Source organism: Actinomadura sp. DC4 (genome assembly GCF_030406325.1).
In the GTDB taxonomy this organism is placed as follows: domain Bacteria; phylum Actinomycetota; class Actinomycetes; order Streptosporangiales; family Streptosporangiaceae; genus Actinoallomurus.
The window spans coordinates 1-57,671 of the sequence record NZ_JAUEQY010000015.1; the positions used below are offsets into that span (position 1 = coordinate 1).

General features: G+C 74.1%; 23 protein-coding genes (1 of these 23 running past the window's edge). 14 read left to right on the plus strand and 9 right to left on the minus strand.

What is annotated here, in order from left to right; genetic code table 11:
* Positions 1 to 1,846 (minus strand): type I polyketide synthase (locus QWU11_RS24065; RefSeq protein ID WP_290116651.1); only part of this gene is annotated, 1,846 nt, incomplete at its 3' end.
* A 337-nt stretch (positions 1,847 to 2,183) separates the two neighbouring features.
* Here QWU11_RS24065 and QWU11_RS24070 point away from each other — a divergent pair.
* Both QWU11_RS24070 and QWU11_RS24075 read left to right on the plus strand, forming a co-directional pair.
* On the plus strand, positions 2,184 to 3,284 hold the full coding sequence (locus QWU11_RS24070) for a cytochrome P450 (RefSeq protein ID WP_290116652.1): 1,101 nt from the start codon (positions 2,184 to 2,186) through the stop codon (positions 3,282 to 3,284).
* Positions 3,285 to 3,328: 44 nt separating this feature from the next.
* Complete coding sequence (locus QWU11_RS24075; RefSeq protein ID WP_290116653.1) at positions 3,329 to 5,086, plus strand: cytochrome P450; 1,758 nt, start codon at positions 3,329 to 3,331, stop codon at positions 5,084 to 5,086.
* Positions 5,087 to 5,148: 62 nt separating this feature from the next.
* Here the strand turns inward: QWU11_RS24075 and QWU11_RS24080 are convergent, their stop codons facing one another.
* Together QWU11_RS24080 and QWU11_RS24085 are read right to left on the minus strand one after the other, a co-directional pair.
* Positions 5,149 to 6,024 (minus strand): alpha/beta hydrolase, encoded by an 876-nt coding sequence (locus QWU11_RS24080; protein WP_290116654.1) that lies wholly within the window; start codon positions 6,022 to 6,024, stop codon positions 5,149 to 5,151.
* 9 nt (positions 6,025 to 6,033) lie between these two features.
* A complete protein-coding gene (locus QWU11_RS24085) occupies positions 6,034 to 6,918 on the minus strand; it encodes a methyltransferase domain-containing protein (RefSeq protein ID WP_354670897.1) in 885 nt (294 codons plus the stop codon).
* Between the two features lie 143 nt (positions 6,919 to 7,061).
* On the opposite strand from QWU11_RS24085, the gene QWU11_RS24090 reads away from it, so the two are divergent.
* Genes QWU11_RS24090 through QWU11_RS24100 form a run of 3 tightly spaced genes read left to right on the plus strand, consistent with a single transcriptional unit; the run spans position 7,062 to position 11,292 of the window.
* Positions 7,062 to 8,480 (plus strand): FAD-dependent monooxygenase, encoded by a 1,419-nt coding sequence (locus tag QWU11_RS24090; protein WP_290116656.1) that lies wholly within the window; start codon positions 7,062 to 7,064, stop codon positions 8,478 to 8,480.
* A gap of 18 nt (positions 8,481 to 8,498) precedes the next feature.
* On the plus strand, positions 8,499 to 10,967 hold the full coding sequence (locus QWU11_RS24095) for a type I polyketide synthase (protein ID WP_290116657.1): 2,469 nt from the start codon (positions 8,499 to 8,501) through the stop codon (positions 10,965 to 10,967).
* Positions 10,954 to 11,292 (plus strand): acyl carrier protein, encoded by a 339-nt coding sequence (locus QWU11_RS24100; protein WP_290116658.1) that lies wholly within the window; start codon positions 10,954 to 10,956, stop codon positions 11,290 to 11,292. The genes QWU11_RS24095 and QWU11_RS24100 overlap by 14 nt, the downstream gene beginning before the upstream one ends.
* A gap of 66 nt (positions 11,293 to 11,358) precedes the next feature.
* Here QWU11_RS24100 and QWU11_RS24105 read toward each other — a convergent pair whose 3' ends face one another.
* Positions 11,359 to 12,654 carry an activator-dependent family glycosyltransferase gene (locus tag QWU11_RS24105; protein WP_290116659.1) on the minus strand — a complete coding sequence of 432 codons (1,296 nt, stop codon included), beginning with the start codon at positions 12,652 to 12,654 and terminating at the stop codon, positions 11,359 to 11,361.
* Positions 12,655 to 12,824: 170 nt separating this feature from the next.
* Here QWU11_RS24105 and QWU11_RS24110 point away from each other — a divergent pair, with 170 nt between their 5' ends.
* From QWU11_RS24110 to QWU11_RS24125, 4 genes are read left to right on the plus strand one after another with little or no spacing between them, the layout of a single operon-like run.
* The gene (locus QWU11_RS24110) at positions 12,825 to 13,733 is read left to right on the plus strand and encodes a putative sugar O-methyltransferase (protein WP_290116660.1); all 909 of its coding nucleotides are present in this window, start codon (positions 12,825 to 12,827) and stop codon (positions 13,731 to 13,733) included.
* Positions 13,730 to 14,716, plus strand: coding sequence for an NAD(P)-dependent oxidoreductase (locus tag QWU11_RS24115; RefSeq protein ID WP_290116661.1), 987 nt, complete (start codon positions 13,730 to 13,732; stop codon positions 14,714 to 14,716). Before QWU11_RS24110 ends, QWU11_RS24115 begins: the two co-directional genes overlap by 4 nt.
* Positions 14,685 to 15,989, plus strand: coding sequence for a lipopolysaccharide biosynthesis protein RfbH (gene rfbH / locus QWU11_RS24120; RefSeq protein WP_290116662.1), 1,305 nt, complete (start codon positions 14,685 to 14,687; stop codon positions 15,987 to 15,989). The genes QWU11_RS24115 and rfbH overlap by 32 nt, the downstream gene beginning before the upstream one ends.
* Positions 15,986 to 17,377: an NDP-hexose 2,3-dehydratase family protein gene (locus QWU11_RS24125; RefSeq protein WP_290116663.1), complete on the plus strand. Its 1,392-nt coding sequence runs from the start codon at positions 15,986 to 15,988 to the stop codon at positions 17,375 to 17,377. Before rfbH ends, QWU11_RS24125 begins: the two co-directional genes overlap by 4 nt.
* Before the next feature lie 7 nt (positions 17,378 to 17,384).
* Here the strand turns inward: QWU11_RS24125 and QWU11_RS24130 are convergent, their stop codons facing one another.
* The 4 genes from QWU11_RS24130 to QWU11_RS24145 all read right to left on the minus strand — a co-directional run bounded on the left by QWU11_RS24130 (position 17,385) and on the right by QWU11_RS24145 (position 22,193).
* On the minus strand, positions 17,385 to 18,377 hold the full coding sequence (locus QWU11_RS24130) for a Gfo/Idh/MocA family oxidoreductase (RefSeq protein WP_290116664.1): 993 nt from the start codon (positions 18,375 to 18,377) through the stop codon (positions 17,385 to 17,387).
* Positions 18,367 to 19,359: a dTDP-glucose 4,6-dehydratase gene (gene rfbB / locus QWU11_RS24135; protein ID WP_290116665.1), complete on the minus strand. Its 993-nt coding sequence runs from the start codon at positions 19,357 to 19,359 to the stop codon at positions 18,367 to 18,369. The genes QWU11_RS24130 and rfbB overlap by 11 nt, the downstream gene beginning before the upstream one ends.
* Positions 19,360 to 20,268: a glucose-1-phosphate thymidylyltransferase RfbA gene (gene rfbA, locus QWU11_RS24140; RefSeq protein WP_290116666.1), complete on the minus strand. Its 909-nt coding sequence runs from the start codon at positions 20,266 to 20,268 to the stop codon at positions 19,360 to 19,362.
* 395 nt (positions 20,269 to 20,663) lie between these two features.
* On the minus strand, positions 20,664 to 22,193 hold the full coding sequence (locus tag QWU11_RS24145) for an MFS transporter (RefSeq protein ID WP_290116667.1): 1,530 nt from the start codon (positions 22,191 to 22,193) through the stop codon (positions 20,664 to 20,666).
* A 120-nt stretch (positions 22,194 to 22,313) separates the two neighbouring features.
* On the opposite strand from QWU11_RS24145, the gene QWU11_RS24150 reads away from it, so the two are divergent.
* A complete protein-coding gene (locus QWU11_RS24150; protein WP_290116668.1) occupies positions 22,314 to 23,054 on the plus strand; it encodes a TetR/AcrR family transcriptional regulator C-terminal domain-containing protein in 741 nt (246 codons plus the stop codon).
* A gap of 12 nt (positions 23,055 to 23,066) precedes the next feature.
* Here the strand turns inward: QWU11_RS24150 and QWU11_RS24155 are convergent, their stop codons facing one another.
* Positions 23,067 to 24,083: an alpha/beta fold hydrolase gene (locus tag QWU11_RS24155; RefSeq protein ID WP_290116669.1), complete on the minus strand. Its 1,017-nt coding sequence runs from the start codon at positions 24,081 to 24,083 to the stop codon at positions 23,067 to 23,069.
* Between the two features lie 364 nt (positions 24,084 to 24,447).
* Between QWU11_RS24155 and QWU11_RS24160 the strand changes: the two genes are divergently transcribed.
* The 4 genes in view from QWU11_RS24160 to QWU11_RS24175 are tightly spaced (at most 13 nt apart) and all read left to right on the plus strand, a layout consistent with a single transcriptional unit that may run on beyond the window.
* Entirely contained in the window at positions 24,448 to 31,404 is a 6,957-nt protein-coding gene (locus tag QWU11_RS24160) for a type I polyketide synthase (RefSeq protein WP_290116670.1), read from the plus strand.
* A gap of 13 nt (positions 31,405 to 31,417) precedes the next feature.
* Positions 31,418 to 37,780, plus strand: a complete 6,363-nt coding sequence (locus QWU11_RS24165; protein WP_290116671.1) for a type I polyketide synthase — start codon at positions 31,418 to 31,420, stop codon at positions 37,778 to 37,780.
* A 6-nt stretch (positions 37,781 to 37,786) separates the two neighbouring features.
* On the plus strand, positions 37,787 to 49,186 hold the full coding sequence (locus tag QWU11_RS24170) for a type I polyketide synthase (protein WP_290116672.1): 11,400 nt from the start codon (positions 37,787 to 37,789) through the stop codon (positions 49,184 to 49,186).
* Positions 49,186 to 57,671, plus strand: partial view of a type I polyketide synthase gene (locus tag QWU11_RS24175; protein ID WP_290116673.1) — the 5' portion only. The gene runs 2,740 nt beyond the window's last position; 8,486 of the gene's 11,226 nt are visible here — the first part of the coding sequence; its start codon is at positions 49,186 to 49,188; its stop codon lies off the right edge, out of view. The genes QWU11_RS24170 and QWU11_RS24175 overlap by 1 nt, the downstream gene beginning before the upstream one ends.

Consider the following 57,671-nt stretch of genomic DNA (forward strand, 5'->3'; position numbering starts at 1 on the left):
CATCCACCCGCGACAGCTCCGAACCATCCCCGCGGACCACCTCGTCCAGCGACCAGTCCACATGCGGCGCCAGAGCCTTCTCGCACTCGGCCATCCGCGCCGCGAACACCGGCGACTCCTCCAGCAGCCGGGCGCCCATCCCGGCCCACTGCGAACCCTGGCCGGGGAACACCAACACCGGGCCCGGCCCGGCCTCGCCGGCCACCCCGGTCACGACGTCCGGATGCGCCACGCCCTCGGCGAGCGCGTCCAGGCCCGCCAGGCGATCCGCGCCCGCGATCACCGCACGGTGCTCGAAGACCGGGCGGGTCCGCAGCAGCGACCAGCCCACCTCGGCGGGCGACGCGGTCCCCAGCTCCCGGAGGCGGCGGGCCTGCGCCTGCAGGGCGGCGCCGCTGCGCGCCGACACCACCCACGGCAGCACTCCGCCGGCCGGCGCGACCGGCTCGGACTCTTCCTCGGCGGCCTCTTCCAGGACCAGGTGCGCGTTCGTACCGGAGAAGCCGAAGGACGACACCCCCGCCCGGCGCGGGCGGCCGGCCCGCGGCCACTCCCTGGCCTCGGTCAGCAGGCGCAGCCCGCCGGTCTCCCAGTCCACGTATTCGGAGGGCTCGTCGATGTGCAGCGTGGCCGGCAGGACGCCGTTCCGCATCGCCATCACCATCTTGATCACCCCGGCGACACCCGCGGTCATCTGGGTGTGCCCGATGTTGGACTTGACCGACCCCAGCCACAGCGGCCGGTCGGCCGGGCGGTCCGCGCCGTAGGTGGCGAGCAGGGCCCCGGCCTCGATCGGGTCGCCGAGAGGCGTGCCGGTGCCGTGCGCCTCCACCGCGTCCACTTCGGACGCGGGCAGGCGTGCGCTCGCGAGCGCCTGCCGGATCACCCGCTCCTGGGAGGGGCCGTTGGGGGCGGTGAGCCCGTTGCTGGCGCCGTCCTGGTTGACCGCCGAACCCCGTACGACCGCCAGCACCCGGTGGCCGTTGCGGCGCGCGTCCGACAGGCGTTCCAGGGCCAGCACCCCGGCGCCCTCGGCGAGCGTCATTCCGGCGGCCTTCGCCGAGAACGGCTTGGAGCGGCCGTCCGGCGCCAGCGCGCGCATCTCGCTGAAGCCGATCAGGGGCGCCGGCGAGGACATGATGTGCACGCCGCCGGCCAGCGCCAGCGTCGACTCGCGCCGCCGCAGCGACCCGCAGGCCAGGTGGACGGCGACCAGGGAGGACGAGCAGGCGGTGGCGATCGTGAGGGCGGGCCCCTCCAGGCCGAGGATGTACGAGACACGGCCGGACGTGACGCTGGCGGAGTTGCCGATGGTGAAGTAGCCCGCCGAGCCCTCGGGGACCTCCGCGTCGCTCAGGCAGTAGTCGAACCCGTCGCAGCCGAGGAAGACCCCGACGGGCGCGGACCGCAGCGACCGGGGGTCGATGCCCGCGCGCTCGATGGCCTCCCAGGAGGCCTCCAGGGCGAGCCGTTGCTGCGGCGCCATGCCGAGGGCCTCGGCCGGGCCGATGCCGAAGAAGGCGGCGTCGAACTCCCCGGCGTCGTGGACGAAACCGCCTTCGCGGACGTAGGCGGTGCCCGGGTGCTCGGGGTCGGGGTGGTAGAGCTCGTCGAGGTCCCAGCCGCGGTCGCCGGGAAGTTCGGTGATCGCGTCCCGGCCCTCCGCGACCACGTCCCACAGGTCCTCGGGCGTCCGTACGTCGCCGGGCAGCCGGCAGGACATGCCGACGATCGCGATCGGCTCATCCGAGGCCGACTCGGCGTCCTTGAGACGACGCTGGGTCTGGCGCAGGTCGGATGTGACGCGCTTGAGATAGTCCAGGAGTTTGGCTTCGTTGTCGGCCATCAGCGGGCGACCGCTCCTCTCCGCGAACGTGCCTTGTCGGAGCCTCGCCGAAGTCGCTAAAGCGTGCCTAACCCATGTCCTGCGATCGAAGAATTGCGCTTTAGCGTCCGGTAAGTGAGGTATTAGCTCTGGCCGTGACGCTGACCATGGAGAGAAAACGGTGGCGCGCTGCCTGGGGACCCATGCCGATTCGGAGTATTGCCACATGGAGAACGCCGATGACAAGAGGTGCCCCGTGACGGAGGCGCCGATCGCGTTTCCCCGGGACGCTCGTCCTGGTCCTTTCGACCCACCGGAGATTCTGCGCACTTTCCGGGAAAGCGCTCCGCTCATTCCGATGAGGTTCGCCGACGGTCACGTGGGCTGGTTCGTGACGGGCTATTCGGCCGTCCGCTCGATCCTGAGCGACGCGCGTTTCAGCGCCCGGCCCGAGCGCCACCACCTGGTCGTCGAGCTCCCCATGGCCAAGGCGTTCGCCGGCCGGCTGACCCTGAGCGTGTCGGGCATGTTCCACCTGCAGGACCCTCCCCAGCACACGCGGTACCGGCGCGTCCTGACCGGCGAGTTCACCGTCCAGCGGATGAAGCGGCTCGAACCGAAGATCACGGACATCACGCGGGCGTCCCTGGACGCCATGGAGAAGTCGGGGCCGCCGGCCGACCTGGTGGAGGACTTCGCGTTCCCCATTCCGTCCCTGGTGACCTGCGAGTTGCTGGGGATCGCGCAGGAGGACCGCGAGGGCTTCCGCTGGGCGGTGGCCACGATGTCCCGCTGGGACAGCGGCGTCGAGGAGACGCGGAACGCCCTGGACACCGTGCTCGGGTTCTTCCCGCCGCTGATCCGCCGCAAGCGGCGCGAGCCCGGCGACGACCTGCTCAGCAGGCTGATCGAGAACAGCGACCTGACCGACGAGGAGCTCGCCACCGTCGGGTACATCCTGTTCGCGGGCGGGTTCGAGACCACGGCGAACATGCTGGCGCTCGGCTCGTTCGCGCTGCTGGAGCACCCCGCCGAGAAGGAGCTGCTGCGCGCGGAGCCCGGCCTGATCAACAACGCGGTCGAGGAACTCCTGCGGTACCTCACCATCGGCCACGTCGGCCCGCAGCGCGCGGCGCTGGAGGACGTCGAGATCGAGGGCGTCCTGATCAAGAAGGGCCAGGCGGTCATGATGTCGCTTCCGGCCGCCAACCGTGACCCCGGGCAGTTCGAGGACCCCGAGAGCTTCGGTATCGCCAAGCCCGCGGGCGGCCACGTCGCCTTCGGCCACGGCGTGCACGGGTGCCTCGGCCAGCAGCTCGCCCGCGTCGTCATGCGCCTGGCCTATCCCGCGCTGTTCGACCGCTTCCCCGGCCTTCGCCTGGCGGTGCCGCCCGGCGAGGTGCCGATCAAGGAGGACGCGATGGCCTACGGCGTCCACAGACTGCCGGTCGAATGGTGACCGTGCCGATCCCCCCTGACGGAACGACCTTCGAGGAGCCGGCGATGGCCGACCAATCGACCCTCGATGACGCCCGCGACCCGCTCGCCGATCTGCTCGCCGGCGCGGCCGGGGTCGCGGACGGCGACCGGGTGCTCGACGCCGGATTCGGCTCCGCGGCCGACCTGTCCTCCGGCTCGGGAGCGTTCGACCGTGTGGTCGCACAGGCGCCGGCCTTCGAGACCCGGATGGGCTTCTTCCGCGAGGCGCACCGGGTGCTGAACCACGGCGGCGGGCTGGCCGTCGCCGACGTCGTCCTGCTCGGCGGCCGGCGCGAGGAGCGGATCCGCGAGCTGGGCGAGTGGGGGAGCGCCGTACCGGCCGACGACTGGTACGACAGGGACGCCTACGTCACGCGGCTGCGCGAGGCGGGGTTCATCGACATCGAGCTCCAGAAGGTCACCGACGACGTCCGCGACGCGCTGCTCGCGCGCCTGCCGGGGGACATGTCGCGCGAGGACAGGGCCGGGCTGCCGGCGAACACGGAGGTCGTGCTCGCATCGGCCACGAAACCGGTCAACCCGCAGTGCCCGGCGCTGATCCAGGATCCGTTCACCGCGTACTCCGAGATACGGGAGCGGACCCGGCTGGTACGTGCGGCCATGCCCGGCGTGGAACCCTTCTGGATGGTCACCCGCTACGACGACGCCAAGTCGGTGCTGAGCGACCCGCGGTTCGTGGTGAACTCGGCCAACATTCCGGGGATGGCGGACACCGCGAACCGGATCGAGCAGTATCAGCTGGCCAGCGGGATCTCGCCGGAGTTCGTCGCGTTCTCGCGGGCCAACCTGCCCAGCCTCGACGGCGCCGACCACCACAGGTTGCGCCGGCTCGTGTCCAAGGCCTTCACCCCGCGCCGGGTCGCCCGGCTGCGGCCGAGGGTCGAGGAGATCACCGCGCGGCTGCTGGACCGCCTGCCGGAGCTCGCCAAGGACGGCGTCGTCGATCTGCTCCGGCACTTCGCGACTCCGCTGCCGCTCACCGTGATCTGCGAGCTGGTGGGAGTTCCCGAGGACGAGCGCGACCGGTTCAGGGTCGCCGTGTGGGAGTGGATGGCCGGCGCGGTCTCCGGTGGGGGCACGCGCAACCGGGGGCGCCGGGAGACGGCCTTCGACTACGTCCGCGACCTGATCGAGCGCCGCCGCGCCGACCCGGAGGACGACCTGGCCTCGGCGCTGATCCGGGTCCACGACGAGGACGGCGACCGGCTGAGCGACAACGAGCTGGTCTGGACGATCCTCTCGCTGGTCGTGGCCGGCTACGAGACCACCATGCACTTCATCACGAACGGGATCGTGGCCCTGCTCACCAATCCCGATCAGCTCGCCCTGCTGAAGGAGAGCCCGGACCTGATGCCCGGCGCGGTCGAGGAACTGCTGCGCTGGTGCGACCCGGTGCTGGGCGCGCACTTCCGCTACGCGACCGAGGACGTCGAGGTCGGCGGCGAGATCGTGCGCAAGGGCGAGGTGGTGATGCCCATCGTCACCGGGGCGAACTACGACCCGCGCGTGTTCGAGGACCCGGACCGGCTCGACCTGACCCGCGAGGGTGGTCGTGACCAGGGCCATATCGGCTTCGGTCACGGGCTGCACTTCTGCCTTGGCGCCGCCCTCGCCCGCCAGGAGGCCGTGGTGGCGTTCGAGGGCCTGCTGCACCGTTTCCCCGACCTCGGTCTCGCCGTCGACCAACGCGAGCTGAGGCACGGGCGCGAGCATATGTGGAAGTTCGTGTCCCTTCCGGTACGCCTGAGCGCCGAGGGCTGAACACGACGAAACTCCTCTCCCGCTATGAGGGAGAGGAGTTCGCGGGCCGGCGGGGCCCGTCGCTACGGCCCGGCCTCGCGGGCCAGATCGAGCAGGTCGTTCGAGATCCGCTTCGGGTGCTCACTGTGGAGGTAGTGCTCGGCGCCGACGTACCACCGGACGGTCGCGTCCGGCAGCGCCCGCGCCGCGCCTTCCACCCATTCCCGGGTCTGCTTTCCCCCGGCCACGGACTCGTGGTTGATGGCGGGCAGCAGCATGACCGGGACGGTGACCAAGGGGTACCACCGGTGCGGACGCTCGTCCCACACACTTTCGAGTATCGACAGGAAATGGGAGTCGGGCAGGCGCGGGAACAGCAGCCCGCCCGGGCCTTCGCGCAGATCGGCCATTGACGCCTCGATCGCGGCGTCGGACCACTGGGGGTGGGCCGCGCGCAGACCGGCGCGCGCTTCGAGGGCGCCGGCGCCCTCGCGGCCCGCGCGCTGCTGGGCGACCACGGCGCGCCAGCGCTCCCGGCGTTCGACCATCATCGGCGCCACGTCGACCCAGCCGCCGTCGACCAGCGCGAGCCCGCCGACGAGCGCCGGACGCTCGGCGGCCAGCTGCAGAGCGACGCTTCCACCCCAGGAGTGGCCGGCCACCACGGCGCCGTTCAGCCCGAGCGCGGAGGCGACCGCGGCGACGTCCGAGGCGGCCGTGGCGGTGTCGTATCCCGCGTCCGGGGTGTCGGAGTCCCCATGTCCGCGCAGGTCGACCGCGTACGTCGGAAAGTGTTCCGCGGCGAGCAGGTCGGCGACCTCATCCCATTGCCGGGCGTTCGACGCGAGGCCGTGCAGCAGGAGGAACGCCGGACGCCGCGTGCCCGGCCGGTGCCGCACGCGCAGTCGCACGCCGTCGGTCGCCGGGATGGAGAGATCCTGGGTTCCGGCCTCAGGCATGGACGTCTCTCAGGGCCGCCGCGCCGTGATCAGCACGTAGCCGAGCTCCGGCATACGGGCGATCCTCTCCTGGTTTCCGATGAGCAGCTCGTACCCCTCGTTGCCGAGGATCTCGACGAACTGGTCGCGGCGGGACCGCAGGCCCGCGGCGAAGGCGGCGTTCGTGGGGAACGTCTCCTTGGTGACGTCCCGGATGTTGTCCGCGACGAGGCCGGCGCGCTCGAGCACGTCCTTGTACTCATCCAGCGGGGTCAGCGTCGCGTAGATCGTGCTGTACCGCTTGCTCAGATCCACCGGGCCGTCCTCGGGCTCGATGTAGATCATGTCCGCGATGGACATACGGCCGCCGGGCCGTACGACGCGTGCCACCTCCGACAGGACCTGGACCTTGTCCGGCATGTGCAGCATCGACTCCAGCGCCCAGGCGCCGTCGAACGACCCTGCCTCGTACGGCAGGTCCATCGCGTTGACCTGCTCGAATGAGACGCGGTCGGCCACGCCGGCCGCGCGGGCGCGCTCGTTGGCGCGGGCGACCTGACGTGCGCTGACGGAGATGCCCACGACCTCGACCTGGCGTGCCCTGGCGAGCTGGAGGGCCGGCGTTCCGTTTCCGCAGCCCACGTCGAGGATGCGGTCGCCGGGCTTCGGGTCGAGCCGGCGGATCATCTCGTCGGTCATCTCTATGGCGGCTTCGTCGAAGCTGCGCTCGTCGTTCTCGTCGTCCCATAGGCCGTAATGGAGATTGCCGTCCCAGAGCTCGGCCATCACGTCGAAAATACCGTGATCGTAATAGCTTCCGATCGCGTGCGAGTCGGTGGGCTTTTTCTCCTCCGCAATTACGACGGAGCGCAGTTTCGTGTCGTCATTCGTCGTCATGTTCGCACCATCTCCCATGTCTTGCTGGGCGGCCACCCCTTACAGCCCCCTTGACCCCCTATTCGGGGAAGCGCAAATCATGTATTAGTCACGCTTTAGTGGAGTGGACGATATTAGCCGCGAAGACGTATGTAAGGCGAAAGAGACGGAGTATGGCGCAGATGAGCCGACCCACACATGCGGTCGTCATGGGCGGCGGCCTGGCGGGAATGCTGACGGCGCACGTGCTGGCCCGTCACGCCGGCTCGGTCACCGTCGTGGAGCGCGACGTCCTCCCCGACGGACCCGAACACCGTCGTGGCGTACCCCAGGCGCACCATGCCCACCTGCTCTGGTCGAACGGCGCGCGCGTGATCGACGAACTGCTGCCCGGCACGACCGGCCGGCTGCTCGGCGCCGGCGCGCGCCGAATCGGCTTCCAGGGCGACCAGGTGACGCTGACCGTACGCGGCTGGCAGCATCGCTTCCCGCCGACCCAGTTCGCCATCCTGTGCACCCGTCCGCTCCTGGACTGGACCATCCGCGACCAGGTGCTGTCGGCGGGCCGTATCAGCGTGCACCAGGGCGCCGAAGTGGTCGACCTGTGCGGCGACGGCGGCAGGGTCACCGGCGTACGGGTGCGCGACGCCGACAGCGGCGAGACCACCACCGTCGAGGCGGACCTGGTGGCGGACGCCACCGGCCGTGCCTCCGGGCTCCGGCACTGGCTGTCGTCGCTGGGAGTGGCCCCTCCTGAGAAGGACGTCGTCGACGCGGGCATCGGGTACGCCACCCGGCTCTTCGCGGCGCCGCCCGGCGCGACGACCGCGTTTCCCGCCGTCAACGTCGGTGCCTTCCACCGCGAGGGCGAACCCGGCCACTTCGGCGTGGTGTACCCGGTGGAAGGCGACCGGTGGCTCGTCACACTGTCGTGCACCCGCGGCGGGACGCTGCCCGCGCACGAGGACGAGTTCCAGGCGTTCGCGCAGACCCGGCTGGGGCACCCGCTCGTCGCCGACCTCATCGGCTCGGCAGAGCCGCTGACCCCCGTGTTCCGCTCCCACTCCGGCGCCAACCGGCGCCTGTATCCCGAACGGCACGATGGCTGGCCGGAGGGCCTGATCGTCGTCGGCGATTCGCTCACGGCGTTCAACCCGGTCTACGGCCACGGGATGAGCGCGGCGGCGCGCTGCGCCGCCGCGCTGGACCGGGAGCTGGCCTCCGGGGGCACGACCCGGCGGATGCAGGAGGCGATCGGCGCGGCCGTGGACGACCCATGGATTCTCGCGGCCTCGAAGGACGTCGGCTACGTGAACTGCCGGATCGACGCGACGGACCCGCGGCTGATCGGCGAGCACACCGTGCAGCAGCGGCGCTTCGCCGACTCCATCATCGACAAGTCGCTCGGCAGCCCCGGGGTCTGCGAGGTGGTGACCGACGTGATCAGCCTCTCCGCCGGACCGGCCGAGCTGGGGTCCAGTAATTTCCTCGCCCTGATGGCACGGGAGAAGCCCTACCCGAAGCTGACCGGGCCGCCGCTGCGTTCCGACGAACTCGACATCGTACGGCTGCGCGCCTATGAGAGCGTTCCGACCGCCTAGCCGGAGAGAGGGCCCAGCATGGCGACCGAAGAAAAGCTCGTCGACTACCTGAGGTGGACCACCGCCGAGCTGCACCAGGCCAAGCAGCGCCTGGAGGAGTACGAGTCGAGGGACCGGGAGCCGATCGCGATCGTCGCGATGGCCTGCCGGTTCGCGGGCGGCGCGCGGTCACCGGAGGAGCTGTGGCGGCTGGTCGCCGAGGGCGAGGAGACGATCTCCGGTTTCCCGGCCGACCGCGGCTGGGACGTCGACGCGCTCGGCGGCTCGGGCGAACGAGCCGGCGGCTTCGTCTACGACGCGCTCGACTTCGACGCCTCCTTCTTCGGGATGAGCGAGGGCGAGGCGCTGGCGACCGAGCCGCAGCAGCGGCTGCTGCTGGAGCTGGCCTGGGAGGCCGTCGAGCGCGGTGGCATCGACCCGCACACGCTGCGCGGCAGCCGTACCGGCGTCTACGCCGGCCTCACCACCCACGACTACGTCTCGTGGCACTCCCGGCTGGACGGCGCGCCGGACGGTGTCCTCGGGCATCTGAGCGACGGCATCTCGGGCAGCCTCGCCTCCGGCAGGGTGTCCCGCGCGCTCGGCCTGGAGGGACCGGCGGTGACGGTCGACACCGCCTGCTCGTCGTCGCTGGTCGCCATCCACCTGGCCGGTCAGGCGCTGCGGCGAGGTGAGTGCACGCTCGCGCTCGCCGGCGGCGCGACCATCCTGGCGACCCCCGGCCTGTTCGTGGAGTACGCGGCGCAGCCCGGCATGATCGCCCCCGACGGCCGCTGCAAACCCTTCGCGGCGGCCGCCGACGGCATGGTGTGGGGCGAGGGCGCGGGCGTGATGCTGCTGGAGCGGCTGTCCGACGCCCGGCGTGCCGGCCACCCGGTACTGGCCGTGATCCGCGGCTCGGCGGTCAACCAGGACGGCGGGGGCGGCGGGCTCGCCGCCCCGCACGGCCCGACCCAGCAGCGGCTGATCCGCGAGGCGCTGGACGGCCCCCGGCTGTCCGCGTCCGACGTGGACGCCGTCGAGGCGCACGGCACCGGCACCGCCATGGGAGACCTGATCGAGGCCCAGGCGCTGCTCGCCACGTACGGGCGGGACCGGCCGTCGGATCGGCCACTGCTCCTGGGCTCGGTCAAGTCCAACATCGGGCACACACAGGCCGCCTCGGGGGCCGCGTCCGTGATCAAGATGGTGATGGCGATGCGGCACGGAACGCTGCCCGCCACGCTGAACATCGACCGGCCCAACCCGTACGTGGACTGGTCGGCGGGCGCGGTGAAACTGCTCACCGAGCCCGCGGACTGGCGCGAGGGCGAGCATCCCCGCCGGGCCGGGGTGTCCTCGTTCGGCGTGTCCGGAACCAACGCGCACCTGATCCTGGAAGAGGCGCCCGCACCCGCGGAGCGCGCCGGCGACGTGCCGGGCCGCGTCGTGCCGTGGGTCGTGTCGGCCCGGAGCGAGAAGGCCCTGCGGGCACAGGCCGCGGCGCTGGCGGCGCATGTGACCGAGCACCCGGAGCCGCCCGTGGCCGACGTGGCCTGGTCGCTCGCGACGACGAGGTCGGTGTTCGAGCACCGCGCGGTCGTCGTCGGCGACGACCGCGACGACCTGGCGGCGGGGCTGCGTGCGGTCGCGGACGGCGCGCCCGCGCCGGCCCGGGGTGGCAGGACGGCCTGGGTGTTCGGCGGCGAGAACCTTGCGCCGGGCGCCGGCGCGGAGCTGTACGAGCGGTTCCCCGCCTTCGCCGCCGCCGTCGACGAGGTCTGGGAGCTGCCAGAGTGCCCGCCGCGCGACATGATCTTCGATGGCCGCCCGGACCTCCAGGACGCCGAGGCGCGGGTGGCACTGTTCGCGCTGCAGGCCGGGCTGGTACGGCTGCTGGAGACGGCCGGGCTGCGCCCCGACCTGGTGATCGGATACTCGTCCGGCGAGATCGCCGCCGCGTACGCGGCGGGGGTGTTCGGCCTGGCGGACGCGTGCCGGCTGGCCGCCGGGTCCGCCGGCGGCGGGCCGGACTGCGTGCCTCCGCGCGTTCCGGTAGTCGCGGGCGGGGAGCCCGCGGACGAGCGGATCGCCAAGCCCGAGTACTGGGCCGAGCGGGTCCGCCGGACCGAGGAACCGGCCGCCGTCTCCGGCGGCGCGGACGTGCTCCTCGAACTCGGCCCCTGCCCGGCCGTGCCGGCCGGCGAGCGGCCTCCGGTGACGCTTCCGGTCCTCGGCGGCGAACGCTCCGAGGAACGGACGCTGCTGGAGGCCCTGGCCCGGCTGCACACCATGGGCACTGACGTCGGCTGGGCCGGGCTGCTCGACCGCGAGCCGCCGCCCCGTACGGTCCCGCTGCCCACGTACGCGTTCCAGCGCGAGCGGTACTGGCTGTACGACGCCGTGCCGGCGACCCCGGAGGGAGAGAGCCGAGAGGAGGGCGAGAAGGGAGACGACAGGGTCCACGACATTTACGCAATGGATCGCGAAACGGTTGTCGCGGAATGAAGGTAATGGTGATTTCGACGTGAATGAGGAAGAACTTCGGCGCTCGATAGCGAGCGGCGACCTGGAAGAGCGTAAGCGGCTGCTTCAGGAGACGATCCGTACGCACGCGGCGGCGCTCCTGTCGCTCAGTTCGATCGACGAGGACAGCAACTTTCTCGAACTCGGGCTGAACTCCCTGTCCGCCATCGAGCTGACGAAGAACCTGATGAAGATTACCGACATGGAGATCCCGCTGGTCACCATCGTGGATCATCCGACGCCGGCTCAGCTCGCGAGCCACCTCGCCGAGGAATATGACCGCGCCAGCGAGGGCGTGACGCAGTAATCCGCAACGTCAAGAGGGCCGGCGCCAATGGCGCCGGCCCTCTCGACTTCCGCGGTGGCCCGCCGTTCAGCGGCGGTACCGGGCCGCCAGCCGCTCCAGCTCCGGCACCAGTTCGCCGGGGCTCGGCTGGCCGAGGATCTCCTGCCGCACCCGCTGGGCGCCGGCCTGGAAGGCGGGGTCCTCCAGCAGCCGTACGACGCCGTCGCGGATCTTCGCGGCCGTCACCTCGGCCGGCGGGATCGCCAGTCCCGCCTGGAACTCGTCCAGGTGCTCGCTCTTCAGGTGCGCGTCGGGGGCGATGCTGATCACGAGCTGCGGCACCCCGTGCAGCAGCGAGATGTTGAACCCTCCTGGGCTGCCCTGGTGGATCACCACCGAGCACGACGGAACGATGCACTGGAGCGGGACGAAGTTGACGACCCGGGTGTTTCCGGGAATGCGTGACAGCTGGTCGCGCAGCTCGTCCTGCAGGGTCACCACCAGCTCGATGTCGAGGTCGGCCATCGCGTCGAGCGTCTTCTGGATCCGCTCGATCGACATGACCTGCTGGTGGCTCCAGTCCCGCCCGGACAGCCCGAACGTCATGAGGACCCGCGGCACGGCCGGGGTGCTCCACAGCCATTCGGGCATCACGGCCGGTCCGTTGTAGGGGACGTAGCGCATGAAGAGGTAGTGCAGGGCGGTGTCGACGCGGAAGGAGGGCGGCAATTGGTCGATCGTGAAGTGGCCGTTGAACAGGTCCTCGGAGAACTCCAGCTCATACTTCTCCGTCCACCCGGTCACCCACTCCCGCAGGGGGTCCCGGCGGTCGCCGGGCGGCTGCAGGTCCCTCAGCCGCACGAACTCGGCCCGCATCGTGGCGTCGGTGTCGTGGGAGTACAGCACCCGCCCATGGGCCGCCCCCGTCGCCGCGGCGGCGATCGAACCGGCGTAGCTGGCCGCGTCCCAGAGGACCAGATCGGGCCGCCACCAGCGGCTGAACGCCACGAGGTCATCGATCATCGAGTCGTTCATGACGCTCGCCCCGGGGACGATCGCCACGTCGTACAGCCGGCTGAGGTTCTCCCAGCCGGACAGGGGCGCCTGGGTCTTGGCCAGGGGAGACTGCGGCGATCCCGCCTGCTTCAGCCACTGCTCGATGGACCCGTGGTCCCGCTCCTCCATGGCGCGCTGGGTCTTCTCCTTGATCGTCTCGGCCGACCCGACCGGGACCGCCGTCAGGCCGGTACGGGTGATGGTGTCCACCAGCTCCGGCCCGCTGGCCACGCGTACTTCGTGACCCGCGGCGCACAATGCCCAGGCCAGCGCCACGCTGTTGAAGAAATGGGTATTACCCGGAAAAGACGTGAACAGTACGCGCATATCGATAAGTCTAGGACGGCTTCTCGGCCGACCGTACCCCTGTTCTCGGTGCCGGATTCAGGGGCACCCCGTCCACTGGATTTAGCTTTTCTTTAGCCCCGTCACGGATGCTGCAAGCGTCAGCAGATACGTGGATGGCGTCGGTCGTGATCCGGGCGAAGAGGGATGAGATGGCTCGCAATCTTCAAGCCAGTCCGCAGTGGGAGCGAATCCAGCAGCACTGGGTCACCGAGGATTCGGCAGTTGATCTGACGAGTTTCAAGTCCGACAACCGGAACTACAACATCGCGCTCTGGAGCCCCGAGGCGAATGGGGTGCGGTATCTCAAGACGTTCGTCTACAACCTGGCGATCGGGCTCGGCGAGGCGGACTGGAAGCGGCTGCGCAACATCCGCAACCGCGACATCGGCGAACCGCTCACCGTACGCGTGGACGGTGAGCCGGTGTGCCTGGACTACCTGCAGGCCGTCCAGGAGCTCGGCTTCATCGAGCGCCAGGTCGGGCTGGGCGGGGCCCGGGTGCTGGAGATCGGCGCCGGGTACGGGCGTACCTGCCATGCGATGCTGGCCAACCACGACGCCGCCGAGTACTGGATCGTCGACCTGGCCAACACCCTCACGCTCAGCCGGGCCTACCTCCGCGAGGTGCTGGACGAGGCCGACTACGCCAAGGTGCGGTTCGTCGACGTCCGGGACATCGACCAGGTGCTCGAGGCGCCGCGCTTCGACCTGTGCGTCAACATCCACTCGTTCACCGAGATGACCCCCGAGACGGTCCAGGACTACCTGGAGCTGATCGACGAGAAGTGCGCCGCGTTCTACGTCAAGAACCCGGTCGGCAAGTTCCTGGACCGCAAGCTGGACGGCCACTTCAAGGGCCGCGAGGCGGTCGAGGAGGCGCTCAGCACCGGGCCGCTGCGCAAGGTGCTGGACATCTTCGACGACCAGGCGGTGGCGGCGGCGGTGCCGGACTACATCGCCGCGTACCGGCCGGGCGATGCCTGGGAGTGCGTCGCGGACGCCCGGGGCGTGCCGTGGAGCTACTTCTGGCAGGCCCTGTACAAGAACGGCGACGCGTGACGCCGACGGCGTCTCGTTCGGTCGTGGTGCTGGGCGCCTCGGGTTTCCTGGGACGTCACGTCTGCGCCGCGTTCGCGGCCGCCGGGGCACGGGTCTCGCCCGTGTCGCGGAAGGCGCGGGACGGCGTGGCCCTCGACCTCGTGCGGGCCGGGCGGCCCGAGCTCAGGCGGCTGTGCGCCGGGGCGGACGCCGTGGTGAACGCGGCCGGGGCGGTCTGGGGCGGCACCGGCCAGGAGATGGCCGAGCTGAACGCCGAGCTGGTCCGCAGGCTCACCGAGGTCCTGGCCGAACTGCCGGAGCGGCCGCGGTTCGTCAACCTGGGCAGCGCCTATGAGTACGGGCCGGTTCCGGCGGGCGTGTCGATCGACGAGGACTGGCCGCCGGCGCCGGCGACCGCGTACGGGCGCACGAAACTCCAGGGCACGCAGGCGGTCGTACGGGCCGCCGATGAGCACGGCGTGGACGGCGTGGCGCTGCGGGTCTCCGTGGCGTGCGGGCCCGGCACGCCGAAGGTCAGCCTTCCGGGGATCGTGGCCGGGCACCTGGCCGCGGGGGACGACGAACTCCGGCTCGCCCCGCTGCGAGCCCATCGCGACCTGGTGGACGTACGTGACGTCGCCGACGCGGTGCTGGCCGCCGCGGACGCCCCTCGCGGCGCGGTCGCCGGAGCTGTGATCAACATCGGCGGCGGTGCGGCCGTGCCCGTCCGCGACCTGGTCGAGCTGATGATCTCGCTGAGCGGCCGCCCGGTCCGGATCGTGGAGGAGGCGGTCGCACGGGACACGCGCTCGGACGCGCAGTGGCAGCGACTGGACATCGGCCGGGCACGCCGGACGCTGGGCTGGACGCCGCGCCGCACCCTGGCGGAGTCGATGCGCGACCTCCTCACGGCCGTGGGGGTGCCGGTCGTACGACCTGTGCCGGCGGTGCAGCCGGCCGAAGGGACCGAAGATGAGCCAACGGCTCGAGCACATCCTCGATGAGGTTCGCAAATACCACCAGGACGCCGAGAACGCGCGGGGCTTCGTGCCCGGCGTCACCGAGATCTGGCCCTCCGGGGCCGTGCTGGACGAAGAGGACCGGGCGGCGCTGGTCGCGGCCGCGCTGGACATGCGGATCGCCGCCGGCGCGCTGTCGCGCCGCTTCGAGCGCGACTTCGCCCGGCGGCTCGAACAGCGCAAGGCGCACCTGACCAACTCCGGGTCGTCGGCCAACCTGCTGGCGATGTCGGCGCTGACCTCGCCGCTGCTCCAGGACCGGCGGCTGCGGCCCGGCGACGAGGTGATCACGGTCGCGGCGGGCTTCCCGACCACGGTGAACCCGATCCTGCAGAACGGGCTGGTGCCCGTCTTCGTGGACGTCGAGCTGCCCACGTACAACACCACCGTGGACCGGGTCGCCCAGGCGATCGGCCCGCGCACCCGGGCCATCATCATGGCGCACACGCTGGGCAACCCCTACGCGGTCGCCGAGATCGCCCAGCTCGCCGACGAGCACGAGCTACTGCTGATCGAGGACAACTGCGACGCGGTCGGCTCCACCTACGACGGGCGGCTCACCGGCACGTTCGGCGACCTGACCACGGTGAGCTTCTATCCGGCGCACCACCTGACGATGGGGGAGGGCGGCTGCGTGCTGACCTCCAACCTCGTGCTGGCCCGGATCGTGGAGTCGATGCGGGACTGGGGCCGGGACTGCTGGTGCGAGCCGGGGGAGAGCGACACCTGCCACAAGAGGTTCGGCTACCAGATGGGCACGCTGCCGGACGGCTACGACCACAAGTACATCTTCTCCCACGTGGGCTACAACCTGAAGTCGACCGACCTCCAGGCCGCGCTGGGCCTGACCCAGCTCGACAAGCTCGACCGGTTCTGCGCGGCGCGGCGGCACAACTGGCGGAGGCTGCGCGAGGGGCTCGACGGCCTGCCGTGGCTGATCCTGCCGGAGGCGACGCCGCGCAGCGACCCCAGCTGGTTCGGGTTCGTGCTGACGGTGGAGCCGGGCGCGCCGTTCGGGCGGGCCGCGCTGGTGGACTTCCTGGAGACGCGCAAGATCGGCACCCGGCGCCTCTTCGCGGGGAACCTGACCCGGCATCCCGCCTACATCGGCCGTGAACACCGGATCTCCGGAGACCTGACCAACAGCGACGTCGTCACCGAACACTCGTTCTGGGTGGGCGTCTACCCGGGCCTGACCGACGAGATGATCGACTACGTGATCGCCTCCGTGACCGAGTTCGTGGAGGACCACCGGTGATCGCGCCGCTGACCCGGGAGCGCGGCGACGGCGCGCTGCCCGCGCGCATCACCCGGTCGGCCGCCGCCCGGCACGGGGTGTCGGGCGACGTGCACGACTTCCACGCCTGGTTCGCCGGGCGGCGCGCGGCCACACGCTTCGCGGTGGACCGCATCCCGTTCGACGCGCTGGACGGCTGGTCCTTCCAGGAGGGCACCGGCGACCTCGTGCACCGCAGCGGCCGGTTCTTCACGGTCGAGGGCCTGCGCGTGGAGGTCGGCGACCCGCGCACGGCCCAGTGGCAGCAGCCCATCATCCGCCAGCCGGAGGTCGGCATCCTCGGCATCGTGGCCAGGGAGTTCGACGGGGTCCTGCACTTCCTGATGCAGGCGAAGATGGAGCCGGGCAACCCGAACCTGCTCCAGCTCTCCCCGACCGTGCAGGCGACCCGCAGCAACTACACCGGGGTCCACCGGGGCGCGGCGGTACGCCACCTGGAGCACTTCATCAAGGCGGAGAACGGCCGGGTGCTGTCGGACGTCCTGCAGTCCGAGCACGGCTCCTGGTTCTACCGAAAGCGCAACCGGAACATGATCGTCGAGGTGTCCGGCGACGTGGCGCCGCACGAGGACTTCCGCTGGCTGACCCTCGGCCAGATCTCCGAGCTGATGCGGCACGACAACCTCATCAACATGGACTCACGGTCGGTCCTGGCCGGCCTGTCCGCCGACTGCACGCCGCGCGCCCTGCACTCCGACACCGACCTGCTGTCCTGGCTCGCCGCGATGCGGTCCGCGCACATCGTCCGTGCCGAGTGCGGCCCGCTGTCCGGCGTCTCCGGCTGGGTGCGGGGGGCGTCGTCGATCGACCACGAGCACGGGCGGTACTTCCGGGTCGTCGCCGTGGCGGTGCAGGCGGGGAACCGGGAGGTCGCCCAGTGGACGCAGCCGCTGTTCGAGCCGCTCGGGGAGGGGATCGTGGCGTTCCTGACCCGGGAGATCGAGGGCGTCCCGCATGCGCTCGTACGCGCCTGCCCGGAGGCCGGCTTCCTGGACACGGTGGAGCTGGGGCCCACCGTCCAGTGCACGCCCGCCAACTACGCGCACCTGCCGGCCGGCGAGCGGCCGGCCTTCCTCGACGTGGTGACCGCCCCGGATCCGGACCGGGTCCGCTACTCGGCGCTGCATTCGGAGGAGGGCGGCCGGTTCCTCAACGCGGTCAGCCGGTACCTGGTGGTGGAGGCCGACGAGAGCACGGCGCCGCTGGTGCCGCCGCCCGGCTTCCGCTGGGTGTCGCACGGCCAGCTCGCCGAGATGGCCCGTCACGGCCACTACGTGAGCGTGCAGGCGCGTACGCTGCTCGCCTGCCTCAACGCGCTCGCGGCGGACGCCCTGACCGTACGGGCCTGATCGAACCTCAGACCGTGAAGCGCAGGGCCTTCTCCTCGGCCGCGGCGACCATGCGGGCCTGGTGCAGGCTCGCCTCGGCGTGGGCGTCGACCGCCTCGCCGGTGCGCACCGCGAGCGCGAAGCCGGCGATGACGTTCGCGAACTGGTCGTCGGCGGGCAGCGTGATCTCCTCGTAGCGGTCCTGCCGCTCGGTCCGTACCACGGGCCGGAACGCCGGGGGCGGCGTGAACGCCCGGTCGAGCAGGAGGCGGCCACCGCTCCCGGCGAACTCACAGCTCGCGCGGTAGGAGTGCTCCATGCCGAAGTGCAGGTCGGCCGTCGTGCCCCGGGGAGTGCAGGCGAGAACGCGCCCGGACACCACCGCGCCGGTCGCGCCGTGCAGGCGCAGGACGGCGGCGGTGACGTCGAGGTCGTGGCCGAGATAGTGGAGCGCGGCGCGGATCGGGTAGATGCCGATGTCCAGCAGCGCCCCGCCGCCCACGTCCGGCCGGTAGCGGATGTCGTCCTCGGGCAGCGGCGGGATGGTGAAGGTGCCGGTGAAGCCGCGCAGCTCGCCGGCGACGCCGTCGGCGAGCATCTTCTGCACGGTGGCGTGCTGGGAGTGGTGGGGGAACGCGACGTTCTCCATCAGCACCAGGCCGCGTGAGCGCGCGAGCCGCAGCAGCCGCTCGGTGTCGGCGCGGTCGCCGGTGAGCGGCTTCTCGACCAGCACGTGCTTGCCGGCCGTGAGCGTCCGCTCGACCCATCCGGCGTGCAGCATCGCGGGCAGCGGCACGTACACGGCCTCGATCGCGGAGGAGGCGAGCAGCGCGTCGTAGTCCGGCTCGGCGGCGCAGCCGAACCGGCCGGCGAACGCGGCGGCCTTCGCCGGGTCCCGGCTGGCGACGGCGACGAGCCGGACGCCCGGGGCGGCGGACAGGGCCGGCAGCATGCGGCGCTGCGCGATGTCCGCGCAGCCCAGCACGCCGATCGGGACGGGCGCGCCGTCGTCAGACCGCATGTTCGACGCTCGCTTCGGGCTCGCGGTGCTTCAGCGGCTCCCACCAGTCGCGGTTCCGCCGGTACCACTCCACGGTATCGGCGAGGCCGCGCTCGACGTCGTGCCGCGGCCGGTAGCCGAGCTCGGTCTGGGCCTTGTCGTCCTGGATCGAGTAGCGCCGGTCGTGGCCCTTGCGGTCGGGAACGTGGCGGACCCGGCTCCAGTCGCCGCCGCAGGCCGCCAGCAGTAGCTCGGTGAGCCGGCGGTTGCTCAGCTCGGTGCCGCCGCTGATGTTGTAGATCTCGCCGGGCCGCCCGGCCACGCGCACCAGGTCCACCGCGCGGCAGTGGTCCTCGACGTGCAGCCAGTCGCGGCGGTTCAGGCCGTCGCCGTACAGCGGGACGTCGTGACCGTCGAGCAGGTTGGTGATGAACAGCGGGATGATCTTCTCGGGGAACTGGCGCGGGCCGTAGTTGTTGGTGCACCGGGTGACCCGGACGTCCAGGCCGTGGGTGCGGTGGTAGGCGAGGGCGACCATGTCCGAGGCGGCCTTGGAGGCCGCGTACGGCGAGGTGGGGTCCAGCGGGTCGCTCTCGGCCCGCGACCCGGTCTCGACCGAGCCGTAGACCTCATCGGTCGAGACGTGCACGAAGGTCTCCACCTCGTGCCGCAGGGCCGCGTCCAGCAGGGTCTGTGTGCCCAGCACGTTGGTGCTCACGAACTCCTTGGCTGCGGCGATCGAGCGGTCCACGTGGGACTCGGCCGCGAAGTGCACGACCTGGTCCGCCTCGGCCATGAGCTCGCCGACCAGGCGTGCGTCGCGCACGTCGCCGTAGACGAACCGCAGCCGCGGCTCGGTGAGGTCGAGGTTGTCGACGGTCCCGGCGTAGGTCAGCCGGTCCAGGACCGTCACCCGTGAGATGCCGGCCGCGTCGGGCCCCAGGAGCGTGCGCACGTAGGTGGAGCCGATGAAACCGGCGGCGCCGGTCACGAGGATGTTCATTCACCAGTCCTCGGTGGCTCGCGCTGACGCGGGGAGCCGCTTGTAGAAGCGGGCACAATCCATCAGATACCGTCCGTACGGCGAGGCGGCCATCTCGGTGCCCAGCCGGTAGCAGTCGTCGGGGCTGATGAAGCCCATGTGCATGGCGATCTCCTCGACGCACCCGATCCGTGTGCCCTGCCGTCGCTGGACGTCGCGCACGAACAGCCCTGCCTCCAGCAGCGACTCGTGCGTGCCGGTGTCCAGCCAGGTGACGCCCCGGCCAAGCCACATCAGATCGGCCCGGCCCTCGTCCATGTAGGCGCGGAGCACGTCGGTGATCTCCAGTTCGCCCCGGGGCGAGGGGGCGAGGCGCTTGGCGACGTCCACGACCCCGCCGTCGAAGAAGTAGAGGCCGGGGATGGCGAGGTTGGAGCGCGGCTCGGCCGGCTTCTCCTCGATCGCGACCAGCTTCCCGTCCTCGTCCACCTCGGCCACGCCGAACTGCTCGGGGTCGGCGACCTGGTGGCCGAACAGCACACAGCCGTTCAGCCGCGCGGCGCTGCGCCGCAGCAGGGACGGCAGGTTCGCGCCGTGGAAGAGGTTGTCGCCGAGGATCAGCGCGTTGTCCTCGCCCTGGATGTGGTCGGCGCCGACCAGGAACGCGTCGGCGATCCCGCGTGGCTCGTCCTGCCCCGCGTAGACGATGGACATCCCCAGCCTGCCGCCGTCGCCGAAGAGCTTGTGGAACAGCGGAAGCTCGGCCGGGCGGGAAATGATCAGGACGTCGGAGATCCCGGCGAGCATGAGCATCGACAGCGGATAGTAGATCATCGGCTTGTCGTATACCGGGGCGAGCTGCTTGGACCTGACGAGCGAAAGGGGCTGTAATCGGGTGCCGTTGCCGCCCGCGAGAATGATCCCCTTCATCGGCTGCCCGGCGATCCGGGTGCGCCTCGCCCAGGGGCCGTGCCGACGGCCGCGGCCCGCGGGGCCCTGTCGTCGAGGTCGTGCATCGAGCACCCTCCTCAAGATCCGTTACTCCCATCGTTGGCCCCTGCCCTAAAGGCACGCCAAACGTGTGCGAAGGGGCGGCCGGGTCGCATCGCGCGGGTGAGGCGGCGGGTTCATCGGCGCCGCGGGGAGGTCGCCCCGTATCGCCGCGATCCCGCGGCCGCTCGCGTCAGGGGAGGGTGGCAGGTCCGGCACGCCCGTGGTGGCGGTCCCAGACGCCGGCAGGATGTCCGTACGCCGAGGGGCCGGCGCCATCCGGCGCCGGCCCCTCGGGACGTGGTCGAGGGCTCCGCCGCGGAGCCCTCCGGGTGTCAGCTCACGCCGCTGTCCACCGTCTCCGCGGTGGCCGGCTCGGCCGTGGCGGGGTGCGGTGTCAGCACGGTCATGGCGAGGAGCGCCGCGGCCAGGATGCCGATCGCCCCGACGACCGCGGTGGACCCCATGCCGTCGACGAAGGCGCGCTGCGCGGCGCGCGCCAGGCCGGCGTCGTGGCGGGCCGCCGCGGTCACCAGCGCCTCTCCGATGGAGTCGCGCGCCTTTCCGGTGATGTTGTGGGGCAGCTTGGCGGCGTAGAAGGCCGTCAGGACCGTGCCCAGGATGGCCACGCTGAGGGCCTGGCCCGTCTGCGAGACGGTGTCGTTGACGGCGGAGCCGACACCCGCCCGCTCGGGCGGCAGCGCGCCCAGCAGCGTGGCGTAGGCCGCGGGCCCGACCGTACCGCTGCCGGCGCCGATGCCCACGAGCGCGTAGACCAGCTTCAGGTAACCGTCGCCCGGAGAGACCAGGGCGAGCAGCGCGAAGCCCGCCGACAGCAGGACGAGCCCGGTGACGATGGCGGCCCGTGCGCCCCACCTCTTGTTGATCATCACGCCGAGGCCGTTGAAGGCGACCGCGCTGATGATCAGGGGGATGAAGGCGACGCCGGTCTTCAGCGCGCTGTAGCCGAGGACGAACTGCAGGAACTGGGTGAGCGCGAGCAGCAGCCCGCCGGAGGAGAGCGCGACCAGCACGAGCGACATGCTGGCGCCGACGAAGTTGCGGTTGCGGAACAGCTTCAGCGGCAGCATCGGGTACGACGCGGCGCCCTGCCAGAAGGCGAAGCCGGCCAGCCCGCCGACCGCCAGCACGATGGCGACGATGGTCGGCGCGGACGACCAGCCGTCACGCTGGGAGGAGATGATGCCGTAGATCAGCGCCGCCATCCCGACGATGGACAGGACCGAGCCGAGGATGTCGGGACGGTTCGACGGGCCGCGCGTCTCGGGGATGATCAGCAGCGCGGCGACGACGGCCACCACGGCGATGGGGATGTTGAGGAGGAACACCGACCCCCACCAGAAGTGCTGCAGCAGCACGCCGCCGAGGAGGGGCGCGCCCAGCGCGCCGAGCATGAGGACCGAGCTCCAGATCGCGATGGCCTTCTTGCGCTCCTCCTCGTCGAAGACCGTGGTGAGGATGGACAGCGTCCCCGGCATGATGAACGCCGCGCCCGCGCCCATGAGCGCCCGGGAGGCGATGAGCTGGCCGGTCGTCGAGGCGAACGCGGTGGGGATCGAGGCGCCGCCGAACAGCACCAGCCCGATGATCAGGCAGAGGCGCCGGCCGTAACGGTCGGACAGGCCGCCCGCGGTGAGCAGCAGCCCGGCGAACACCACGATGTAGGCGTCGAGGACCCACTGCACGTCGGCGATGCTCGTGTTCAGGCTGCGGATCAGCGACGGGATCGCGACGGTGAGCACCGCGTTGTCCATGACGGTGACGAACAGGCTCAGGGACAGGACGGCGAGGATCCACCAACGCCGTGGGTCGGGGGTCGTCGGTTCAGTTTGAGGAGATGACACGGTGTCTCCACTCGCACGTTGTTTGACTACTCATACGGCGTACGATGTCATCGTACAGCGTGTGATGGAAGGTAGTCTGAATTGGTGAAACGCAGATCGCTCATCGCGTAAGGACGGGGAATGGCGCGAGATACCGATCCCATCGCCACCTCGGTCTGGATACGCCCGTCGAGGTCGCTGCGGGGGCAGCCCACGCTGAGCCTGGACCAGATCGTGTCGGCGGCGATCGAGTTGCTCGACGCCGAGGGCCTCGACGGAATGAGCATGCGCCGGCTCGGCGCCCGGCTGGGGGCCGGGGCGACCTCCGCCTACTGGTACGTCAGGAACAAGAGCGAGCTGCTCGAGCTGGCCATCGACAAGGTCATGGGTGAGATCGACATCCCCGACGCCGCCGAGGTCGGCTGGCGGACGGCGGCCGGCGCCAGCGCGCGGGAGTACCGCTCCGCGGTCCTGCGCCACCCGTGGATGATCGGCGTGCTCGGCGTCCTGCCCGCCATCGGCCCCAACGCGATGCGGATGAGCGATCGGATGATCAAGGCGTTGACGGCGGCCGGGTTCGCGGGGGAGGAGCTGGCGTTCGCCAGCTCGATGCTGGCCTCCCACGCCGTCGGCTCGGCGATGACCGAGGTTGCGATGCGCGCAGCCTCGGCCCGCGCCGAGAAGAGCCCGAACGAGCTCGTGGCGGAGCTGGAGCCCTACATCCGGAGCCTTGAGGCCGACTATCACAGCTACGTGGCGCTCTGGACGGAGAACAAGGGCATGGACATGGAGAGGCTCCAGGACGACGGTTTCGACTTCGGGCTGGACCGCCTGCTCGACGGCCTGCAGGCGTGGCTCGACCGGCCGGAGGGCCGGGACTGACCGGGCGCCGGATCAGCCGAAGTTCGTCTTCAGCCAGGCGAGCATGAGGGCGTCGGTCTGCGGCGCCGTCGTCGACAGGGCGAGGTCGTGGCCGGTGCCCGGGATCATCTCGACGGTCAGGTGCGCCTCCGGCTTGTAGAACTGCCCCTCATACGCCTTGACGCTGGCGGGGTCGGAGCAGTCGTACAGCGTGACGTTGACGCACTGGGCGCGGTCGCGCTGGCCGGACATCAGCAGAACCGGCACCGTGATGTCCATCGGGGTCGGCAGGACGGGGCTCGCCGTCAGCGTGGCCACGTCCTTGTTCGCCTCGTCGGCAGCGATCACGTTCGGGTCCGACGTCGCCGGGTCGTAGAAGAAGTCCCGTGTCCCCGGAATCGACGTGACGTAGCCGGAGTCGAGACCGGAGCCGGCGAACTTCGGGTCCTGCACGGCCGGGTAGATGACGGAGCCGGCGTCGGGATTGATCCCGTGCAGGCCGCCCGTCAGGATCGTGGCGTCCACGTCGTGGTAGCGCGAGATCTCGTACATGGCGTGGTAGGACCCGTTGGAGTGCCCGATCCACGCCACGCGGGAGAAGGCGTGGCCGTCCAGGGAGCCCGCGCGGAGCTTGGTGATGACGTCGTGCAGCGCGACGGCGCCGGCCGGGATGTCGAGCTGGGCGCTCGGCGGGTGTGAGCTGTTGCCGTCGCCGATCCGGTCGACGTTGAACGTCGCGTATCCCGCGCCGGCCGCCGCCTTGACGTAGGAGTAGAGGCCGTTCCCGACCGGGAAGTCCCAGTACACGTGGTTGTACATGGAACCGTGCACCAGCAGCTGCACCTTGGAGGGCCGGGTGGAGCCCGGGTAGCACAGCCGCCCCCACAAGGTCTGGTCGGCCGGCCCCGGATCGGCGATGCGCACGTGGAGCGTGTACGTCGAGCACGTGGGTGTGGTCGCGGCACGTACCGGCATCGCCAGGGCGAGCAGCGTCCCGCAGACGAGCGCGAACGCGAGAGCCAGCTGCCTGACGCGGACTGAACGGGTCATGGGCGTCTCCTGTACGGGTTCGGGGAGGGAGTGGGCATGCCGAACCTGCCGTCCGCCGTGGAGGCCGCGCGGCGGTGACGGCCCCGGCCGGGAAGCGGCCGGGGTGGTTCGGGGGTCGCGACGAGGCGAGAACGGTCTCCTCACCGTGCTGGTGAGCTCGTTGCGTCGCCTGTGCGATGTGACTTCGGCCGAATTGTGCGCGTCCGAGGTAAAGCTCCGCTAGAGCCGCGTCCCTCCGCACATGTTTGGCGTGCCTTTAGGGCGGGGGCCAACGATGAGGGGCCGAAGCGAGAGCGATTTCCAGGCGGGAGTGCCTCGATGACAGTCCAGCACCATGCGTTGCCCGACCGCCGCGGGTCGCGCGATGGCTAGGGCGCGTCCCGAGGTTCCGAGCGCCGGCGCGGCTCCCATCGCGGTCATCGGCCTTGCCTGCCGGCTGCCGAACGCGCCGGACCCGGCCGCCTTCTGGCGGCTGCTGAGCCACGGAGAGAGCGCGATCGGGGAGATGCCGGCCGACCGCGGCCGCGCCGCCCCGGCACCCGGCGACGACGGCGCGCCCCGCGTCTGGCCCGGCGGGTTCCTCGACGACGTGGCCTCCTTCGACGCGGAGTTCTTCGGCATCTCGCCGCGCGAGGCGGTGTCGATGGACCCCCAGCAGCGCCTCGTGCTGGAGCTGACCTGGGAGGCGCTGGAAGACGCCGGTATCCGCCCGCCGTCCCTGGCGGGCAGCGACACCGGCGTGTTCGTCGGCGCGATCTGGAACGACTACGCCACGCTGCTCCGCCGGTCCTCGCTCGGCGGGAGCGCACGCCACGCGATGACCGGCATGCACCGCAGCATCATCGCCAACCGCGTCTCGTACGGGTACGACCTGCGCGGGCCGAGCCTGCACATCGACACCGCGCAGTCCTCGTCACTGGTCGCGGTGCACGTCGCGAGCGAGAGCCTCCGCCGCGGCGAGTGCTCGCTCGCGCTGGCCGGCGGCATCAACCTCATCCTCGACGAGGACAGCATGGAGATGGCCGCCCAGTTCGGCGGCCTGTCCCCGGACGGCCGTTGCTACACGTTCGACGCGCGGGCCAACGGCTTCGTCCGTGGCGAGGGCGGCGGAGTCGTGCTGCTCAAGCCGCTGGACGCGGCGCTGCGCGACGGCGACCCCGTGTACTGCGTGATCCTCGGCGGCGCCATGAACAACGACGGGAGCACGGACGCGCTGACGGTGCCCAGCACGGCGGCGCAGGAGCACGTGCTGCGCGAGGCGTACCGGGCCGCGGGCGTGTCGCCGGCGGACGTCCAGTACGTCGAGCTGCACGGAAGCGGCACCCCCGTCGGCGACCCGGTGGAGGCCGCCGCGCTCGGCGCGGTCCTCGGGGCCGGCCGTGACGCGCCGCTGCCCGTGGGCTCGGTCAAGACGAACATCGGGCATCTGGAGGGCGCCGGCGGAATCGCCGGGCTCATCAAGACGGCGCTGAGCCTGAGGCACGAGCGGTTGCCGCAGAGCCTCAACTTCAGCACGCCGAACCCGAAGATCCCCCTGGACCGGCTCGGGCTGCGGGTGCAGGACCGGCTGACCGGCTGGCCGTACCCGGACCGTCCCCTGCTCGCGGGCGTCAGCTCGTTCGGCATGGGCGGGACCAACTGCCACCTCCTGCTCGGCGCGGCGCCGGAGGAGCCGGTGGCGGGTGCCACCCGTTCCGGGGACACCGCCGACGTCCCCTGGCCGCTGTCGGGAACGAGCCGCGCGGCGCTGGCGGCGCAGGCCGGGCGGCTTCGCCGGCACCTCGCCGAGCACCCGGACCTCGATCCCGCCGACGTCGGGTACTCCCTCGGCACCTCGCGTTCGGCGTTCGCCTGCCGGGCGGTGGTCCTCGGCGAGAACGCCGAGGAGCGGCTCGACCGGCTCGCCGCCCTGGAACGCGGCGACGACGCGGCCGGTCCGGGAGACGGCGGCGTGGCCCTGCTCTTCAGCGGCCCCGGGAGCGAGCGCGCGAGGACGGGCCAGGCCCTGTACGAGGCCCACCCGCGGTTCGCCCAGGCGCTGGACGACGTGTGGGCGGAGCTCGACCCCCACCTCGAACGGCCGCTCCGCGAGGTCACCTTCGCCGGCGACGGCCCGCTGGACCAGGCGCCGTACGCCCACGCCGCCGTGTTCGCGCTCGACGTGGCGCTGTACCGGCTCGCCGAGTCGTGGGGGCTCGGCGCGGACGTCGTGATGGGGCACTCGGCCGGGGAGGTGGCCGCCGCGCACGTCGCCGGCGCGCTGCCGCTCGCGGAGGCGTGCGCACTCGTCGTGGCCCTGGGCCGGCTCGCCCAGGACGCGGAGGGCGCGCTCGACGAGCTTCGTACCGTGGTGTCGGACCTGACCGTCTCCGCCCTCGCCGTCCCGGTCGTCTCCGGGGTGACCGGCCGCCCGGTCACCGTCGGCCGGCTCGGCTCCGCGGATCACTGGGCCGAGTGCGTACGGGAGTCCGGAGGGCTCGCGGCCGGACTCGATTTCCTGCGCGAAGGCGGCGCCGGCGTGTTCCTGGAGCTCGGGCACGGCGAACGGCTCGCCGCCATGGCGCGCGACCACGTGGCGGCGGGCCCCGGTCCGGTCGTGCTCGCGGCGCTGGAGGGCGACCGGCCGGAGAGCGCCGCGTTCGCCGCCGCCATGGCCGGGGCGTACGTTCAGGGCGCCGACCTGGACTGGGAACAGGTGTTCGCGGGCCGGGAGTGCCGGCGAATCGGCCTGCCGACGTACGCGTTCCAGCGCAGCCGGTACTGGCCCGACGCCCTGCCGGCACCCACGACAACGACGACACCGGCACCGGCGGCGGCGGACCGGGAGGCCCCCGCGCGGGCCCCGGGCGAGGGCTCGCCATTCACCCGGCGCCTCGCCGCGCTGAACGACGCGGACCGCGACCGGGCGCTGCTGGAGACGGTGCTGACGCACGTCGCCGTCGTCCTCGGGCACGCCACACCGGCCGCCGTCGACCCCCGCCTGACCTTCAAACAGCTCGGCTTCGACTCGATCGCGGGCACGGAGCTGTCCCAGCGGCTCGGCACCGCGACCCAGCTGCCGCTTCCCACGACCCTGACCTTCGACCACCCGACGCCGCACGCCGTCGCCGGGCATCTGCGCGACCGGGTCCTGCGCGCCCCTGCCGCCCCGGCCGACGGCCCCGGCCACGGCACGGCCGACGACGCGATCGCGATCGTGGGCATGGCCTGCCGGTACCCGGGCGCGGGTTCGCCCGAGGAGCTGTGGGACCTGGTGGCCGGCGAGGAGGACGCGGTCGGCGCGTTCCCGGCCAACCGCGGCTGGGACCTCTCGGCGCTGTTCGACGAGGACCCGGACCGGTCGGGGTGCAGCTACACCCGTGAGGGCGGGTTCCTCTACGACGCGGACCTGTTCGACGCCGCGTTCTTCGGGATCAGCCCGCGTGAGGCCGTGGCGATGGATCCGCAGCAGCGGCTGCTGCTGGAGACCGCCTGGCAGGCGTTCGAGCGGACCGGCGTCGACGCGGGCTCGCTCCGCCGCAGCGCGACCGGCGTGTTCGTCGGCGCGACCACCCAGGACTACGGCCCGCGCATGCACGAGGCGTCCCAGGACCTCGACGGCCAGCTGCTGACCGGTACGACGCCCAGCGTGATGGCGGGCCGGCTGGCCTTCTCGTTCGGCCTGGAGGGGCCGGCGATGACGGTGGACACGGCGTGTTCGTCCTCGCTGGTGGCGATGCACCTGGCGTGCCAGTCGCTGCGGCAGGGGGAGTGCTCCCTGGCGCTCGCCGGCGGCATCACGGTGATGGCCACCCCGGGCATGTTCGTGGAGTTCTCGCGGCAGCGGGGCCTGTCGCCGGACGGCCGGTGCAAGGCCTTCTCCAAGGCCGCGGACGGTACGGGCTGGGCCGAGGGCGTGGGCCTGGTCGTGCTGGAGCGGCTGTCGGACGCGGAGCGCAACGGGCACCGGATCCTCGCGATCGTCCGCGGCTCGGCGATCAACCAGGACGGCGCCAGCAACGGGCTCACCGCGCCCAACGGCCCCTCCCAGGAACGTGTCATCCGCCGGGCGCTCGCCAACGCCCGGCTGGCGGCGGCCGACGTCGACGTGATCGAGGCGCACGGCACCGGCACCACCCTGGGCGACCCCATCGAGGCCAACGCGCTGCTCGCGACGTACGGGCAGGGCCGGCGACAGGACCGGCCGCTGTGGCTGGGGACGGTCAAGTCCAACATCGGGCACACGCAGGCGGCGGCCGGTGTGGCGGGTGTGATCAAGATGGTGATGGCGCTGCGGCACGGGGTGCTGCCCACCACCCTGCACGTGGACGAGCCGTCGCCGCACGTGGACTGGTCCGCGGGCGAGGTGCGGCTGCTGACCGAGGCGGTGGACTGGCCGGAGAACGGCCGCCCCCGCCGCGCGGGGGTCTCCTCGTTCGGGATCTCCGGCACCAACGCCCACCTGATCGTCGAGCAGGCGCCGGACCACCGCGGATCGGAGCCGACGGCACCCCTGTGGGTGCTTTCGGCGCGGTCGGCGCAGGCCCTGCGCGCGCAGGCCGAACGGCTGGCCGAGCACGTGACCGCCCGCCCCGAGCTGACCTCCGCCGAGGTGGGGTGGTCGCTGATCAGGACGCGGTCGGTGTTCGAGCACCGGGCGGCGGTGATCGGGCAGGACCGCGGGCGGTTGCTCGCCGGCCTGGCCGCGCTGGCCGAGGACGCGCCGGACGCCGACGTCGTGACCGGAGCCGCGGGCGCGGCCGGCGCCGATCCGGTGCTGGTCTTCCCCGGGCAGGGCTCGCAGTGGGCCGGGATGGGCGCGGAACTGCTGGACTCCTCGCCGGTCTTCGCAGCGCGCGCCGCCGAGTGCGAGCGGGCTCTGGCGCCGTACGTGGACTGGTCCCTGACCAGGGTGCTGCGCGGCGACGGCGCGGAGCTGAGCCGCGTCGACGTCGTCCAGCCGGCGCTGTGGGCGGTCATGGTCTCGCTGGCCGCGCTCTGGGCCGAGTACGGAGTACGCCCGGCCGCGGTGATCGGCCACAGCCAGGGCGAGATCGCCGCCGCGTGCGTGGCCGGCGCGCTGTCGATCGAGGACGCCGCCCGGATCGTCGCGGTGCGCAGCCAGGCGCTGCGCAGCCTGTCCGGCGGAGGGGCGATGGCCTCGCTGCGCGCGACCGAGGCGGACGTGAGGCGGCTCCTGGAACAGGTGGACGGCGTGGCCGTGGCGGCCGTCAACAGCCCGTCGGCGACCGTGATCTCGGGCCCGCCCGAGCCGGTGAAGGCCGTCGTGGCCGCCGCGGAGGAACAAGGGCTGAGAGCCCGCCTGATCGACGTGGACTACGCCTCGCACGGCCCCCAGGTCGACGAGATCACCGAGGAGCTCGGCGTGGCGCTGGAGGGCATCGCCCCCATGGCCGCGACGGTGCCGTTCTACTCGACCGTCACCGCGGAGCGGATCGACACCACCACCCTCGACGCCGGCTACTGGGTCACCAACCTGCGCGAGCAGGTGCGCTTCGCCGACACCGTCGCGGCGCTGCTCGCCGACGGTCACCGGGTCTTCGTCGAGTCCAGCCCGAACCCGGTCCTGACGCCCGGGATCGGGGAGTGCGCGGAGGAGGCGGACACCACGGCCGCGGCGCTGCCGACGATCCGCCGCGACCAGGGCGGTCCCGCGCAGGTCATCAGGGCGCTCGCCGGCGCGTTCGCCGCCGGCGTCGACGTCGACTGGACCCGCTGCTTCCCCACCGACCCGCCGCCGACGGTCGTCGACCTTCCCACCTACGCCTTCCAGCGGGAGAGCTACTGGCTGTCCGTGACGCGCGGGGGCGCGGACGCGGTGAACCCCTCCGACCTCGGCCTGAGCGGGACCGGCCACCCCGTGCTCGGCGCCGCCTTCGACCCGGCCGGCGGTGTCGGCCGCGTGCTCACGGGCCGGGTGTCGGGGCGGCGGCAGCCCTGGCTCACCGACCACGTCATCGCGGACACCCTGCTGGTCCCGGGCGCCGCGCAGCTCGAATGGGCGCTGCGCGCCGCCGACGAGACCGGCTGCGCGACCGTCGAGGAACTCGTCATCCACACGCCCCTGGCGGTCCCCGAGCCGAGCGGCCTGAGCGTCCAGGTGGTGGTCGGCGCCGCCGGGGAGGACGGCCGGCGCGAGGTGGGCGTGTACTCGCGCGCCGACGCCGGGTGGACCTGCCATGCGACCGGTGTGCTCGGCGCCGTGCCCACCGGCCCGGGCGAGCCGCCGGCCGCCGCGTGGCCGCCCGCCGGGGCCGAGCCCGTCGACCTCGCCGGCTTCTACGACCGGACCGCCGCCGCCGGCTACGGCTACGGCCCCGTCTTCCAGGGGCTGCGCGCGATGTGGCGGGACGGCGCCGACCTGCTCGCCGAGGTCGAGCTGCCCGAGGCCGAGGCCGAGGAGTTCGGCGTCCACCCGGCGCTGCTCGACGCGGTGCTCCACCCGCTGCTGGTCGGCCGGCTCGGCGACGAGGGCGTCTGGCTCCCCTTCACGTGGAACGAGGTGGTCCTGCACGCCGCGGGGGCGACGTCGGTCCGCGTGCGCCTGTCGCCGCTCGGCGACGCGCTGGATCACGGGGTGCGGCTGACGGTGACCGACCCGGCCGGCGGGCCCGTGCTCGACGCGGTGGTCACCCTCCGCCAGGCCGACGGAGAGCGACTGCAGGCCGCGGGCGAGCGCGCGCGTACGGACGACGGACCCGCGAACGGCGGGCCGGTGCGGCGGCCGGTCGCGGCGGCCGCGAACGGCGGCCGATCGGCGGACCTGGCCGGCCGGCTGGCCGGCCTCGCCAAGGAGGAACGGCGCCGCATGGTGCTCGACCTGGTACGCGGCCACTCGGCCGCGGTGCTCGGCCACGCCGACGCGGCCCGGGTGAGCCCCGAGGCGACCTTCACGGAGCTGGGCCTCGGCTCGGTCATGGCCGTGGAGCTGCGTGACCGGCTCGTCTCGGCCACCGGGCTCGCCCTCCCCGCCGCCCTGATCTTCGGCCATCCGACTCCGAAGGACGTCGCGGGCGAGCTGCTGCGCCGCGCCGCCACCGGCGGCGGCACCGCGCGCCGGGGTCAGGCCGGCCCGCTGCTCGGCGAGGTGGCCCGGCTGGAGTCGGCGCTCGCCGCGGTCGACGCGGCCGACGGCGACCACGACGCGGTGGCGGCCCGCCTGGAACGCCTGCTCGACACGTGGAAGGAGGCGCGCCGGGCGGCGAAGGAGAACGGGGCCGGCCCGGGGGCCGGCGAGGACGCCGACGCCGCGGACCGGCTGCGGTCCGCCTCCACCGAGCAGGTCCTGGACTTCATCGACAAAGAGCTTGGAGCCTCCTGAACGGTGATACGCCATGGAGAATGAGGACCGGCTGGTCGACTACCTGAAGCGGGTCGCGGCCGAACTGCACGACACCCGCCGCAAGCTGCGGCAGGTGGAGGAGCGGTCCGCCGAGCCGATCGCCATCGTCGGCATGGCCTGCCGCTATCCCGGCGGGGTCGACTCGCCCGAGGCGCTCTGGAACCTCGTGGCCGGCGGGGGAGAGGCACTGACGGAGTTCCCGGCCGACCGCGGCTGGGACCTGGACACGCTGTTCCACTCCGACCCGGACCACCACGGGACCAGCTACCTGCGGCGCGGCGGCTTCATGCGGGACGCCGACTCCTTCGACGCGGAGTTCTTCGGGATCAGCCCGCGCGAGGCGCTGGCGATGGATCCGCAGCAGCGCGTGATGCTGGAGACCTCCTGGGAGGCCTTCGAGCGCGCCGGGATCGACCCGGCCTCGCTGCGCGGCACGCGGACGGGCGTGTACGCGGGCATGTCCGGCGAGGACTACCTGTCCGGTCTGGCGCGCATCCCGGAGGGGTTCGAGGGGCACGCCACCACCGGCCGCAGCACCAGCGTCATCTCCGGCCGCGTCGCCTACACACTCGGGCTGGAGGGCCCGGCCCTGACCGTCGACACCGCGTGCTCGGCCTCGCTGGTCTCCGTGCACCTCGCGTGCCAGGCGCTGCGGCAGGACGACTGCTCCCTGGCGCTCGCCGGCGGGGTGCTGGTGCTGGCCACCCCCGCCCTGTTCACCGAGTTCTCCCGGCAGCGCGGGCTCGCGCCGGACGGCCGCTGCAAGCCGTTCGCCGCGGACGCGGACGGGACGGTGTTCGCCGAGGGCGCCGGCCTGCTGCTGCTCGAACGCCTGTCGGACGCGCGCCGCAACGGGCGGCGGATCCTCGCGGTGATCCGCGGCTCGGCGGTCAACCAGGACGGCGCCAGCAACGGGCTGACCGCGCCCAACGACCTCGCGCAGGAAGAGGTGATCCGGCACGCGCTGGCCGGCGCGCGCCTGACGCCGGGCGACGTGGACGCGATCGAGGCGCACGGCACCGGCACCCGGCTCGGCGACCCGATCGAGGTCCAGGCGCTGCTGGCCGCGTACGGGCAGGACCGTGAGCCGGACCACCCGCTGTGGCTGCGCTCGGTCAAGGCCAACATCGGGCACACCGTCGCCGCGGCGGGCTCCGCCGGCCTGATCACGATGGTGATGGCGATGCGGAAGGGCCTGCTGCCCGCCACCGCCAACGTCGAGGAGCCGACGCCGTACGCCGACTGGGACGCCGGCACGGTCCGCCTGCTCACCGAGGACACCCCGTGGCCTCGTACGGAGCGTCCGCGTCGTGCCGCGGTCTCCTCGTTCGCGATCTCCGGGACGAACGCCCACCTGATCGTGGAGGAGGCCCCGGAGGAGCCCGAGTCCGAGGCCCACGGCCGTGAGCCCGACGTCGGCGTCTGGACGCTGTCGGCCCGCGGCCCGCGGGCGCTGCGGGCGCAGGCGCGGCGGCTGACGGACTTCCTGGCGGACCACGACGACGTGACGCCGGCGGAGGTGGGCTGGTCGCTGGCGACCACGCGCGCGGCGTTCGAGCACCGCGCCGTGGTCGTGGGAGACGACCCGCGCGACCTGCCGGCCGGGCTGGCGGCGCTGGCCGCCGGCGAGCCGCACCCCGCTCTCGTGCCGGGCCAGGCCGCCGGATCGGACGCCGTGCTGGTGTTCCCGGGGCAGGGGGCGCAGTGGGCGGGCATGGGGGCCGCCCTGCTGGAGTCCTCACCGGTCTTCGCAGCGCGCGTCGAAGAGTGCGAACGGGCCCTGGCGCCGTACGTGGACTGGTCCCTGACCGGGGTGCTGCACGGCGCCGGCGCGGAGCTGAGCCGCGTCGACGTGGTGCAGCCGGCGTTGTGGGCCGTGATGGTGGGCCTGGCGGCGGTCTGGGCCCACCACGGCGTACGGCCCGCCGCCGTCGTCGGCCACAGCCAGGGGGAGATCGCCGCGGCCTGCGTCGCCGGTGCCCTCTCCCTCGAGGACGCCGCCATGATCGTCGCCGTACGGAGCAAGGCGCTGCGCCGCCTGTCCGGCGCCGGCGCGATGGCCTCCGTCGGCGCGGACGCCGAGGAGGTCACCCGGCTGCTGGACGGGGCCGAGGGCGCGGGGATCGCGGCGGCCAACGGCCCGCGCTCCACCGTCATCTCCGGCGAGCCCGGCCGGGTGGCGGCGGTCGTCGCGGCGGCGCAGGAGCACGGCCTCCGGGCGCGGCTGATCGACGTGGACTACGCCTCGCACGGCCCGCAGGTCGACACGATCGCGGACGAGCTGACCGAGGCGCTCGCGGGCATCGCGCCGACGGCGTCAGACGTGGCGTTCTACTCGACCGTCACCGGCGGCCGGATCGACACGACCACGCTCGACGCCGCGTACTGGATCACCAACCTGCGCCGGCCCGTACGCTTCGCCGACACGGTCCGGGCGCTGCTGGACGACGGCCACCGGGTCTTCGTCGAGGCCAGTCCCCATCCGGTGCTCACGGTGGGGATGGAGGAGACGTTCGAGGCGGCCGATGTGACCGCCGTCGCCGTGCCGACGCTGCGGCGCGACGAGGGGGACCTCACCCGGCTCGCCCGCTCTCTCGGCGAGGCGTTCACCGCCGGCCTCGGCGTCGACTGGGCCACCTGGTTCCCCGCAGATCCGGCGCCCAGGACCGTCGACCTGCCGACATACGCCTTCCAGCGCACGCGCTACTGGCTGGCCGACCGGGCCGGGACGCAGGCCGGCGCGGGGTCGGGACATCCGTTGCTGCCGGTCTCGGTCGCGCGGGCCGACGGCGGGCGCATGCTGACCGGCCGGCTGTCCGCCGGCGGCTGGATCTCCCAGCACGTGGTCGCGGGCGGCACGCTGCTGCCCGCCGCCGCCCTGGTGGAGTGGGTGCTGCGGGCCGCCGACGAGGCCGGCTGCGGAGGCGTGGAGGAGCTGACGCTGCGCGAGCCCGTCTTCCTGCCCGCCTCGCGCGCGCTGCACGTCCAGGTCCTGGTCGAGGCCCCCGGGGACGACGGCCGCCGCGAGGTGCGGGTCTACTCCGGCGCCGACGCCGGCGCGGCCGAGTGGACGACGCACGCGACGGGCCTGCTCGTGCCGGCCGGGCCCGAGCCGACCCGCGAGGACACATGGCCGCCCGCCGGGGCCGAGCCGGTGTCCGTCGAGGACTTCTACGAGCGCGCCGCCGCCGCGGGATACGACTACGGCCCGGCGTTCCGCGGCCTGCGCGCCGTCTGGCGGCAGGGCCGCGACCTGCTCGCCGAGGTGACGCTGCCGGAGGCCGCCGGTGACGCCGGCGGTTTCGGCGTCCATCCCGCCCTGCTCGACGCGGCGCTGCAGCCGATCCTGCTGACGGGGCCGCTGGAGACGGGCCGGCTGTCGCTGCCGTTCGCCTGGTCCGGCGTCGCGCTGCACGCGGCCGGCGCCACGGCGGCCCGCGTACGGATCTCCGCACTGGGCGAGCGGCCCGAGGACGGCGTACGCATCGGCGTCATGGACGCGGCCGGGGCCCCGGTGCTGACCGCCGAGTCGGTCGTGCTGCGCCCGGCGAGCGCCGACCGGCTGCGGCGCATGCCCGACGGGCTCTTCACCGTGGACTGGACGCCGCTGCCCGAGCCGGCCGAGCTGCCGGCCGCGGAGGACTGGGTGGCTCTCGACGCCCTCGACGCCGACGCCGCCGTGCCGCCGGTCGCCACGGTCCGCGTGGACGGCGGGGAGGGACAGGACGCGGCCGGGCGCGCGCTCGGCGTGCTCCAGGACTGGCTGGCCGAGCCGCGGCTGAACGAGTCCCGGCTCGTGCTGGTGACGCGCGGCGCGGTCGCGACGGACGACCCCGACCTGGGCGGCGCCGCGGTGTGGGGGCTGGTCCGCAGCGCCCAGTCGGAGAACCCCGGCCGGTTCGTCCTGCTCGACGCGGAGAACGACGACGACGTGACCGAGGCCGTACGGCGGGCGCTCGCGGCCGGCGAGCCGCAGGCGGCGGTGCGCGACGGCCGGGTGCTCGTGCCCCGGATGACGCCGGCGCGCGAGCCCGCCGAGCTGTCGGGCCCGGCCGGTGAGAAGGCGTGGCGGCTCGCCGCCGGGGCGGACGCGACCCTCGACGGCGTGTCGGCGGTGCCGTGCCCCGAGGTGCTGGAGCCGCTGGCCCCGGGCACGATCCGGGTCGACGTACGGGCCGCCGGCGTGAACTTCCGCGACGTCCTGATCGGGCTCGGCATGTACCCCGACGAGGACGCGCAGCCGGGCAGCGAGGGCGCGGGCGTGGTGCTCGACGTCGCGGACGACGTGACCGGCCTGGCCCCCGGGGACCGGGTGTTCGGGTTGGTCGGCGGGGCGTTCGGCCCGATCGCGGTGGCCGACGCGCGTACCGTCGTCCCCGTCCCGGGCGGGTGGGACTTCCGGCAGGCCGCGGCGACGCCCGTCGCGTTCCTCACCGCCTGGTACGGCCTCGTGGACCTGGGCGGGCTGCGATCGGGGCAGCGCGTGCTCATCCACGCCGCCACCGGCGGCGTCGGGATGGCGGCGGTGCAGATCGCCCGCCACCTCGGCGCGGAGGTGTTCGCGACGGCCGGCCCCGCCAAGCACCCGGTCCTGGAGGAGATGGGGATCGACGAGGCGCACCGGGCGTCCTCCCGCGACGCGGGCTTCGAGGACGCCTTCCGGCGCGCCACCGGCGGCGACGGCGTCGACGTGGTGCTCAACAGCCTGGCCGGGGAGCTCACCGACGCCTCGCTGCGGCTGCTCGCACCCGGCGGCCGGTTCGTCGACATGGGCAAGACCGACGTCCGGGAGCCGGACGGCCACCCGGGAGTCTCCTACACCGCCTTCGACCTGCTGGCGCACGCCGGGCCGGAGCGCGTCGGCGCGATGCTCGCCGACGTCGTCGGCCTGTTCGCCGCCGGGACGCTGCGGCCGCTGCCGGCACGGGCGTGGCCGCTCGGCCGGGCCCGCGAGGTGTTCCGGTTGATGAGCCAGGCCCGGCACACGGGCAAGCTCGTCCTGGACGTGCCACCCGCCGTGGACCCGGACGGCACCGTGCTCATCACCGGCGGCACCGGCACGATCGGCTCGGCGGTGGCCGAGCACCTGGCGCGGACCCGGCAGGTCGCCCGGCTGGTCCTGGTCAGCCGGAGCGGCCCCGGCGCGCCCGGCGCGGCCGACCTGGTCACCCGGCTGGAGAAGCTGGGCGCCGAGGCGCGCGTCGTCGCGGCGGACGTCACCGACCCCGGCGCCGTACGGGCACTGGTCGCCGGCGTCGACCCGGCGCACCCGCTGACCGGCGTCGTCCACACCGCCGGCGCGCTCGACGACGCGATGGTCCGGTCGCTGACGCCCGGCCACATCGCCCGAGTGTGGGCGGCCAAGGCCGGCGCGGCGCGGCACCTGCACGAGGCGACGGCGGACCTGCGGCTCGGCATGTTCGTCGTCTGCTCCTCCTTCGCCGCCACGCTGGGCACGCTCGCGCAGGCCAACTACGCCGCCGCCAACGCCTACCTCGACGCCCTCGCCGCGCACCGGCGCGCCCGCGGGCTGGCGGGCGTGTCCATCGCCTGGGGCCTGTGGGCGGAGATCAGCGGGCTCACCGGGAAGCTGACCGAGGCCGACCTCGCGCGTTTCGCCCGCTTCGGGATCAGGCCGCTGCCCACGGACGACGGGGTCGCGCTCTTCGACGCCGCCCACCGCGACGGGCGTCCCGCGATGGTCGCGCTCGCGTTCGACGCGGGCGCCCTGGCCGGCCGCCCCGCCGAGGAGCTCCCCGCGCCGCTGCGCGCCCTCGCGGCGCCCGGCGCCCGGCCCGGCCGTCCCGCGGCGGCGTCGGCGGCCCCGCCGGACGAGGTGTCCGCGCGGCTGCGCGGCATGGCCCCGCCGGAACGGCGGAAGGCGCTGGTCACCCTCGTCCGCGCCAACGCGGCGACCGTGCTCGGACACGGCGACTCCGGTGCCGTCTCACCCGACGCGACGTTCAAGGCCCTCGGCTTCGACTCCCTCACCGCCGTCGAGCTGCGCAACCGGCTCGGCGCGGCGACGGGGCTGCGCCTGCCGGCCGCGGTCGTCTTCGACTACCCGCAGATCGCCCAGCTCGCCGACCACCTGCTCGAACAGCTCGCGCCGGACGACCCGGGCGCTCCGGCCGGCGACCCGACCGCCCCGGTGCTGGGCGACCTGACGCGACTGGAGCGCACGCTGACCGCGGCGGACGACCTGGACGTCGACGCGGTCACGGCACGCCTGGAGGCGCTGCTCACGCGGTGGAAGGCGAGCCGCGCGTCCGGCGACGGCGAGGCGGCGGACCGGCTGCGCGCGGCCGACGCCGGCCAGATCCTCGACTTCATCGACAACGAATTGGGCGTGTGATCGCGGATGGTCAGCGAGGAGAAGCTGGTCGACTACCTGCGGCGGGTCACCACCGACCTGCACGACACGCGACGCCGGCTGCGTGAGGCGGAGGAACGCGACGCCGAGCCGGTGGCCGTGGTCGGGGCCGCGTGCCGGTTCCCCGGCGGGGTCGGATCCCCAGAGGACCTGTGGGAACTGGTCGTCTCCGGGGGCGACGTCATGGGCGCCTTCCCGGCCGACCGCGGCTGGGACCTGGACGGCCTGTTCCACCCGGACTCCGGACGGCCGGGCACGAGTCTCGCCCGCGAGGGCGGTTTCATCGACGGCGCCGGCCTGTTCGACCCGGAGTTCTTCGGGGTCAGCCACCGCGAGGCGCTCACGCTCGACCCCCAGCAGCGCCTGCTGCTGGAGGTGTCGTGGGAGCTGCTGGAACGCTCCGGCATCGACCCGGCCACCCTGAAGGGCAGCCGTACCGGCGTCTACGCCGGCACCGCGCTCCCCGGTTTCGGCGCCCCGGCCGACCCGGAGGCCGAGGGCTACCTGATCACCGGCAACGCGCCGAGCGTCCTGTCCGGCCGCGTCGCGTACACGCTCGGCCTGGAGGGGCCGGCGGTGACGATCGACACCGCGTGCTCGTCCTCGCTGGTCGCCGTCCACCTGGCGAGTCACGCGCTGCGGCGGGGCGAGTGCACGCTCGCGCTGGCGGGCGGCGTCACCGTGATGTCCAGCCCGGACGTGTTCACCGAGTTCTCCCGGCAGCGCGGGCTCGCGCCCGACGGCCGGTGCAAGCCGTTCTCGGAGGCGGCCGACGGCACCGGCTTTTCCGAGGGCGTCGGGCTGGTGCTGCTCGAACGCCTGTCCGACGCGCGCCGCAACGGGCACGAGGTGCTCGCGGTGATCCGCGGCTCGGCGGTCAACCAGGACGGGGCCAGCAACGGGCTGACCGCGCCGAACGGCCCCTCCCAGCAGCGGGTGATCCGGCAGGCGCTGGAGTCGGCGCGGCTGTCGGCGGCCGACGTGGACGCGGTCGAGGCCCACGGGACCGGCACCCGGCTGGGCGACCCGATCGAGGCGCGCGCCCTGCTCACCACGTACGGGCGGGAGCGTGAGGACGGCCGTCCGCTGCTGCTCGGCGCCGTCAAGTCCAACCTCGGGCACACCCAGGGCGCGGCGGGCGTCGCCGGCCTGCTGAAGATGATCATGGCGCTGCGGAACGAGCGGCTGCCCGCCACCCTCCACGCCGACCGGCCGACCCCGGACGTGGACTGGGACACCGGCGCGGTCGAGCTGCTCACCGAGGCCGTACCGTGGCCGCGCGGGACCCGTACGCGCCGCGCCGGGGTGTCGTCGTTCGGCATCTCGGGCACCAACGCCCATCTGATCGTCGAGGAGCCGCCCGCTCCGGAGCCCGCCGCCGGACCCGCCCCGGAGCCGGAGATCGTGGCCTGGCCGCTGTCGGCGCGCGCCCCCGAGGCGCTGACGGCGCAGGCGGAGGCGCTCGCCGGCCACGTGGCCGCGCGGCCCGAGACCGCCGTCGCCGACCTGGCCTGGTCCCTCGCCCGGACCCGTACGCCCTTCGAGCACCGCGCGGTGATCATCGGCGGGGACCGCGAGGAGCTGGGCGCCGGGCTGACCGCGCTCGCCGGGGGACGGGACCGCCACCCGGGCCTGACCCGCGGAGCGGGACCCGTACGCGACGGCGACACCGCGTTCCTGTTCACCGGCCAGGGCAGCCAGCGGCCCGGCATGGGCGGGGAGCTGTACCGCGCGTTCCCGGCGTTCGCCGCCGCGTTCGACGACGTCGGCGCGCACCTGGACCCGCTGCTGGGCCGCTCGCTCCGCGACCTCGTCTTCGCCCCGGACGGCGACGAGCTGGACCGTACGGAGGCGACCCAGGCCGCGCTCTTCGCGCTGGAGGTCGCACTGTTCCGGCTGGCCGAGTCGTTCGGGGTCGTCCCGGACTACCTGACCGGCCACTCGGTGGGCGAGATCGCCGCCGCGCACGTCGCCGGCGTGCTGTCGCTGCCGGACGCCTGCACTCTGGTCGCCGCGCGCGGCCGCCTGATGCAGGCCCTGCCTGCGGGCGGCGCGATGATCGCCGTCCAGGCCGCCGAGGACGACGTCCTCCCCCTGCTCGCCGGGCGCGAGGACCGCGTGTCGCTCGCCGCCGTCAACGGCCCGGCGGCGGTGGTCCTGTCCGGCGAGGAGGACGACGTCGAGGCGATCGCCGGCCGGCTGCGGGACGCGGGGTGCAAGACCAAGCGGCTGCGGGTCAGCCACGCGTTCCACTCGCCGCGCCTCGACCCGATGCTGGAGGACTTCCGCGAGGTCGCACGCGGCCTGACCTACGACGCCCCGCGCGTTCCGGTGATCTCGAACCTCACGGGCGAGATCGCCGGGGCGGCGCGGCTCGCCGACCCCGAATACTGGGTCCGGCACGTCCGCGAACCCGTGCGGTTCGCCGACGGCCTGCGGACCCTGCGTGCCGAAGGCGTGGTCCGCCACCTGGAGCTCGGCCCGGCCCCGGTGCTCACCGCGATGGCCGAGGAGTGCCTCGCCGGCGAGGGGCCCGGCGTGTACGCCGCGGTCCTGCGCAAGGACCGGCCCGAGGCGCGTACGTTCCTCACGGCCCTGGCCGGCATCTACGCGGACGGCGCCGCGGTCGACTTCGCGGCGGCGCTGCCGGCCGGCGCACGGGCGGTCCCGCTGCCGACGTACCGCTTCCAGCGCCGGCGCTACTGGCGCCCGGCCCCGGACGCGGCCGTGGCGGACGCCGCCGGCGTACGCGCGGCGGAGCACCCGCTGCTGCGGACCGTGGTCGAGCCGGCCACCGGGGAGCTGCTCCTCACCGGCCGCCTGTCCACGCGTACGCACGGGTGGCTGGCGGACCACGACATCGCCGGCTCGACGCCGCTGCCCGCCACCGCGCTCCTCGAACTCGCGCTGGCCGCGGCGAGCCGGGCCGGCTGCGACCTGGTCGAGGACCTGACGCTGGAGGCCCCGCTCCTGCTGCCGTCCGCGGGAGCGGCCGACGTGCAGGTCTCGGTGTCGGCCCCCGACGACGCCGGACGCCGTACGGTCGTCGTCTACTCGCGCCCCGGCGACGCGACGGCCTGGGCGCGGCACGCGACCGGGACACTCGGCGTGGACGCCGGCACCGCGCCGCCCGCGGGGCCTGCGGCCTGGCCGCCGCCCGGGGCGGCCGAGATCGACGTCGACGCGCTCTACGCCGGTCTCGCCGGGCAGGGCTACCGGTACGGCCCGTCGTTCCGCGGCGTCCAGGCCGCCTGGCGCCTCGGCGACGAGCTGTTCGCGGACGTCCGGCTCACCCCCGACCGGCAGGGCGAGGCGCGGGAGTACGCCGTGCACCCGGCGCTGCTCGACAGCGCCCTGCACACGATCGACGAGCTCTACACCGAGGACGGCACGACCGTACGCCTGCCGGTGTCGTTCTCCGGCGTGCGCGTGCACACGCCCGGCCTGGCCCGGCTGCGCGTCCAGATCACCCCGGACGGCGCGGACGCGTTCACGCTGACCCTGACCGGCGCCGACGGCGCCCCGGCCCTCGGCGTCGAGGGTCTCGGCCTCCGCGCGGTCTCGGCCGGCCGCTGGCGTGCGGCCCACACGGTCGCCGACGACTCCCTGTACCGCCTGGACTGGCAGCCGCCGGCCGCGTCGCCCGCGGCGCCGCCCGCACGCGTGGCGGTCGCCGGGCCGGACGACCTCGGGCTGGGGACCGCGTACCCGGACCTCGCCGCGCTGCGGGCGTCGGCCGGCGAACCGGCCCCCGACCTGGTCGTCCTGCCCTGCCCGGAGGGCACGGACGGCGACGACGTGCCCGCACGGGTCCGCGCCGTCACCGGGGAGGTGCTCACCGCCCTCCAGGACTGGCTGACCGGCGAACCCCTCACGGACGGCCCTCTCGTCGTCGTGACGAGGGACGCCCTCACCGACCCGGCGAGCGCGGCCGTGCAGGGCCTGGTCCGCGCGGCGCAGGCCGAACACCCCGGCCGGGTCGCGCTCCTCGACCTGGACGCCGAGGCCACGCCCGGCGCCGTACGGGACGCCCTCGCCGCGGGCGAGCCGCAGGCGGCGGTACGCGCCGGGGCCGTCGTCGTCCCGCGCCTGGTACGGGCACGGGCGGCCGACGACGCCGGGCGCCGGCTCGACCCCGACGGCACCGTCCTCATCACCGGCGGCACGGGCGCGCTCGGCCGCGCGGTCGCCCGGCACCTCGCGACCGCGCACGGCGTGCGGCACCTGCTGCTCGTGGGCCGCAGCGGCGGCACCGCCGAGGAGTTCGCCGGCCTCGACGCCGACGTACGGGTCGCCGCGTGCGACGCCTCCGACCCGGAGGCGCTGTCCGCCCTGCTCGCCTCGGTCCCCGCCGGCCACCCGCTGACCGCCGTCGTGCACGCCGCCGGGGTCGTCGACGACGGCGTCGTCACCTCGCTGACGCCCGAGCGGCTCGACGCCGTCCTCGCCCCCAAGGTGGACGGCGCCTGGAACCTGCACCACCTGACCCGGGACCGCGACCTCGCGGCGTTCGTGCTGTTCTCCTCGGCCGCCGCCGTCCTCGGCAACGCCGGCCAGGGCAACTACGCCGCGGCGAACGCCTCCCTCGACGCCCTGGCCCGGCACCGCCACGCCGAGGGGCTGCCGGCGACGTCGCTCGCGTGGGGTCCCTGGGCGGGCGGAGGCATGGCCGGCGACCTCGGCCGGACCGACGCGGACCGCGTCGGCCGTACGGGCGTCCTGCCCCTCACCCCGGACCAGGCGCTCGCGCTGCTCGACACGGCGCTCGCGTCGGGCGAGCCCGCCCTGGTGCCGATCCGGCTCGACCGCACCGCGCCGGACGCGTCCTCGCCGGTGCTGCGCGGCCTGGTGCGCGGGCGCGGGCCGGCCGGGGCGGCGTCCGCCGCGCCGGGGTCCTGGGCCGAGCGCGTCGCGGCCCTGCCCGAGCCCGAGCGTGAGCCGGTCATCCGCGCGGCCGTACGCGACCAGGTCGCCGGCGTGTTGGCGCACCCGGACCCGGAGGCCCTCGACCTCACCCGGCCGTTCCAGGACCTCGGCTTCGACTCCCTCACCGCGCTGGAGCTGCGCAACGGGCTCGCCACGGCCACCGGCGTCGCGCTCCCCAGCACCGTCGTCTTCGACCACCCGACGCCCGAGGCCGTCGTCCGCCATCTGCGTACGGCGCTGGTCGGCGGGCCGTCGCCCGCGCGGGCCCGGACCGCCGCGGAGACGGCCGCCGGCGACCCGATCGTCATCGTCGGCATGGCCTGCCGCTACCCGGGCGGCGTGGACTCGCCGGAGGACCTGTGGGACCTGGTGTCCCGGGGCACGGACGCGGTCGGGGACTTCCCCGCGAACCGCGGCTGGGACCTCGCGGGCCTCTACGATCCGGACCCGGACCGCCCGGGCCACAGCTACACGAGCGAGGGCGGGTTCCTCTACGACGCGGACCTGTTCGACCCGGCGTTCTTCGGGATCAGCCCGCGTGAGGCCGTGGCGATGGATCCGCAGCAGCGGCTGCTGCTGGAGACCGCCTGGCAGGCGTTCGAACGCGCGGGCATCGACCCGGCGACGCTGCGCGGCAGCGACACCGGCGTGATCACCGGTGTCATGTACGACGACTACGGAAGCCGCTTCCTCGGCCGGATCCCGGCCGAGGTCGAAGGCCGGCTCATGCCCGGCAGCCTGCCGAGCGTCGTGTCGGGCCGGCTGGCGTACACGTTCGGCCTGGAGGGGCCGGCGGTGACGGTGGACACGGCGTGTTCGTCGTCGCTGGTGGCGATGCATCTGGCGGCGCAGTCGCTGCGGCAGGGGGAGTGCTCCCTGGCGCTGGCGGGCGGGGTGACCGTGATGGCCACGCCCAACACGTTCGTGGAGTTCTCGCGGCAGCGGGGGCTCTCGGCGGACGGCCGGTGCAAGGCGTTCTCGGCGGCGGCGGACGGTACGGGCTGGGCCGAGGGTGTGGGCCTGGTCGTGCTGGAGCGGCTGTCGGACGCGGAGCGCAACGGGCACCGGATCCTCGCGATCCTGCGTGGATCGGCGATCAACCAGGACGGCGCCAGCAACGGCCTGACCGCGCCGAACGGGCCGTCGCAGGAGCGGGTGATCCGCGCCGCGCTGGCCGGCGCTGGGGTGTCCCCGGGCGAGGTGGACGCCGTCGAGGCGCACGGGACCGGCACGACCCTGGGCGACCCGGTCGAGGCGCAGGCGCTGCTCGCCACCTACGGAACGGACCGCGCCGGGGACCGGCCGCTGTGGCTGGGGACGGTGAAGTCCAACATCGGGCACACGCAGGCGGCGGCGGGTGTGGCGGGTGTGATCAAGATGGTGATGGCGCTGCGGCACGGGGTGCTGCCCGCGACGTTGCACGTGGACGAGCCGTCGCCGCATGTTGACTGGACGGCGGGTGAGGTGCGGCTGCTGACCGAGGCGGTGGACTGGCCGGAGAACGGCCGCCCCCGCCGCGCGGGAGTCTCCTCGTTCGGCTTCTCCGGCACCAACGCCCACCTGATCCTCGAACAGCCCCCCGAGCCGGAGGACACGCCCGGCCCGGCCGAGGGCACCGCGCCGTGGGTGGTCTCGGCGCGGAGCGAGGAGGCGTTGCGGGCCCTGTCCGGGCGGCTGGCCGCGTTCGTGACCGCGCACCCGGACCTGACATCGGCCCAGGTGGGCTGGTCGCTGGTCAGGTCGCGCGCGACGTTCGAGCATCGCGCCGTTGTGGTCGGGGACGACCGGGCGGCGGCGCTGGCGGCGCTCGCGGAGGACGAGGTCCATCCGGACGTCGTGACGGGACGGGCGCGTACGGGCGGGGCCGGTCCCGTGCTCGTCTTCCCGGGCCAGGGCTCGCAGTGGGTGGGCATGGGCGCGCGGCTCCTGGACGAGTCGCCGGTGTTCGCGGCGCGCGTCGCCGAGTGCGAGGAGGCGCTGGCGCCGTACGTCGACTGGTCCCTGAACGAGGTGCTGCGCGGCGGTGACCTGGGGCGCGTCGACGTCGTCCAGCCGGCCCTCTGGGCGGTGATGGTGTCGCTCGCCGCCGTGTGGGCCGAGCACGGGGTCGCGCCCTCCGCGGTCGTGGGCCACAGCCAGGGAGAGATCGCCGCCGCCTGCGTGGCCGGAGCGCTGTCGCTCGCGGACGGCGCCCGCGTCGTGGCGGTCCGCGCCCGCGCGCTGCGGCGTCTGGCGGGCTCGGGCGCGATGGCCTCGCTCGGAGTCGGAGCCGAGGAGGCCGCCGAACTGATCGACGGGACCGAGGGCGTCGTGGTGGCGGCGGTCAACGGGCCGGTCTCGACGGTGATCTCCGGCCCGCCCGAGCCGGTGGCGGCCGTGGTGGCCGCCGCGGAGGAGCGGGGTCACCGCGCGCGGCTGATCGAGGTGGACTACGCCTCGCACGGCCCGCAGGTGGACGAGATCGCCGGCGAGCTGGCCGAGGCGCTGGCCGGGGTCGGCCCGGTCACGGGCGGAGTGGCGTTCTACTCCACCGTCACCGGCGGGCGAGCCGACCCGGCGAGCCTGGACGCGGCCTACTGGGTGCGGAACCTGCGTCAGCCGGTCCGTTTCGCCGACACCGTCGCGGCGCTGCTGGCCGACGGGCACCGCGCCTTCATCGAGGCCAGCCCGCACCCGGTGCTGACCCCGGGGATCGAGGCGTCCGCCGACCAGGCGGAGGTCCAGGCCGTCGCCCTGCCCACGCTCCGCCGTGACCAGGACGGCGCCGATCAGGTCGCCCGCGCGCTCGCCCAGGCGTTCACGCTCGGGGTCGAGGTCGACTGGACCCGCTCCTACGACCCCGCCCCGCGCGTCGTCGACCTGCCGACCTACGCCTTCCAGCGCGAGCGCTACTGGCTGGCCATGGAGGACACGGCGGTACGGGTCGCCGACCTCGGGCTCACGTCGACCGGTCACCCGGTGATCGAGGCCGTCGTGGAGCCCGCCGACGGCGACGGCCGCGTCCTCACCGGGCGCGTGTCGCGGCAGCGGATCCCCTGGCTCACCGACCACACGGTCGCGGGCACCGTGCTCGTCCCCGGCGCGGCCCAGCTGGAATGGGCCCTGCGCGCCGCCGACGAGACCGGCTGCACCGGCGTCGAGGAGCTCGTCCTCCACGCCCCCCTGGTCGTGCCCGCGCCGGGCGGCCTGGACGTCCAGGTCACCGTCGGTGCCGCGGGAGACGACGGCCGCCGCGAGGTGGGCGTGTACTCCCGCGTCGACCAGGACACCGCGTGGGCCTGCCACGCGACCGGCGTGCTCGGCACGGAGCCGGCCGCCGCGAGCGCGCCGCCGGAGGGCGTCTGGCCGCCGGCCGGGGCCGAGCCGGTCGACACCACGGGCTTCTACCGCGACACCGAGGACGTCGGCTACGGCTACGGCCCCGCCTTCCAGGGCGTGCGGGCCGTGTGGCGGCACGGCGCCGACGTGCTCGCCGAGCTCGAACTGCCCGGCGTCGTGGAGGACCGGGACGGCTTCGGCGTCCACCCCGCGCTCCTGGACGCCGCGCTGCACCCGCTCCTCCTGATCGGGGACTTCAGGGACGGGCGGGTCTGGCTCCCCTTCACCTGGAGCGGGGTGACGCTGCACGCCGCGGGCGCCACGTCGGTCCGCGTCCGCCTGTCGCCGCTGGGCGAGGGGCTCGACCAGGGCGTACGGCTCAGCGTCACCGACACGGCCGGCGCCCCTGTACTCGACGTGGCCTCGGTCGTCCTCCGGCAGGCCGGCGACCGGCGGCTCCGGGCGGCCGGAGCGGGCGGCACCGGCGACGTCTTCGCCGTCGAGTGGGTGCCGGTCCCGGCCGACTCGGCACCGCAGGAGTACGAGGTCGCCGAGGTGGACTCGGCGGAGGAGGCCCTGGCCCGGGTGAAGGACGCGGTCGCCGACGGCCGGCGGCTCGCGGTCGTCACGCGCGGCGCGGTGGGGGAGGACCCGGATCCGGACGCGGCGGCGGTGTGGGGCCTGGTGCGCAGCGCCCAGGCCGAGCACCCGGACCGGCTGGTCCTGGCCGACCTCGGCGAGGACGGGGACCTCGACGTCGCCCTGCGGTCCGGCGAACCCCAGGTGGCGGTGCGCGGCGGCCGGGCCCTGGCGCCCCGCCTGACGCGGTGCGGCACGCCCCGGGCCCTGGCGGGCCCGGCCGGCGAGCCCGCCTGGCGGCTCGGCATGTCCGGACCGGCCACGCTGGACACGGTCGCGGCCGTCGGCTGCGGCGAGGTGCTGGAGCCCCTGAGCGAGGGCCACGTACGGGTCGAGGTCCGGGTCGCGGGGGTCAACTTCCGCGACGTGCTGATCGCGCTGGGGATGTACCCCGACGCCGACGGCGTGTTCTACGGCACCGAGGGCGCCGGAGTGGTGACCGCGGTCGGGCCCGGGGTCTCGGGACTCTCGCCCGGCGATCGGGTGATGGGCATCTTCCCGGGCGCCTTCGGCACGATGGCGGTGGCCGACGAGCGGATGGTCACCGCGATCCCCGGCGAGTGGGACTTCGACGTCGCCGCAGGCGTCCCGGTCGCGTTCCTGACCGCCTGGTACGGGCTGGTGGAGCTGGCCGGCCTGAGCGCCGGGGAGTCGGTGCTGGTGCACGCGGCCACCGGCGGCGTCGGCATGGCCGCGGTCCAGATCGCCCGCCATCTGGGCGCGGAGGTGTTCGCGACCGCGAGCCCGCCCAAGCACGAGGTCCTGGAGAAGATGGGGATCGACGCGGACCACCGCGCGTCCTCGCGTGACCTGGAGTTCGCCGAACGGTTCCGCGCCGCGACCGGCGACCGCGGCGTCGACGTGGTGCTGAACGCGCTGGCCGGGGAGTTCACCGACGCCTCGCTGCGGCTGCTGGCGCCGGACGGGCGCTTCGTGGAGATGGGCAAGACCGACGTCCGCTCCGACCCCGGCGTCTGGTACCGCGCGTTCGACCTGGTGACGGGCGCGGGCCCGGACCTGATCGCCGCCATGCTGGAGCGGCTGCGCACGCTGTTCGGCCAGGGAGACCTGGAGCCGCTGCCCCTGCGGCGGTGGCCGCTGGGGCGGGCGCGTGAGGCGTTCCGGGAGATGAGCCAGGCCCGGCACGTCGGCAAGGTCGTCCTGGAGGTCCCGCCGGCCTTCGACCCCGACGGCACCGTACTGATCACCGGCGGCACCGGTGTCCTGGGCGGCCTGGTCGCCGAGCACCTGGTCCGTACGTGGGGCGCCCGGCACGTGGTCCTGGTCGGCCGCCGCGGCCTCGACGGCCCTCCGGTCAGGGAGCTGGACGCCGACGTACGGGTCGTCGCGGCCGACGTGTCCGACGCGGACGCGGTGGCGGAACTGGTGAAGGGGATCGATCCGGCGCATCCGCTGACCGGGGTGGTCCACGCCGCCGGCGTCATCGACGACGGCCTGATCACCGACATGAGCCCCGAACGGCTGCGCGGCGTGTGGGGCCCCAAGGCGACCGGCCTGGCCAACCTGCACGACGCCACCGCCGGCGTCCGGCTGAGCTTCTTCGTGGTGTTCTCCTCCGCCGCCGCGGTGCTGGGCAGCCCGGGGCAGGCCAACTACGCCGCCGCCAACGCCTACTGCGACGCGCTGATCGCCCGCCGGCGTGCCCAGGGCCTGCCCGGCCAGTCCATCGCGTGGGGCCTGTGGGAGCACACGAGCGCGATGACCACCCACCTCACCGACGCCGACCTGACCCGCCTGCGGCGCAGCGGGTTCACCCCGCTCGGCGACGAGCAGGGAACCGCGCTCCTCGACCTCGCCTGCGAGGAGGGCGGGGCGCACGTCGTCGCGCTCAACCTCGACCCCCACGCGCTGGCCCGGCAGCCGGTGCCCGCCCTGCTGCGCTCGCTGGTGACCACGACGGCGGCCCGCCGGCGGCCGGCCGCGTCGGGGGCCGGTGAGTCGTCCGCCGGCCTGGAGAGCCGCCTGGCCGGGATGTCCGAGGCCGAACGGCGGACCACGATGCTGAACCTCGTGAGCGCGCACGCCGCCGCGGTGCTGGGCCACCGCGACTCGGACACCGTACGCGCCGACACCGCGTTCAAGGAGCTGGGCTTTGACTCCCTCACGGCGGTCGAACTGCGCAACCGGCTCTCCGCGGCCACCGGGCTGCGCCTGCCCGCGGCCGTCGTCTTCGACTATCCGCACGCGACCGTGCTCGCCGGCCACCTGCTGGAGCGGCTGGCGCACGGCGGCGCGCAGGCCGCGCCCGCCGACGCCGTCGAGCCGGTCCTCGGCGACCTGGGCCGGATCGAGGGCGTCCTGGGCGCGCTCGCCCTGGACCAGGCCGCGCGCGAGCGGGTCGCCCGCCGGCTGCGCGGGCTGATCGCGAGTCTCGACGGCGAACGGGCCGCCCCGGCGGGGGCCGCCGACGTCGAGGGCGCGTCGGACGAGGAGATGTTCGCGCTCATCGACCAGCAACTGCGATCGTCTGGGAACGAGGGCTGATGTCGAGCACGGAAGACAGGCTGCGCCAGTATCTCAAGCGGGTGACGGTCGACCTGGGGGAGACCCGTCAGCGCCTGCAGGAGATGGAGGAGCGCGGCCGGGAACCGGTGGCCGTCGTCGGCATGGCCTGCCGTTATCCCGGTGGCGTGCGCTCGCCGGAGGACCTGTGGAAACTCGTCACGACCGGCCGGGACGCCATCTCCGGGTTCCCGGCGAACCGCGGCTGGGACCTGGAGGCGCTCTACCACCCCGACCCCGACCACCCGGGCACCTCCTACGCGCGCGAAGGCGGGTTCCTCGACGACGCGGACCTGTTCGACGCCGCGTTCTTCGGCATCAGCCCGCGTGAGGCGGCGGCGATGGAGCCGCAGCAGCGGGCGCTGCTGGAGACCACGTGGGAGACGCTCGAACGCGCCGGCATCGACCCGGTGTCGCTGCGGTCGACGCCGACCGGCGTCTTCGTCGGCGCCGGCCTGCCCGGCTGGGGCACGCCGCACACGGACGAGCAGGCCGAGGGCTACCTCCTGACCGGCAAGGCCCTCAGCGTGCTGTCGGGCCGGGTGGCTTACACCCTCGGCCTGGAGGGCCCGGCGGTGACGGTGGACACGGCGTGCTCGTCGTCGCTGGTGGCGATGCACCTGGCGGCGCAGTCGCTGCGGCAGGGAGAGTGTTCGCTGGCCCTGGCCGGCGGCGTGACCGTGCTGAGCACGCCCGGCGGGTTCACCGAGTTCTCCCGCCAGCGGGGGCTGTCCCCGGACGGCCGGTGCAAGTCCTTCGCGGCGGCGGCCGACGGCACCGGCTTCTCCGAGGGCGTCGGGCTGCTCCTGCTGGAGAAACTGTCGGACGCCCGGCGCAACGGCCACCGCGTCCTGGCGACCATCCGCGGCTCGGCGATCAACCAGGACGGCGCCAGCAACGGGCTGACCGCGCCGAACGGCCCGTCACAGCGGCGGGTGATCCGCGCGGCGCTGGCCGGCGCCGACCTGTCCGCCACGGAGGTCGACGCGGTCGAGGCGCACGGAACCGGAACCAGGCTCGGTGACCCGATCGAGGCCGACGCGCTGCTCGCCACGTACGGGCAGGGCCGTGACGAGGACAGGCCGCTGTGGCTGGGGTCGATCAAGTCGAACATCGGGCACTCCCAGGGCGCGGCGGGCGTCGCCGGCGTGATCAAGATGATCATGGCGCTGCGGCACGGAGTGCTGCCCGCGACGCTGCACGTCGACGAGCCGACGCCGAACGCCGACTGGTCGGCCGGCGAGGTGCGGCTGCTGACCGAGGCGGTGGACTGGCCGGAGACCGGCCGCCCGCGCCGCGCCGGAATCTCGGCGTTCGGCATGTCCGGCACGAACGCCCACGTGATCGTCGAACAGGCGCCGGAGCCGGAGGCCGCGCCCGCGGATCCGCCGAGGCTTCCGTGGGTGCTCTCCGCCCGTACCGAAGAGGGGCTGAGCGCGCAGGCCGGGCGGCTCGCCGGGCACCTGGCCGCCCACCCCGAGCTGACCTCCGCCGAGGTGGGCTGGGCGCTGGCCGGGTCGCGGTCGGTGTTCGAGCACCGCGCGGTGGTCCTCGGGGACGAACCGGCGGCGGCCCTGACGGCCCTGGCGGACGGCCGGGACCACCCGGACGTCGTGCGGGACCAGGCGGTCCCGGGCGGCCCGGGACCGGTGCTGGTCTTTCCCGGCCAGGGTTCGCAGTGGGCCGGGATGGGCGCCCGGCTGCTGGAGGAGTCACCGGTCTTCGCCGCGCGGATGGCCGAGTGCGAACGGGCCCTGGCGCCGCACGTGGACTGGTCGCTGACCGAGGTGGTCCGCGGGGACGGCTCCGAGCTGGCCCGTGTGGACGTCGTGCAGCCGGCCCTGTGGGCCGTGATGGTCTCACTGGCAGCCGTGTGGGCCGACCACGGTGTCGTCCCGGCGGCGGTGGTCGGGCACAGCCAGGGCGAGATGGCCGCCGCCTGCGTCGCCGGAGTCCTGTCGATCGAGGACGCCGCCACGATCGTCGCCGTACGCGGCAAGGCGCTGCGCGCGCTGGCCGGGCACGGCGCCATGGCCTCCCTCGGCGTCGGTGCCGAACAGGCCGAGTCGCTGCTGACCGGCGACGTGGTGATCGCGGCCGTCAACAGTCCCTCCTCCACGGTCGTCTCCGGCCCGCCCGAGCAGGTGCGCGACGTCGTCACCACCGCCCAGGCCCAGGAGCTGCGGGCGCGGCTTATCGACGTGGACTACGCCTCCCACAGTCCGCAGATCGACCGGATCGCCGGCGAGCTCACCACCGCCCTCGCCGGGATCACCCCGGCCACCGGGCAGGCCGTCGCGTACTACTCGGCCGTGACCGCCGGCCGGATCGACACCACGACCCTGGGTACCGACTACTGGGTCACCAACCTGCGGCGACCGGTCCGTTTCGCCGACGCGATCACGGCCCTGCTCGCCGACGGCTACCGGACCTTCATCGAGGCCAGCCCCCATCCGGTGCTGACGCCGGGCATCGAGGAGTGCGTCGACCAGGCCGCCGTGCCGGCCACCGCGCTGCCCACGCTGCGCCGCGACCAGGGCGACCTCGCGCGGCTCACCCGGTCGATCGCCGCCGCGTTCACCACCGGGACCGGCGTCGACTGGACCCACGGCGCCCCCGCCGCCCGCGTCGTCGACCTGCCCACCTACCCCTTCCAGCGGACGCGGTTCCGCCTGTCGAACGGCCGCTGCGCCGGCCGGCCCGCGGACCTCGGCCTGACCGCGATCGGTCACCCCATCCTCGGGGCCGCCGTGGAGCCGGCCGAGACCGGCGAGCGGCTGCTCACCGGGCGGGTGTCGCGGCAGGCCCTCCCGTGGCTGGCCGACCACGAGGTCGCGGGGGCTCCGCTCGTTCCGGGCGCGGCCCTGGTGGAGTGGGCGCTCCGGGCGGCCGACGAGGCCGGCTGCGCCGGCGTGGAGGAGCTCGTCCTCCACGCGCCCACCGTGCTGCCCCGCTCGGGCGAGCTCACCGTCCAGGTGGCGGTCGGCGAGCCCGGCGGCGACGGGCGGCGCGAGGTACGCGTCTTCTCCCGCGCCGGCGACGGCGACACCTGGACGTGCCACGCGAGCGGCCTGCTCGGCGACGTGCCCGCACGCGCGGCGACGGACGGCGAATGGCCGCCGCCGGGTGCGGAGCGAGTCGGTGTCGAAGGGCTCTACGACCAGGCCGCGGAGGCGGGCTACGCGTACGGGCCGGCGTTCCAGGGCGTCCGCGCGCTGTGGCGCCGTGACGGTGAGCTGTTCGCCGAGGTGGCGCTGCCGGAGGCCGCGGGCGCGGCCGACGGGTTCGGCGTCCACCCCGCGCTGCTGGACGCCGCGCTGCATCCGCTCCTGCCGATGGCCACCTCCGGCGAGGACGTGGCCCTGCTGCCGTTCAGCTGGAGCGGCGTGTCGCTGCACGCCGCCGAGGCGACCGCGATCCGCGTGACGATCTCTCCGCTGGAGTCCGGGCCCGAGCGGGCGTTCCGGCTGTCGGCGACGGACCCCGCCGGCGCTCCCGTCTTCGACGTGGACGCGATGGCGGTCCGCCCCGCCGACGTGGGCGACCTGGCGGCCGCCGCCAGGGAGGACGACGCGCGCGGGCTGTTCGCCCTGGAGTGGACGCCCCACCAGCCGGTACGCGCGGCGGAGGAATGGCTCGAACTGGAGGACCTGGACGCGTCCGCGGGCGCACCCCCGGTCGTGGTCGCCCCGGTCGACACCGGCGGTGGGCTCGCGGCGTCCGAACGCGTCCTCGCGCTGCTCCAGCGCTGGCTGACCGATCCGGACGTCGCCGAGTCCCGCCTGGTCCTGGTCACCCGGGGCGCGGTCGCGACCGAGGACCCCGACCCGAGCGGCGCGGCGGTATGGGGGCTGGTCCGCAGCGCCCAGGCCGAGCACCCCGGCCGGTTCACGCTGGCCGACCTCGACGCCGGGACCGGCGTCGCCGCGGCCGTCGAGGTGGTGGACCCGGCCGAGCCGCAGCTGGCGGTCCGCGACGGCGCGGCGCTGGTGCCGCGGCTCGCCCGCGCGAGCGCGGACACCGGCTCTCCCACGACGCTCGACCCGGACGGCACCGTCCTGATCGTCGGCGGCACGGGCGTCCTCGGCGGCCTGCTCGCCGAGCACCTCGTACGCTCCGGGCAGACCGCCCGCCTGCTGCTGACCGGCCGGCGCGGCCCGGACGCCCCGGGCGCGGAGGACCTCGTGGCGCGGCTGACCGGCCTCGGCGCGGACGTCGAGGTCGCCGCGCTCGACGTCGCCGACCCGGCCGCGGTGACCGGTCTCATCGGCGGCATCGACCCCGCGCACCCGCTGACCGGGGTCGTCCACGCCGCCGGGCTGCTCGACGACGCCGTGATCACGTCCCAGACGCCGGAGGGCCTGGCCCGGGTGTGGGCGGTGAAGGCGGCGGGCGCGGCCAACCTGCACGCGGCGACGGAGCACCTGCCGCTGGGGATGTTCGTGCTGTTCTCCTCGGCGGCCTCGCTCCTGGGCAGCCCCGGGCAGGCCAACTACGCCGCCGCGAACGCCTTCTGCGACGCGCTCGCCCAGCACCGCCGCGGCCGCGGGCTGCCCGGGCTCTCGATCGCGTGGGGCCTGTGGGCCGACTCCAGCGCGATGACCGGCGGCCTCACCGACGCCGACCTGGCGCGCATGGGCCGCGGAGGGATCACCCCGCTGCCCGGCGACCGGGCGCTCGCCCTGTTCGAGGCGGCCGTGCGGTCCGGCCGGGCGGACGTGGTGGCGGCCGACCTCGATCCGCGCGCGATCTCCGCGGACGACGTGCCGGCGGTGCTGCGCGGCCTGGCCGGGCGTACGCGGCGCCGGCCGGCGGCCGGCTCCGTGGCGGCGGAGACGGACGCGCTCGCGCGGCTGGAGCCGGAACGCCGGCGCGCGGTGCTGACCGACCTCGTACGGGAACGCGCGGCGACGGTGCTGGGACACGCCTCCCCGGACGGGATCGACACCGGCGTGTCGTTCAAGGAGCTGGGCCTGGACTCGCTGACGGCGGTGGAGCTGCGCAACCGGCTCGCGGCCGCGACCGGCCTGCGCCTGCCCGCGACGCTCGTCTTCGACTACCCGACGCCCGAGGCGCTCGGCGAGCACCTGGCCTCCCGCTTCGCCGAGGGGAGGACCGCGGCGGCCCCGGCGCGGGCGGCGGCCCGGCCGGACGAGCCGATCGCGATCGTCTCGATGGCGTGCCGCTATCCCGGAGGCGTCGCGTCGCCGGAGGACCTGTGGCGGCTGGTCGCCTCCGGGGAGGACGCCGTCGGTGGGTTCCCCGCCGACCGCGGCTGGGACCTCGGCGCGCTGTACCACCCCGACGCCGACCACCCCGGCACCACCTACGCGCGCGAGGGCGGGTTCCTGGACGACGCCACGCGCTTCGACGCGGAGTTCTTCGGTGTCAACCCGCGCGAGGCGCTGGCCGCCGACCCGCAGCAGCGGCTCCTGCTGGAGGCCGCCTGGGAGACGTTCGAGCGCGCCGGCATCGCCCCGGCCTCGCTCAAGGGCACGCCGACGGGCGTGTACACGGGCCTGATGTACCACGACTACGGCGCCGGGACGGCCTCGCGCGACGCCCGCCTGGAGGGCTACGCCTGGCTGGCCGGCTCGGGCAGCGTCCTGTCCGGCCGCGTCGCGTTCACCTTCGGGCTTGAAGGGCCGGCGGTGACGGTGGACACGGCGTGTTCGTCGTCGCTGGTGGCGATGCACCTCGCGTCCCAGGCGCTGCGGCAGGGCGAGTGCGACCTCGCGCTCGCGGGCGGCGTGACGGTGATGGCGACGCCCGACCACTTCGTCGACTTCGCCCGGCAGCGCGGGCTGGCACGGGACGGGCGGTGCAAGGCGTTCGCGGCGGCGGCCGACGGCACGGGCCTGTCCGAGGGCGTCGGCCTGGTGCTGCTGGAACGCCTGTCGGACGCGCGCCGCAACGGCCACCAGGTGCTCGCGGTGATCCGCGGCTCGGCGGTCAACCAGGACGGGGCGAGCAACGGGCTGACCGCGCCGAACGGCCCCGCGCAGGAGCGCGTGATCCGGGCGGCGCTGGGGACGGCCGGCGTGCGCGCCGCCGACGTGGACGCCGTGGAGGCCCATGGCACCGGAACCGCGCTCGGCGACCCGATCGAGGCGCAGGCGCTGCTGGCGACGTACGGCGAGGACCGGCCCGCCGACCGCCCGCTGTGGCTCGGCACGATCAAGTCCAACCTCGGCCACACCCAGGCCGCCGCCGGCGTCGCGGGCGTCATCAAGATGGTGATGGCCATGCGGAACGGCGTCCTGCCTGCCACGCTGCACGTCGACGAGCCGTCGCCGCACGTGGACTGGTCGCCGGGGACCGTACGGCTGCTGACCGAACCCGTGCCGTGGACCGGCGCCGGCCGGCCGCGCAGGGCCGGGATCTCCTCCTTCGGCGCGTCGGGGACGAACGCGCACCTGATCGTGGAGCAGGCCGCCGAGGAGGCCCCGCCCGAGCCGTCCGCGCCCGTGGGCGTGGTGCCGTGGGTGGTGTCGGCGCGCAGCGACGCGGCGCTGCGGGCTCAGGCCCGGCGGCTGAAGGAGTTCGCCGCCGACCCCGGGCTGTCGCCCGTCGACGTGGGCTGGTCGCTGGCCACGGTGCGGCAGCCGCTCGAGCGCCGCGCGGTGGTGCTGGGCGGCTCCCGTGAGGAGCTGCTGGCGGGCCTGGACACCGCACTCCCGGGCGTACGGGTGCCGGGCGGCACGGTGTGGCTGTTCAGCGGCCAGGGCGGCCAGCGCGCGGGCATGGGCGCGGGGCTGTACGGGCGGTTCCCGGTGTTCGCGGAGGCCTTCGACGAGGTCTGCGGCCTGCTCGGCCCGCACCTCGAACACGACCTGGCCTCGGTCGTTCTCACCGGGACGCCCGACGTGCTGGACCACACCACGTACGCGCAGACCGGGCTGTTCGCGCTCCAGGTCGCACTGGCGCGGCTGCTGGGCGCGGCGGGCGTCGTCCCCGAGACGGTCATCGGCCACTCGATCGGCGAGGTGGCCGCCGCGCACGTCGCCGGGGTCCTCGACCTGGAGGACGCGTGCCGGCTGGTCGCCGCGCGCGCCACGCTGATGGGGCGGCTGCCCGCCGGCGGCGCGATGGTGGCGGTCCAGGCGGAGGCGGCGGAGCTGGAGGAGACGCTGCCCGAAGGCGTGGGCATCGCGACGCTCAACACCCCCGGTAACTCGGTGGTGTCGGGCCCGGAGGACCTCGTCGGCCGGGTCGAGGAGCACTGGGCCGGGCAGGGCCGCAAGACCAAGCGCCTGACGGTCAGCCACGCCTTCCACTCGGCGCTGATGGAGCCGATGCTGGAGGACTTCGCCGAGGCCATCGGCGGCCTCTCCTTCCGCGAACCGGTGATCCCGCTGGTCAGCACGCTGACCGGAGAGGCCGGGGAGCCGGCGATCACCACGCCCGCCTACTGGGTGCGGCAGGTCCGCGAACCCGTGCGCTTCCACGCCGCCGTCACCCAGGTGGCCGGGCAGGCAGGTGTCTTCCTCGAACTCGGCCCCGACCCGGTGCTGGCCACCGCCGTACAGCAGACCCTCGACGAGGCGGTCGCCGTCGCCACGCTCAGCACCGACCACCCGGACACCGTCGCGTTCGGGCAGGCCCTCGCCCGGCTCCACGGCGCCGGGCTCCCCGTCGACTGGACCCCGTGGTTCCCCGGTGCCCCGCACATCGTCGACCTGCCCACCTACGCCTTCCAGCGCGACCGGTTCTGGCTGAGCGACCAGGGAGGGAACGGCCCGGACACCACGCTGGAGCAGGCGGACGGCGGCTACCTCATCAGCGGGGAGATCTCCGCCGCCTCCAGCTGGCCGGCCGACCACGTCATCGGCGGGGCGGCCGTACTGCCCGGCACCGCGCTGCTCGGATGGGCGCTGCGCGCGGCCGACGAGGCCGGCTGCTCCGGAGTGGAGGAGCTGACCCTCCAGGCGCCCCTCGTCCTGCCCTCTTCGGGCGGGCTCCGCGTCCAGGTGACGGCCGGACCGGCCGACGAGACCGGCCGGCGCGACGTGCACGTCTACTCGCGCCAGGACGCCGGCTGGCTGTGCCACGCGGCCGGCACGCTGACCGCCGATCCGGTGGACACCGCGGAGCCGCAGGCCGGTCAGTGGCCCCCGGCCGGGGCGACGCCGCTGGACGTGGCGGGCTTCTACGCGGACGCCGCTGCGGCGGGTTATGAGTACGGACCGTCGTTCCAGGGACTCTGCGCCGCCTGGCAGGACGGCGATGACCTGCTCGCCGACGTGGTGCTGCCCGAGGCCGCCGGCGGAGCGTCCGGCTGCGGCCTGCACCCCGCCCTGCTGGACGCGGCCCTGCACCCGCTGCTCGCCGACCAGCTGCACAGCGGGGCGCTCTGGCTCCCCTTCACCTGGAGCGGCGTGGCGCTGCATGCCGTCGACGCGAGCGCGGTCCGCGTACGGCTGTCCCGCGACGGCGAGAGCGTGCGGCTCGTGGTCGCCGACGCCGA

Coding starts and splice junctions, on each gene's coding strand:
- QWU11_RS24070 (WP_290116652.1), top strand. CDS start 2,184: ATGAGGTTCGCCGACGGTCACGTGGGCTGGTTCGTGACGGGCTATTCG.
- QWU11_RS24075 (WP_290116653.1), top strand. CDS start 3,329: ATGGCCGACCAATCGACCCTCGATGACGCCCGCGACCCGCTCGCCGAT.
- QWU11_RS24080 (WP_290116654.1), bottom strand. CDS start 6,024: ATGCCTGAGGCCGGAACCCAGGATCTCTCCATCCCGGCGACCGACGGC.
- QWU11_RS24085 (WP_354670897.1), bottom strand. CDS start 6,918: ATGGGAGATGGTGCGAACATGACGACGAATGACGACACGAAACTGCGC.
- QWU11_RS24090 (WP_290116656.1), top strand. CDS start 7,062: ATGAGCCGACCCACACATGCGGTCGTCATGGGCGGCGGCCTGGCGGGA.
- QWU11_RS24095 (WP_290116657.1), top strand. CDS start 8,499: ATGGCGACCGAAGAAAAGCTCGTCGACTACCTGAGGTGGACCACCGCC.
- QWU11_RS24105 (WP_290116659.1), bottom strand. CDS start 12,654: ATGCGCGTACTGTTCACGTCTTTTCCGGGTAATACCCATTTCTTCAAC.
- QWU11_RS24110 (WP_290116660.1), top strand. CDS start 12,825: ATGGCTCGCAATCTTCAAGCCAGTCCGCAGTGGGAGCGAATCCAGCAG.
- rfbH (WP_290116662.1), top strand. CDS start 14,685: ATGAGCCAACGGCTCGAGCACATCCTCGATGAGGTTCGCAAATACCAC.
- QWU11_RS24130 (WP_290116664.1), bottom strand. CDS start 18,377: ATGCGGTCTGACGACGGCGCGCCCGTCCCGATCGGCGTGCTGGGCTGC.
- rfbB (WP_290116665.1), bottom strand. CDS start 19,359: ATGAACATCCTCGTGACCGGCGCCGCCGGTTTCATCGGCTCCACCTAC.
- rfbA (WP_290116666.1), bottom strand. CDS start 20,268: ATGAAGGGGATCATTCTCGCGGGCGGCAACGGCACCCGATTACAGCCC.
- QWU11_RS24150 (WP_290116668.1), top strand. CDS start 22,314: ATGGCGCGAGATACCGATCCCATCGCCACCTCGGTCTGGATACGCCCG.
- QWU11_RS24155 (WP_290116669.1), bottom strand. CDS start 24,083: ATGACCCGTTCAGTCCGCGTCAGGCAGCTGGCTCTCGCGTTCGCGCTC.
- QWU11_RS24160 (WP_290116670.1), top strand. CDS start 24,448: ATGGCTAGGGCGCGTCCCGAGGTTCCGAGCGCCGGCGCGGCTCCCATC.
- QWU11_RS24165 (WP_290116671.1), top strand. CDS start 31,418: ATGGAGAATGAGGACCGGCTGGTCGACTACCTGAAGCGGGTCGCGGCC.
- QWU11_RS24170 (WP_290116672.1), top strand. CDS start 37,787: ATGGTCAGCGAGGAGAAGCTGGTCGACTACCTGCGGCGGGTCACCACC.